This is a genomic window from Roseateles sp. 22389 (assembly GCF_052044995.1).
In the GTDB taxonomy this organism is placed as follows: domain Bacteria; phylum Pseudomonadota; class Gammaproteobacteria; order Burkholderiales; family Burkholderiaceae_C; genus Roseateles.
The window spans coordinates 103,190-155,461 of sequence record NZ_JBQEOF010000014.1 but is presented as its reverse complement, the minus strand read 5'-3'; the positions used below and the strand labels follow the sequence as shown (position 1 = coordinate 155,461).

Sequence of the window (52,272 nt, the reverse complement as noted above, 5' to 3'; positions counted from 1 at the left end):
GCTTTGGCGGCGCTGGCGATCGTGGCCCGCCTGCACCACGTCGCCGCCGACGTGCCGTCGCTGCGTCACAGCCTGGGGTTGGGCGCAACGGACACCCCCTCGATGCGGGACCTGCTGCTCGCCGCCAAGCGGCTGGGGCTCAAGGCCAAGCCATCGCGCACCACGATCGACCGCCTGACGCTGGCCGCGCTGCCGGCGCTGGCGACATTGCGGGACGGCCGGACCGTGGTGCTGGCGCAATGCGACGGCAAGCGGGTGCTGTTCATGGACCCCAGCGGCGACGAAGCGTCGGCGCGTCCCACGATCGAACCCATCGAGACCTTCGCCGCCGAGTGGACCGGCGAACTGATCCTGATCACCAGTCGCGCGAGCCTCGCCGGCGAACTCGCCAAGTTCGACTTCTCCTGGTTCATCCCCAGCATCGTCAAGCATCGCCGGCTCTTGGGCGAGGTGCTGACGATCTCGCTGTTCCTGCAGCTGTTCGCGCTGGTCAGCCCGCTGTTCTTCCAGGTGGTGATGGACAAGGTGCTGGTGCACCGGGGCCTGACCACGCTGGACGTGCTGGTCATCGGGCTGGTGGTGATCATGCTGTTCGAGAGCGCGCTCAACATCCTGCGCTCCTACGTCTTCAGCCACACCACGAGCCGCATCGACGTGGAGCTGGGCTCGCGGCTGTTCCGCCACCTGCTGAGCCTGCCGCTGGCCTACTTCCAGGCGCGGCGTGTCGGCGACTCGGTGGCGCGGGTGCGCGAGCTCGAGAACATCCGACAGTTCCTAACCGGCAACGCGCTCACGCTGGTGCTGGACGTGCTGTTCTCGGTGATCTTCATCGCGGTGATGTTCAGCTACAGCGCGACGCTGACGCTGATCGTGCTGGTCTCGCTGCCGCTGTACCTGATCCTGAGCCTGTCGATCGTGCCGGTGCTGCGAGGCCGGCTCAACGAGAAGTTCGCTCGCGGCGCCGAGAACCAGAGCCTGCTGGTGGAGACGGTCACCGGCATCCAGACCGTCAAGGCCAGCGCGCTGGAGCCGCAGATGGCGCGCAAGTGGGATGAGCAGCTCGCCGCCTACGTGTCGGCGTCGTTCCGCACCCAGACGCTGGCCCAGTACGGCAACGAGGGCATCAACCTCATCGGCAAGCTGGTCAACGCGGCCACGCTGTGGTGGGGCGCGCAGCTCGTCATCGAAGGCCACTTGAGCGTGGGCCAGTTCATCGCGTTCAACATGTTCGCCGGCCGCGTCGCGCAGCCGATCATGCGCATCGCGCAGATGTGGACGGACTTCCAGCAGACCGGCATCTCGATGGCGCGCTTGGGCGACGTGCTGAACACCCGCACCGAGTTGCGGCCGCAAAGCGCCGGCGCGATGCCGCGCGTGCGCGGCGACGTGACGCTGGAGAACGTCACCTTCCGCTACCGCCCCGACGCGCAGCCGGTGCTGCACGGCGTGGACCTGGCGGTGAGCGCGGGCGAGGTGATCGGCATCGTGGGCCGCAGCGGCTCGGGCAAGAGCACGCTGACCAAGCTGCTGCAGCGGCTGTACGTGCCGGAGTCGGGCCGGGTGCTGGTCGACGGCCAGGACATCGCCATGGCCGACGCGACGCAGCTGCGCCGCCAGGTCGGCGTCGTGTTGCAGGAGAACATGCTGTTCAACCGATCGGTGCGGGAGAACATTGCCATCGCTGATCCGGCAGCGCCGATCGAGGCGGTGATCCACGCGGCCAAGCTGGCCGGGGCGCACGACTTCATCGCCGAGCTGCCCGAGGGCTACGACACGGTGGTCGGGGAGCAGGGCACGGGGCTGTCGGGTGGGCAGCGCCAGCGCATCGCGATCGCACGGGCGCTGTTCGGGCAGCCGCGCATCCTGATCTTCGACGAGGCCACCAGTGCGCTGGACTACGAGAGCGAGGCCATCATCCAGAAGAACATGCGCGCGATCTGCCAGGGGCGGACGGTGTTCATCATTGCTCACCGCCTGAGCGCGGTGCGGCATGCCCACCGGATCATCGCGATGGAGAAGGGCCGCATCGCGGAGATGGGCAGCCATGAGGAACTGATCGCCAAGCCTCAGGGGCTTTATGCGCATCTGTGGCGCATGCAGGGCGAAGGAGGCTCGGAATGAGCGCGGCACCGATCGATGCGACGACGGCGCCCGAGGCGCCGCGTCATCCGGCGCGCGAGCTGCTCGCGCGATATGCGGCGGTGTTCAAGGCCGCATGGGAGCGGCGCGAGGAGCTCGCCGGACCCCGGCGCATGGCCGATGAGCGCGCCTTCCTGCCGGCAGCGCTGGAGCTGCAGGAGACACCGCCGCATCCGGCGCCCAGGAGAGCGGCGATCGCGATCTGCGCCCTGTTCCTGATCGCGCTGACCTGGGCGATGCTCGGGCAGATCGACATCGTCGCGGTGGCGCAGGGGCGGATCATCGTCAGCGACCGCAGCAAGACCATTCAGCCGCTGGAGACCAGCGTGGTGCGGGAGGTCTTCGTCAAGGATGGGGACAAGGTGAAGGCGGGGCAGTTGCTGATCGCGCTGGACTCGACGATGACGGAGGCGGACAGCCACCGCGTCGAGAAGGAGCGCGTGGCGGCGTTGTCGGAAGTGCTGCGGGCGCGGGCGCTGCTGCAGTCGCTGACGGGCGGCGGGATGCCGCTGCTGACCACCGAGGCAGTGAAGACGATGCCGCGCGAGGACGCGGACAGCGCGCGCTTCCAGCTGCAGAGCGAGTGGGCGGACATCTCGGCCAAGCTGGCGAAGCTGCAGGCGGAGCTGGAGCGGCGCGAGGCGGAGATCGCCACGGCGAAGCAGCTTGTCGAGAAACTGCAGAGCACGGTGCCGATGGCGCAGCAGCGCGAGCGCGACTACAAGGCGCTGAGCGATCAGGGCTTCGTGGCGGGGCACGCCGGGCAGGACCGCACGCGCGAGCGGGTGGAGCAGGAGAAGGACCTGGCGATGGCGCTGGCGCGCCAGCGTGAGGCGCAGGCGGCGCTGGCGGAGTCGCGCGGCTCGGCGGCGTCGTACCGGGCGGAGACGCTGAGAACGCTGAGGGATCGAGAGGCGCAAGCAGATCTGAAGCTCAAGCAGCTGGCCGAGGAAGGTGCCAAGGCCAACAAGCGCAATCAGCTGACGAAGCTAACGGCCCCCGTTGACGGTACGGTGCAGCAGCTGGCGGTGCACACGGCAGGTGGCGTTGTGACCGAGGCGCAGGTGCTGCTGGTGCTGGTGCCTGATGAGGCTGAGGTGACTGCGGAGGTCGTGCTCGAGAACAAGGACATCGGCTTCGTGCGCGCGGGCCAGGAGGCGGAGATCAAGCTCGAGACCTTCCCGTATACGCGCTACGGCACGGTGCCGGCCACGGTGAAAAGCGTGACCGCGGATGCGGTGAACGACGAGAAGCGCGGGGCGATCTTCCCAGTGACGCTGGTGCTGGGGAAAGGGGCCATCGATGTCGATGGCAAGCCGGTGCGGCTGACGCCGGGAATGAACGTGACGGCGGAGGTGAAGACCGGACGACGGCGCGTCATCGAGTACCTGTTCAACCCGGTGCAGGAACACATGCAGGAAAGCCTGCGCGAGCGTTGAAATACATACATGCAACGGAACACTTCAATGAATCTGCAAAGAACAGGGCTACTGATTGCGCTGTGCCTGACCGCATTCACGGCTTGTGATGGAAGGCCGTCGGCGACAGGCGTGAACGCCGCAGCGTCGGCTTCTACCGCCGCGGCGGCATCCACGCCTGCGAACTCCCAGGAACGCGTCGTCGTCGGAACTCTGGGCGGCATGAAGGTGCGGATCCCCTGGCACTTCGTCAACCTGATGGAGTTCAGCGGCGAGCCTACGGACTGGAAAGGGGGGCCGAAATCTCCGGTCTCTCGCCCCGCCGGTGCGACGCGGGACATCGCCAGCTTCGGCTTCGAGGTGCGGTATCCCGACATGGCCGGTCTGTCGACGCCCGCGCTGCGAAGTGACCATGACCAGCGGCCGTTCAAGGTGAATCCTTGGATGGACGTGACCATCACCAGCGGCGATCTCTATCGACCTCGCGCGCTTGCAGCGATGGCGAGCGCGATCCGGGAGCCTCTGTCCGACGCGCCTTATCTGAAGGTGGAGTCCGACGTGGACACCCTGGAACGGCATGTCGCGCAGGGCGTCAATCCAAAGACCAAGCAGCCGGCGCGGTTGGACCTCCTCAATCCGGATGTTTATCTGGCCTTCGAACCACCTGGCCAGGCCAGCGCCGTCATCCGTTGCAGTAATACCGAGATCGGTCGTCAAGCCTGTGTGCACGCGTTCGTCCTGGAGCCGCAGGCAAGGGTGTTCGTGCAGGTCCGATATGGGCGAGACATGCTGCCTGAATGGCAGGACATCCAGCGACGCACCCGCGCGCTGCTGCTCGGATTCCGAATCGATTGACATATCAACAAGCAAAGCCAGGCATGTAGCCGGGCCAGGGAGAAGCGATGCCAAAACCATTGACGCTGGATCAGGTCAACGACCTCAAGCAATTGGTACAACAGGGAGATGTGACCACGGCCATCGAGGTCTATCGAGGACTCCAGGAACTGGGCTACGCTTATGCCGGCTGGGCCAAGGGTGTCGCCGCCGCGGACTCCGTCACTGGGGTGTCGGCAATGGACTATCTGGCCAAGTCGGCCATGATCGGCGTCAGTGGCGAAGGGGGCACGGTGCTGACGCCCGCCCAGGCCGACCGCATCCGGATGGACATGTCGCTCGCCTATCTGAATCAGCTGGCGACGATCGCCACCAACAACGATGGCGTGGTGACCCGGGACGTGAACTTCGCGGAGACGCAGGCGTTCCACAAACAGGTGTTTGAAAGCAACGGGCTGGGGATCAAGAACTGGACGCTCGAGGCGCCCATGGAGCTGATCCGTCGGACCCAGGGAGAAGCCGCCGTTGAGGCGTTGTGGCAGAAGGTCCGCGAAACCGAGGGCACTGGCATCGACGCCATCTACCAGAGCACCATGCTGGCCGAGATGGTGCACCGCCTGCGCGATCACCCGGACCCCGCGGTCCGTGAGATCGCCAACAGCTGGCTCAGCATGAACCCGGGCCTCCGCGACCTGCGCCAGCTCAAGGATTCCGTCGATGTCTTCCTGCGCGGTGCGTCGCCTGGCGATTCCAAACCGGACTTCGGCCATGACAAGCTGAACGACTCGTTCGGCGTCCCGCTCGACGCGCGGTCGCTCGAGGCCTACCGTCAACGGCGCCTGGCTCGCGACGCGGTGCTCAAGACGCTGCGCGATGAGATCGGTGCGCATTGGCGTCGCCGCATGGACCCGCTGATCCTGGATCTGGACGGCGACGGTGTTGAGACCGTCTCGCTGGGAGCTGGTGTCGCCTTCGACCACGCGGGAGATGGCGCGCGCGAGCGCACTGGCTGGGTCGGCGCGGACGACGGCCTGCTGGCGCTGGATCTCAGCGGTGACGGACGCATCAACTCCGGCCGGGAGCTCTTCGGCAACTACACCTGGCTGGACACGCAGGGCAGCCGCGCCGCGCACGGCTTCCAGGCGCTGGCCCGCTATGACGACAACGGCGACGGCAAGATCGACGCCCAGGACGCCATCTTCGGCCGTCTGCTGGTTTGGCAGGACAGGAACCTGGACGGGCTGTCTTCGGCCGACGAGCTCTCGTCACTGGCTGACCGGGGCGTGAAGTCCATCGGCACTGCCTACGAGACCTCCAACAAGGTGGACGGCAACGACAACGAACGCCGTCAGGTCGGCCTTTACGAGACGACCGACGGCCAGTTGCGCCAGGTGCATGATGTCTGGTTCCAGCGCGACGTGACGGAGACCGTCTCCGAACTCCCGGGGGGCGTGCTGGCCGAGGTCGACTGGCTGCCCAACTTGGCGGGCATGGGCAACGTGGTCTCGCTGCACGAAGTCATGGTCAAGGATCCCACGCTGCAGGGCTTGGTCGAGAGCTACCTGGCGGTCACCGATGTCCAGCAGCGTCGTGCGCTGGCACTCGAGATCGCGTTCCGCTGGACGGGCGCACACCTCCAGGTGGATGACGATCGCACCGTTCTCGACGATCGCAAGCTCCACGCGTTGGGTGAGCTTCTGGGAAAGGACTGGACCGACGGCTTCTTCAGCATTCCGGGCGATGCGGCGACACAGGTCAACACCACGTTTGCCAAGTTCGCGGATTGGGTGGGGCAGGAGCTGGATCGCCACGTCACCCTGCGCGGTCGGCTCGGCGTCCGTCTGGATACGGTGGTGACGCCCGAGGGCGGCCTGGCGGTGCAGTTGGTCGGCTACGAGGCGCTTCGCGCGACGGATCCGCGCGCTGCTCTGCTGCAGCTTGTCAATGTGATCCGTTACCAGCCTGAAGCGCTGTCGCTGGGCTGGGACGGCCTGTCGCTGCTCCGGCAGGAGCTGGCGCGCTACGCCGGCGATCCCGCCATGCTGGAATACCTGGCGGCCATCGGTGTGCGCACGGGGCCGCTGCCCACGCCCGGTGCGAACGGGAAGCAGGGCATCGTGTTCGGCACCGATGACGCCGACGTCATCCAGAACGGCACGGGCTTGGACCTGGTGATCGGCGGCGGGGGCGACGACGTGATCAATGTCGGGCAAGGCGACCGGGTGATCTTCGGCGCCGGGGATGGCAACGACACCGTCCAGCTGTTCGGCGAGGGCGCGATGGAGATCCTCCTCCAGGGCGGCATCACGCCGGAGATGGTGGTGGCGAGCCGGCCCGCGAGCGAGTCGCCCAACGGTTCCACTGACCTGGTGCTGACGCTTTCCACCGGCGACACTCTGACGGTCAAGGACTGGTTCAACGGCACCGGCGTGCGTCTGGGCGTGGTCCGCTTCTCCGACGGCACGGCCTGGTACGGAGAGGAGATCTTCGACCGCCTGCTCCAGCCGACCGGTGGCAACGACACGATCGTCGGTTCCGTCCGGGACGAGGTGCTCCGCGGCGAGAGCGGGGACGACGTGATGTTCGGCTCCGGCGGCGATGACATCCTGTTCGGCAGTGCCGGCCAGGACACGCTGTACGGCGGTGCGGGCGTCAAGGTGCTGGACGGCGGTGACGGCAACGACGTCTTGCGGACCGAGTCGGGATCGCGCAATGCGCACATTGGCGGACGCGGCAACGATTCGATCGACGCCAATGCCAGCGCGGACGCGTACTACTTCAATCGGGGCGATGGTCAGGACACGATCGCCGACTTCGATTTCGTCGGTTCCACGGTGTCGGACGATCTGATCCTTGGTCCGGGCATCGCGCCGGAGGACCTGTTGGTGCGACGGGTCGATTGGGACCTGGTGATCCGCATCCGGGGCGGCGACGACGTGCTGACCCTTCGGAACTGGTACTCACAGCCCGAGTACCAGATCGAGCGCATCGTTTTCGACTCCGGCGTAATCTGGCGTCCGCAGGACCTCGATAGCCGGCGCACGTTCGGTTCCGACGGCAATGACGTGGAAGTCGGCACGGCGGCCGGCGACCGCATCGACGCCGGCGCTGGCAACGACGACGTCATGGGCCAGGGCGGCAATGACACGCTCATCGGTGGCCTTGGTGACGACCGGCTGTCAGGCGACGCCGGCAGCGATCGCTATGTGTTCGCCGGCAGCTTCGGCAGCGACGTGATCAATGACGGCGTCTATCAATATGGCGCGGTCAACTCGGCCGGTGACGTGGAGACGATCGTCCTCGATCGCAGCTCCCAAGGCGTAACCTTCCGCCAGGGCGGCTACGGCAATCTGAGCCTGATGATCCTGACGAACGATTCAAGCGATCGGATCGAGGTGTCCGGTTTCCTGGACCAGGATCGCCACGACTCGATCCGCATCGAGTTTTCCGACGGCGTTGTGTGGAGCGGGGACCAGATCCTGCAGCGCCTGCAGGGGGCAGCGGACGGTTCCAACACGCCGATCATCGGCACGTCGGGAGCGGACGCGCTGCTCGGCAATGTCGCGGACGACCTGCTGCGCGGCGGGCAAGGGGACGATCGTCTGGACGGCAGCGCCGGAAACGACGCCCTGAACGGCGGCAGCGGCAACGACACCTATGTGTTCGGATTCGGATCGGGTCGCGACACGATTCGGGAAACCGGCGATGGCATCGCGGACCTCGGCCTGGACACCATCGCCTTCGGACCCGGCGTGCGCCCGCAGGATGTCCTTCGCAGAGACACGGCCAACGGTATCGAGTTCGTCTTCGCGAACGGCGTCGACCAACTGAACGTGGACCAAGCTGTGCTGAACGGCCGCATCGAACGCGCGGTCTTCGAGGATGGCACGGTCTGGAACCTGGTGACCAGCCCCGTTGGCGAGCGGGTCGGGACAGTCGGCAACGACGCGATGTGGGGCAGCTTCCACGACGACGTGTTCAGCGGAGGCGACGGCAACGACACGCTCTCCGGCGGGCTGGGGGACGATGTCATGCGCGGTGGCGCTGGCGCCGACTTCCTCTCGGCGGGCGGTGGCCGGGACCTGCTGGACGGGGGCGCCGGCGACGACTCCCTCGTCGGCACGGACGGCACGACCTATGTGTTCGACCGCGGCTATGGCTTCGACCAGGTCTTCTCTAGCAAGCAGGCGGGAAACGTGCGCTTCGGTGCCGGCGTCCGTCCGGAGGACCTGCGCATCAGCATGGCCGATGGCGGCGTGCTGCTCCTTGAGATCCAGGGCACCGGGGATGCGCTGAAGGTCTACGATTGGCTGGACGCGAACCGCGGCACGACCGCGATCAACCGGTTCGAATTCGTCGATGGCACGGTGTTGAGCGCCCAGGACATCTGGGACCGCATGCCGGCGCAGGGCCGCCAGGGCCTGCCGGTTCAATACGCGCGGCCGGGCGGCGCGACTTTGACCGGGTGGGAAGGCTCCGATGACTTGCGCGGCAGCGGCAGCGCCGACCACCTGATCGGCGGCGACGGTTTCGACCAGCTGTTTGGCAGCGGCGGCGACGACACCCTGGAGGGTGGGCATGGGTTCGACACGCTCAATGGCGGGGCGGGCGACGACACCTACGCATTCAACGATCGGGACTTCGGACGAGACCTGATCGTGAGCGGGCTCACGGACGTGCGCAACGAGAAGAACCGGATCGTGTTCGGGCCGGGCATCCGGCCCGAGGAGATCGCCGTCATCGGCGACAACCCGTTCCTGCCAAGCCACATGACGCGCAACCTGTACCTGTCGGTGATTGGTACCACCAGCGCGATCACGATCAGCAACTGGTTCGACCCCCAGCGCTGCCCGGTGCAGTCGGTGGAGTTTGCCGATGGCACCGTTTGGAGCCGCGAGGACCTGCTGGAGCGCTACTACAGTCTCGAGCGCGGCGGCCGCATGGGTGGCACCGACCGCAACGACCAACTCATCGGGGACGGGTCGGACGACGAGGTCGACGGCGGCGTCGGCAACGACACGCTCAAGGGCATGTGGGGCGACGATCGGCTCTACGGCGACGAAGGCGACGACGTGCTCGACGGTGGCCGTGGCCAGGACCTGCTGAGCGGTGGCCTGGGCGACGACACCTACCTCTTCGAGCGGGGACACGGCGTCGACACGATCATGGACTTCGACCGTGCCAATGGCAGTCATGACCGGATCCTGCTCGGCAAGGACATCCTGCCGGACCTGCTGCGAGTGACGCGCGACGATGCCTACCTGGTGCTGACGGTGCCCGACACTGGCGACCAGCTGCGAATCCTCTGGTATCCGCAGGCTGGCTTCCGGATCGAAGAGCTGCGCTTTTACGACGGCACAGTCTGGACCGCCGATGAACTCGAGGCACGCGCGCTGGCGTCGATCCAGTTGAGCGGGACGTCGGGCGCGGACACCTTGTCCGGCAGCGCCCATGGCGAGGTGCTGTCCGGTTTGGCGGGGGACGACCAGATCGCCGGGTTCGGCGGCGAGGATACGCTGGAGGGCGGTGCCGGCAATGACACGCTGGACGGCGGTAGCGGCGCAGACCGCTTGGTGGGGGGCGACGGGGATGATGTCTACCGCGTCGACGACGCGGGCGACGTGGTCATCGAAGCCGGCGGAGGCGGTCGCGACCGCATCGAGTCCCACCAGTCCGTCACCCTCGGAGACCACGTCGAGGACGCGCTGTTGCTCGGACAGGCCGCCACGCATGCCATCGGCAACGCCGAGGCCAACCTCCTGCGCGGCAATGCAGGCGACAACGTCCTGTCCGGTGGACGGGGGGCCGATGTCTATGCCTTCGGCCGGAATTGGGGCAACGACAGGATCGACGAGCCGGGCCAGGAGTTCGGACTGGGATTGGAGGACGACGGCGCCATTGACGAGATCCGATTCGATGTCGGCATTTCACCGGACGACCTTGAGATCGTGTTCGACGGTGCCACGGGCGGATTGGCGATCCATCTCAAGGGATCGACGGACTCGCTCACGGTGAGCGGCTTCATCCAGGGCGTGGGCACCGTGGAGCGGGTGCGCTTCGCCGACGGCACAGTGCTGGAACGCGACGCGTTGATGCAGCGGATTCGCACCCGGATCGGCACTGACGCCGCCGACGTTTTCTACGCGCCCTACATCGGGGGAACCCTTGAGGGCCGGGGCGGCAGCGACCAACTGTACGGGGATGCCGGCGACGACATCCTCCGCGGCGAGGCCGGTGACGACATGCTGACCGGCAACGCGGGCAATGACCAGCTATTCGGCGGCGACGGCTTCGACCAGCTCAACGGCGGTGATGGCAACGACCTGCTGGACGGCGGCGCGGAGGGCGACCTCATGATCGGCGGCTGGGGTGACGACCTTTACATCGTCGACCACGTCGACGATGCCGTGGCCGAGTACCAGTCGGATGGTGGTGTCGACACGGTCCGCGCGTCGGTGAGCTGGACCCTGGGCAACAACGTCGAGCACCTGCAGCTCACGGGCACTGCGGCCATCGACGGCACCGGCAACGGCCTGGCCAACGCCCTCACCGGCAACGCCGCCACCAACACCCTCAGCGGTGGCAGCGGCAACGACACGCTGGATGGCGGCCTGGGCGCGGATACGCTGATCGGCGGTGCGGGCAATGACACCTTCATCGTGGACGACGCTGGCGATGTGGTGACGGAAGGCGCCAATGCCGGCACGGACCTGATCAAGACATCGATCAGCTGGACGCTCAGCGCCAATGTCGAGCAGCTGGAGCTGACCGGCTCGACGGCCATCGACGGCACCGGCAACAGCGCCGCCAACCGGATCACTGGCAACGCCGCCGCGAACGTCCTGACCGGCGGCGCGGGCAACGACACGATGATTGGCGGTGCCGGCAACGACACCTACTACGTCGATGCCACCGGCGATGTGGTGACTGAGCTGGCCGGCGAGGGCATCGACAAGGTCATTTCCAGCGTCACTCACACGCTGGCGGCCAACGTCGAGCAACTGCAACTCAGCGGGTCCGGGGCGATCAACGGCACCGGTAACGCGCTCGACAACCTGCTCATCGGCAATGCCGGTGCTAACACGCTGACCGGCGCGGCAGGCAACGACACGCTCGACGGTGGTCTGGGCAAGGACTCGATGGTGGGCGGCGCGGGCAACGACGAGTACAGGGTCAGCCAGGCGGACGACGTCGTCACCGAGGCCGCCAACGAAGGCACCGATGCCGTGTTCTCCGATGTGACCTACACGCTGGGCAACAACGTCGAGAACCTGACGCTGAACGGCTCATCGGCGATCAACGCCACGGGCAACGCATCGGCCAACGTCATGGTCGGCAACGTTGGTGCCAACGCACTGTCCGGCGCGGCGGGTAACGACACGCTCGACGGCGGCGGCGGCAACGACACGCTGACCGGCGGCGCGGGCGCGGACGGCTACGTCTTCGGCCGCGGCTACGGCAGCGACACGATCGTCGAGAACGACGCGACCACCGGCGTGAAGGACTTCGTCAGCTTCGGCGCCAACATCGCCAAGGGCGACATCACCTTCCAGAAGAGCGGCAACGCGCTGCTGGCCAAGGTGAACGGCACCAGCGACGTATTGACGCTGCAGGACTGGTATCTCGGCACGAAGTACCACGTCGAGGAGTTCCGCTTCGGCGATGGCTCGGTACTTACCGACACGCAGGCCCAGGCCCTCGTGTCGGCGATGGCGGCGTTCTCGCCGTCGGGAACGACCTCCTCGATCGCCTCGACGTCCGACACCTCGCAGCGCATGCCAAGCATGGCTGTCAACACACCTAGTCGGCACTTGAACTTCTGAGATCGGTCCAACGCCCGGTTTGGACATCCGTCTGCACCGGGCGTTCAGTAGAAATGAGCGGCTACAGGCATGATAGTCCCATCAGGAGGAGCCTTTGAACAACGACGACATCACGGCCAATCGAGGGGTTGCCATCTATTGGGACTTTGAGAATCTGCACGCCGGGGTCGTCGATGCCAAGTACGGCGAAGGCGCCTACGCGAAGCAGGAGAACCGCTACAAGCCGCAAGAGCCACTCGTGGACGTGCAGGCCCTGGTTGAACTGGCGGCCTCCTTCGGGCCCGTGGCGATCAACAGGGCTTATGGCAACTGGCAGTACTTCGGCCGCTACCGAGATTCGCTGCTGCAAAGCGCGGTCGAGCTGATCCAACTGTTCCCGCCCGGTGCATCGGCGAAGAACGGAGCCGACATCAAGTTGTGCCTGGACGCCACCGAGGATATCGGCCGCTTCTGGCACATCGGAACCGTCGTCATTATCGGCGGCGACAGTGATTTCATGCCGGTTTCGCAGAAGATCAAGGCCGCAGGCCGGATGCTGGTGGGCATCGGTAACCGAAGAAGTACGAACAAGCATTGGGCAAAAAGTTGCCACGAGTTCCGGTACTACGACACCTTGGTCGAGTCAGCGCCAACGGAGCCACAGAGGCAGTTGGCGGCGAAGGAGTTAGCTTCGGCTCCGGTCGATCCGGCGGCGGAGATGCTGCGGCGAGCGATTCGCTTGTTGGGCGAGTCAAGGGGCGAGGCTTGGGTGCACAAGGCCAACGTGTGGCCAATGGTGAAACGCCTGGATCCGACTTTCGACCTAAAGGAGCATGGCTACGGCAGCTTCGGTGAGATGCTCAAGGCGATGGACGCTCTTGTTGAGGTAAAGAAGGGGGACGCAGACCACCTTCTTCGCTTGCGATGACCCGCGACGCGTACCGAGACGCTGCCAGCCGACTCTGCTCATGCCCGGGTAGATGAGACATGTGAGAAGCCGCGAAAAGGTGACCTCGGTCGCTGCTTGCAATCTCTGTGGTGGTTCGGCACCAGTTTGATCGTCAGAGAACCCGGAATCTACTTACACGTGGGATCTTCATGAGCATTGCCGTTGACCAAATTGAGGCTGCGTTCGAACTGATGTTCAGGAGCTTTTTGGACCGCTCATTTGCGAAGTCTCTTAGCTTGCAGGCTAAAACGGAGCGACAGCTTCTTCCATTGATTCGGGTAGGACTACTTTGCTACTTTCACAAGCGGGTGCTCCCTGAAGTCGAGGTGTCCACGCCGTGGACGAAATCGAAGAAGAGCCGCATTGACTTTCGGATCGACAAAACTGCGGTTGAGTTTGCTGTCCGCAACCCCGGAAAGTCGAAGTCGAACGTATCTGCGACAACAAATCAAAGTGAAGTCAAGAAGCTGCTCAAATGGAGGGAAGGGCGTTCCGTTCTGGTTCTCTTCGACTTTTCGCACTACCCAATTCAGCACGACGGATTTCAGGAGTTCAGAAAACATCCTTCTTTGGGTAAAGGAAATCACTCCAAGAACGCATACACGATCTTGTATTTCCATGTCGTCACGCGGCGCCCGCTGGAAGTCCGTTGCCATCGCAAGGAAATTCGTCGCGAATCGGCTCGTGCGGTTTAGTGTGCAATGCAGATATTGATCTTCGGTTCGAGGCAGTCCACGCGTCATGCTTGGACCTCTCTCGGAGGTGGTCGCTGCTCACGTCATTCGATGTTTGGCGGTGCTGACCGATCTCGATCCGGAGATCGTGCGTCTTCATCCCTTTGCCTTGACTGAGGCGCTCGGGAACTGCCGACTCCAGATGCCCGAGTCCCGGCCCAATTAGGCCGCCAGCCATGGTCGCCTGCACGTACATGGACGCCCCCGTTTGCCAAGCTTCCAGTTCACTGCTGCACGAAGAAAAGATTGCACCCGTACATTCGGACTTTCAATGCGAGACGAGCTCGCTGTCCCTGATGGGTTCTGCTGGTCGGCGCCTCTATCGCTTACGCGCACTCGTAGTGCCTCGTTCAGGGCGGGCTGTGCTGACCACGGTCTGACCTGTCGTGCCATCAACTTGCTGGTTGCCTGAGCAATCGGCGGTGGGATTCTCCTGTTCGTGTCGGTGTCGTCGATGCGTGGTTACGCCGCGGCGTAGCCCGCCTTGAACTCTCGTCCGTGCGCCAACAGAGCCCAGACTGTCCTCGCGGTCTTGTTCGCCATCGCGACCGCTGCCACGTTCTTGTTTCGGCGCGTCGTGAGCTTGATCAACCAGCTCTCCGGATCGGACTTCTGGGTCGCCCTGTAGATGACGGAGCGCGCGCCGTGGATCAGCATCGTGCGGAGGTACGCATCACCTCGCTTGCTCATGCCCAGCAGCGTTGGCTTGCCGCCGCTGGAGTGCTGTCGCGGGACCACGCCCAGCCATGCTGCGAACTGACGGCCGTTGTCGAAGTTCTTTGCGTCGCCAATGCTGGCGACCAGGGCGCTGGCAGTCAGCGGTCCGATGCCGGGCACCTTCTCAAGGCGCTGGCTGGCCTCGCTGGCACGGTGCCAAGCCTTGATCTGCACTTCGATCTCGTCGACTTGCTCCTGCAGCGCCTTGAGGTGGTCGAGCAGGCGCTTGATGAGCAGCCGGAAGGTGCCGGGCAGCTCGTTCTCGGCATCTTCAATGAGCGGCGGCACGCGCTGGGCGATGTAGGCGATGCCCTGCGGCACCACCAGGCCGTACTCCCCGAGGAGGCCCCGAATCTGGTTGGCTTGCGCGGTGCGTGCCTTCACGAAGCCCTGGCGGACGCGGTGCAATGAGAGCACTGACTGCTGCTCCACGTTCTTGATCGGCACGAAGCGCATTGACGGCCGGCTGACCGCCTCGCAGATCGCCTCTGCGTCTGCGGCATCGTTCTTGTTGCTCTTCACGTACGGCTTGACGAACTGGGGCGCCATCAGCCGGACCGTGTGGCCCAGCGCCTGCAGCTTGCGGGCCCAGTGGTGAGCGCTGGCACAGGCCTCGATGCCTATCAGGCAGGGAGGCAGGTTCGCGAAGAAGGGCGCCACCTGGTCGCGCTTCAGCTGCTTGCGCAGCACGGCCTTGCCGCGCTCGTTGACCCCGTGAATCTGGAACACGTTCTTGGCCAGATCGAGGCCGATCGTCGTAATCTCCATGGTGGACGCTCCTTCCGATCGAGTGGTTGCTGACACATCCACTGTGGCACTTCGATGCCGTCATCGGGTGGGGGCGTCCATCCCATTGCTTACTGTGCATTGCATGGACCTTATTCGGCGCTTGAAGGCGTCCATCGCTACCGCGGATCGACCAGAGTTTCGTCATAGAAGAGCGGGTGATCTTCATCGATGAAGTCGAGCAGCGCATCGCCGAATGCTCGAACGTACTCTTCCGGAACGGTAGACCATTGCCCCTCGCTCATATTTCCGTCCCAATCGAAGCGCCTGCCGATGCGGTTCCAGGCAACGACGCAAGCAAGAAAGTCGGACTCGTTCTGCGCGATCACCGATTCGTGGGTGAGGGCCAGCAAGGCTCCGATGACATCAAAAGGGGCGCGGTAAGAAGCCGCCGCGTGCAGAACTAGCTGCAATTCTTTGGCGACGTCCTTCTTGACGCGCCAGAACAGCCCACCGGGCGGCTCGTCGCGGAAATATTGCGCAAAGTGCGGTTCTTGCAGCCAGGCAAAGAGCTCGCGCGGGTTGCGCTGGCCGAGTGCCTCAATGTCCAGAAACTTCCAGATAGGCGAGTCGTACACGCGGCGGGAGCCGGGAAAGAGGCGCTCCACCTGTGCCAGCCGTGCATGAGTAGGCGACGTCGCGCCTTGACAGTACTTCGCCCATTGGCCCGAGCCGGGCATCTGGCAGAGGACATCCAGCTTACGGCTTGAAAGTCCTGATTGTTGTGCTACCACCTCCGCCCAAGCTTTGGTGCGGACGACCTCACTTTCAGGTCGCGGCGGGCGCCCACGTGGCTTCGGAGTGCTTCCTGGGACCATCTAGCTTCGCAGTCTCATGCGACGTCTCTAGCAGCATGCTGGCGGGGGTGTGGAGAAATCATTATTTCTTGAAGTGCCCGCCAAGCGCCAGCTAATGTGTTCAGGACAGGCAAGGAAATGCGCCTGGTCGCCCGGTGAGCTCGCAAGCGAGGGCGCCGGACACGTCAACCAAGTCGGGAGCGAAGCAACAACTCAGGAACTGAAGCCAGAAAAGGAAAACGACCCAAGTGCGCCAACACCTGGGTCGTCCGTTAGGGCCGCTAAGCCATCCAGTTGAGACACCGGATGGTCCGATTCTAAGCACGAGGACATGCATGTCAACGTCGTGCTTCGGAAGGAGGGCAATCGCCTTCAGCATCGCTCAACCGTCTGCCTCTCGCGTCACGACCTGGGTAGCTTTGCGACCGCCTTTCGAGCGGAACCATCATGCTGAGCGATACAGACCTCGAGAACTTCCTGGAGGCCAGGGGCCTCACCGATGCCGGGCGTGCATACATACGCCGCGTTCGGTCTTCACCGCCATCGCGCGCTGTAGGCTCGGGAGCCTGCAATGTCACTTGCCGATTCTCGAGTCGGAAGATGGGTAGGACCATCCAGGCGGAGAGCCACACCGGTGAGTTGCCTGCGCTCTGGATCTGGGAGTTCAGCGGCAACACGTACGAGTTCTGGGATCAGCCTGAACCGATCTCTGTGCCCTTGATCCGGAAAGATGGAAGGCGCACCAACCAGCTGAAGACCGCTGACTTCCTGGTGCTTCAAGACGACTACGTCGGATGGGTCGAATGCAAACCTCGCGCATGGCTGGAAGAGCAGTTGCGTGAAGGGAACGCGAACTTCCATCTGGACGAGAACGGACTGTGGCACTACCTGCCTGGTGAGCTTGCCGCCAAAGTGTTCGGGATGGGGTACGTGGTGCGGCTGGCCGAGGACAACAACCCCATCCTCGTCGACAACCTGTCATTCCTGGATGACTACCTTGTCGACGACGCGCCCGAGGTGCCCAGTGAGGCGAAGCTGCGGCTGCTTGACCTCGTTGCCGAGCCGGGCTGGATCCTGCTTGAGGACCTGCTGAACACGCCAGACGTGATTGCAGACCATCTATATCTACTGATCGCGCGTCGTGAACTCCATGTCGAGCTCGAAGACGCTCGGTTGGCGGAGCCGTCGAGGACCTACGTCTATAAGGACAGCGTGTCGGTGGATGTACACAGGGCACTTCTCCAGAACCGCAGTACCACCGGAACACCCGATCTCAGCATCGTCGATCTCACGCCAGGGGCCAATATCGTGTGGGACGGGCGTCTGTTCAAGATCCTCAACGATGGTGCGACGGGCTTCTTCCTCGAGACAGAGGATCACCGCGCCATCAATGTTCCGCGGGAATCCTTGATCCGCCTCATCGGGGAGGGAAAGATCCTGGCTGATCCTGCAGCACCAAGTGCTCGCGAGGCCCGCTCGGCCGAGCGCATGCGGCGAGCGTCCGAAAGTGAACGGCGCCGCGCTGTGGTGCGGCACCAGGCGCTGTTCCCAAGCGACGGGGCAGGACCGTCGGCGGTGCCGCAGCGCACATTGACTTGGTGGCGACACCTATTTCGTAGGGGTGAGGAGATCTACGGAAACGGCTTCGTCGGCCTGCTACCCGACATCCACATGCGGGGGAATCGAACCCCAAAGTTGCCTGATGCGACGCGCGAGATCATGGTGGAGGTCATCCGAGCGCAATACATGACGGCTGAGGCGAAGGCGCCGAAGGTGGTGTGGGGAATCGTCCGCAATCGTTGTGAAGCAGCGGGCACCATTGCACCGAGCGAGTCAGCGATCAAGCGCGAGATCCGGCGCTTGTTCACACAGGAAGAGATCGTCAAAGCGCGGCACGGGGCCAAGGCTGCGTATCAGGTTGAGCCGATCTACTGGTGGCTGGATCTGGATACGCCTCGGCACGGACAGCGGCCGTTCGAGATCGCCCACCTGGACCATACCGAGGCGGATCTTCAGCTCGTGGACTCTCGCTATGGACGCCAGACCCGCCGGTGCTGGGTGTCAGCCCTGATCGATGCCAATACGCGAAAGGTGCTGTCCACCTATGTCACCTTTGATTCGCCCAGTTATCGCTCCTGCATGATGATTCTGCGCGAGTGCGTTCGCCGCCACGGACGGGTTCCCGACACGATCGTCGTCGATGGAGGAGGGGACTTCCAGTCGGTGTACTTCGATCAGTTGCTTGCCTTCCTGAGCGTGAAGAAGAAGAACAGGCCCAAGAGCAAGGCGCGTCACGGGACGCTTGTTGAGAGGCTCTTCAAGCGGATCAACGAGGACTTCCTGCACCAGCTGCGGGGCAACAACAAGGCGCTGCAGAAGCCGCGCAGCATGTCCAGGAGTCACGACCCACGGGAGCGCGCCGTCTGGACCTTGGAGCGGTTCGTCGAGCGCTTCAATGAGTACCTTGATGGCGTCTACGCCAAGCAGGTCAACGAGACGCTCGGTGTGAGTCCGGATGAGGCGTTCGAGGTCGGCATGCGGAACTTCGGCGAGCGGTTGCATCGGCGCATCGCGTATGACGCGGCCTTCAAGATGTGCTGTTTGCCGTCAACGCAGACTGGCGTTGCCAGGGTGCGTCCAGGCGCGTATGTGCGTATCCACAACATTCCCTATCAGGCCCCCGAACTTACGGCTGCCGGTATTGTCGGAACGGACGTGCGTGTTCGCTATGACCCCTTCAACGCCGGCGTCGCGTATGCCTACGTGCAGTCCGGCTGGGTGGAAATGAGGTCGCCGTACTACGCGGTCTTCAGTCGCTACTCGGAGCGAGAGATTCAAGCTGCAACGGAAGAGATCCGTGAGCGTTTCGGGGAGCGATATCGAAATCGAGCCATCAACGCCCAGATGCTCGCGAAGTTCCTGAGCGAGGTTGACCAGCAGGAGCGATTGATGGGTGCGGAGCTGGAATGCGAGCAAGTGCCCGCGGCGCCCAAGCAGACTGCTCTCGAGCCCCCGATCCCGGTGATCCAGGTGATCCCGGCGTCAATGGTTGAGGAAGGAGCCGATGCGTTCGAGCACCTGGAGATCGTGGAGTACGGAGACATCGAATGAGTGAGAAGAACATTGGCGCTGCGTCAACGGCGGATCCGCGCGCCTTGGTCGCGCAGTTTGAAGCAGAGAGGAAGCAGCATCCGACCTACAAGGCAGCGTTCGATCGGACGTTGGCCCTGGCTACACGTGGGCGCACTTCACGGGTCGTGATCGTGGCCGGGCCGACAGGAGTGGGGAAGTCAACACTGGGAATATCGCTGCTGAAGAAGGCGACGCTGTCCGCGAGCGCCGCATGCGCGGAGGACCCATCGCTGGTTCCGGCTGTGCTCGTGAGGGCGACGCCGCCGCATGGGCGCAGCTTCAACTGGAAGGACTTCTACGTTCGCACGCTTGAGCAGCTACACGAGCCGCTGATCGATCGAAAGGTGTGGCCGAGTCAGCTGCCCATGTTGGAACCTGTTCTGGGAACGAAGGCGCCGGGGGAGTCGCTCACGACTGAGGCACTCAGGCGCCAGGTAGAGCATGCTTTCGTGCGGCGGCAAACGAAGCTCTGGATCGTCGATGAGGCGCATCACATCCTGCTGTGTCATGACCCGCGCCATCTGGCGATCCAGTTCGAGACGCTCAAGTCGCTGGCGGACATGTGCAACGCGACCCTGGTGCTGCTTGGGACTTACAAGCTGCTCGAGATTCGCGATCACAGCGCGCAGTTGATTCGCCGCAGCCAGATCGTTCACTTCCCGTGCTACCGCTACGAACTGGCGGACGACCGGGCAGCGTTCAAGTCGGTGTTTACGGCACTGGCGAAGGCGCTTCCGGTGCCGCTCGCGCCGGAGCTGAGCAAGGACGTCAAGTACTTCTTCGAGATGACGGCGGGCTGTGTCGGCATCTTGCGGGATCTGTTGCGCGATGGACTGGACGAGGCATTGGACGTCGGTTCAGACCTGGTCACCAAGAATCTGCTGGACCGCGTGGCGCAAACGCGTAGGGGGCTCAAGACCATCATGGAGGAGGCAGCCATGGGCTCAATGCTGCTCGAGGACATAGACCTCGACGTCATAGAAGCGATGGTCACCAAGTCCCCGCGAGAGATCGTTGCTCAGCGGCTTGCTGAACAGGCGGGCAGTTTGGAGTTCGCCTCCACGGAGGTGCCGGGCGACGCGACGAGCTCAAAGGCCCCGCGGCGAACAGGCCCCGTCGCACGACGGTCTCCGGCCAGAGACAAGGTGGGAGGGGCAGGCCGTGTCAACTTGGTGTGATGAAGGCGTGATCCCATTCGATGCAGCTGAGATGCCGCTGCGTATTGGAACGCCGCTCTACGGGCTGGTACCCGCGGGATTGGGTACGGCATTTCAGGAATCCCTGAGAGGCTATCTTGTCCGCTTGGCAGTGGAGCACAACGTCAAGCCGCGTGAACTGGTTGGGCGTGTGCTCGCCACGATCGACCCGTCGATTGCGGATTGGTGCTACGCGAGGTTCTTCTCGGCCAACGCGTTGACGATCGACGGGCTGGGAAGCTACGCGAAAGCGTTCTCCGAGGCGCTCAATCGCGGGACGGGTCGGAGGGATCTACAGACCTTGACGCTCCAGCCTTGGGAAGGGCTGCTTGCTCCCAATGGCCATCCGTTGCTGGCTCGCGTTCCTCGATGGTGCTCGTGCTGCTTGAGCGGGACGGACGCGTCCCATCTTGCGAATCGGGACCGGCTGGGGCGCGATGAGGCTTCATATTGGCAGCTCCGGTGGTCGCTGAGCGTCGTCACGCGATGTCCGATCCATGACTGCGCTCTGGTTGATCGCTGCCCGCGCTGCGGTCGGCAACAACCAGCGATACCCAGACAGCCAAGCCTGACTCGATGTGATCACTGCGGACATGCGCTCGGCGGCAACGGACGCAGCGGCGAAGTCAGCGACAGCAGCGACGGGAGCACGGAGGGTTCGGCGATCGTCGACGGGATGATCTCGATTCAGCGACGACTGAACCGACCACCCAGGGAGAACTGGACGTCCTTTCTTCAAGAGGCGGTGATCAAGCTTGGAGACGGGCGACGAGCCACTCTGTGCCGCCGAATGGGATTTCAGCCCCGAGCGCTGAACGCTTGGCTTCGAGGAGAGGAGCGAACAGCGCTGGAGGTGGTGGTGAGGCTCTGTGCGGCCCTTCGCTGTTCCGCTGAAAGCGTTTTTGCCGATGGGGGATCTGAGCCATCTGCTGAGCCGCAAAAACGTCCGGGACGGCAGGCAGTTCGCCATCCGCAGCAGATCCGAGACGCTGCAGGTGCGAGGCTGGTTCAGGCCGTCCGGGATGAAGCTCCGCTGCCGTTGAAGCGTTTGGCGGAGTCCGTCGGCGTGAGCCGCGCGTATATGAAGTACTGGCACGCTGACCTGGCCGCGCGATTGATTGATACGAGAGCGGGGGAAGCTAGGCACCGGCGATGCGCGCAGCTCCGAGAACGCGCGGCATTTATCGAGACTCAGATAGCCGAAGCTCTGCAGAGCGGGGTAGTGCCAGGCAGAAATCGCATGGAGCGGTTGGTTCGGGCGGCCGGGTTCTCGCTATTGGAAGATGGCTGGCTCGATTTCTATCGGGAAATCTTGAGGCGGCATGCGCTGCTCGCTTGAGCACGCCGCTTTCCAGTGGCGACGTTCAGCGCAACCGTTGCAGTGCCGACGAGGTTTGTGAAACGCCCGTGCTCGCCCTGCGTGCCCAAGCGTCGGGGCGCCGATAGGGCTACAGCCATTGCCACATTTGACGGAGTGCGCTCCAGTTCAAGGAAATGATCCGGCTCGACGAGGCGATGCTGATGCAAGACGAGACGTTGATCTGGCGGAGCCAACGCCTGAACGACGCTGACCAGGTGCCGCAGCGAATGATGCGAAAGCGGTTTTCGTATCTGCAGAGTATCGGGCCAGCACAGGCGTCGCGAGGTTGCCCGCCGCGAGGGTGGGGCTTCCCCGAGGGGCGCAGCCGCATCTCGCCGGTAAAGTGCGCCGCAGGCGACCGGTTGAGTTGCTGTCAAACATCTTCAGGGAATGCACGATCACCTCCACGCGCGACGGTTCGTCCTGCGCGCCACGCACGTCGACGCCATCTCGGGCTCCTGCCCACTGTGTCTCTGCGATGCCCCAGCTCCGGCGACCTTTACGAGGTGCATGGGAGCAACGGCATGATCAATTTTCCCGTGCTAAAGCGGATCAAGGTCGTCAACTACGCCTTGTACGTGGGCAGCGACCAGCGCCCAGGCTTGGATCACCATTTCGTGCCTGGGGTGAATGTTATCGTCGGGATCAACGGGCTTGGAAAGACAACGCTGCTCACCATGCTGCTGCGTGCGCTGGCCGGCCCCGCCGAGGTTCCGGGCGACGATGATCTTGGCGACAAGCGGCGGCGCCTTATCCCTGCAGACCGATTCTGGTTCCGTAGACGTGTGCCGGATGACGCGGTCAACGCGACAGTCACGCTGTACTTCTCCATTGGCGACCACTTCCTGGAGGTCACCAGATCTCTGGCCAACCTCGACATCCTCGAACTGTCGATCGACCAGCAGGCGTTCCCGGTGACGCGTGCAGCCGAGATGGAGGCGACCTACCGAGAGCAGGTCGTCGCGGCCTCGGGGCTGTCCTCATTCGAAGACTTTGTTTTTCTGCTGCGGTACGTGGTCTTCTATCTAGAAGACCGCCGCAGCCTAGTCTGGGATGCTGCTGCTCAGGGTGACATTCTGAGCATCTTGTTCGGCGAGCAGGGCGCCCACCGCACCCAGTACGTTGAACTCTTCAATGAACTGCTCAGCAAGGACAGCGAATACCGGAACGTCCACGCCGTCGTGTCCAAGCGCCGCCGTGAAATTGACAGGCAAACCAGCACTATTGAGGGCGGACAAATCGAGATGCTCGTCCGCACTCAGGAGGAGCGCCGGGCCGAACTGAAGGCACTGGTGATGCGCAAGAACGACCTGGGGGCAACGCGGGACGGCTTGCGCGAACAGATCGAAAACCGTCGCCAGGAAATCCACGACCGCCGTGCGTCGCTGGCGGCCGAGATCAACCGTTTCTACGAGTCATTCTTTCCGCGGCTGGACGCCCCCGCCCGCTACCTGCTCGCGCACTTCGAGGCAGGCTCAGGATGCCTGGTCTGCGGTAGCAAGACTGCCGAGGCGGCGCAGGAGGTGGCCGCAAAACTCCAGCTCAATCTCTGCCCTGTCTGCGAGAGCCCGCTGGAGGATGGGCACGCGCCGGCGACAGACCCGACGGCCGGAGGAAAAATCGAGGAGCAGCGCGCTGCCATCGCCGCAGCCGAAGCTGACTTGGAGGCCATGATCCAGCCGCTGAAGGAGGCCGAGGAGAGCTATTCCTCGACGGCAGCGGAGCTAGTGGCTGTGACCGCCCAACTGGCGTACGTGGAACAGCAGCTCAAGGCCTTGGGTGAGAACCTGCCGAACGTAATGGAGCGGCGGGACCAGATGAACCGTCATCTCCTAACGTTCGAAGCGGCGCTGAACCAGCTCGACGTCGAGCGGATCGAACTGGCCGACAAGTTCAGGGAATTAGCCAACGCCATCGATCAGGAGGTGCGCGCCGTCTCCAATCAGATCGAGCAAGCCTTCGCCAAGTACATCCAAGGCTTCCTCGCTGAGCGTTGCGAGATCAAGTACACCCCGAGGGCCAGGCGGCTTGGCCAGAGAAGCGGCACGGAGCAGTTCAACTTCCCGCATTTCGTACCAGCGCTGACGTCCGGCGTGCATCGCAACGGCGCCACTGTACGCGAAGCAGGGCAGTCGGTATCCGAGTCGCAGAAGGAGTTCATCGACCTTGCGTTCCGGATGGCGCTGCTGGAACTGGCCGCTCCGAACGCACCGACGATGCTGATCCTCGAGACCCCGGAGGCAAGCCTTGATTCCGTCTTTGTGCCCAGGGCGGCCGACCTGCTCAGGCGCTTTGCGACTCGCACCGGTGACGCTGGCGAGACATGCCTCATCGCCTCCTCCAACGTCAATCGCGAGCACATGATTCCGGCGCTTTTCGGCGCCTACCCGGATCAGCGCTTCTACGGACAGGTGATCGATGAGGCGGCTAGTGATATGCCGCCCACTATTGCGGTGGAGGACCGCGCCGCGCACGTCCTCGACTTACTCTCCATCGCCGCGCCGACTCGCGCTCTGGAGCGATTCCGCCAGGCTTACGAGCAGGAGCGCGACCAGGCGATCTATCCGGATGTCCAGCCGCAGGTGCAGTCATGACGTTCGGCCAGGCATCTTCAAAGCTGGAGGGCGCTGGGATGTGGAAGGCGTGGGTCGTGCTCTGCATCGCCGAAGCACGCCGCCTGGGCCTCACGCCGGTGGCCACGTCGCAGCTGCATGTCATCCTCTACCTCGCGAACACCCTTGCCGATCTCTTCGGCGTGACACGGGTCCGCGGCCGGGTGCTTAAGCGCGGGGCATATCCGTTCTTTCCGGACGTGCAGCGTGAGGTCGACCGGTTGGCATACGCCGGCGTCCTGGTCATTGAGCATGTGGACTTCGGCCCCAAGGGACACATGGCGGCGCACTACGGCTTGGGCGCGCACGGCGCTGACATCTGCAGCGCGATGTTGGCCCACGCGCCGGAGGCCCAGCGGACATCGCGGCTACTGAGGGAACTGGTCTCTGCATGCTTCGGGCGGTTCTTGAACGAGCGCGCCGACATTGGGGCGATCGACGCGAACTACGGGAACGCGGCAGTTGTCGAAGGCGAGGTCGTCGATTTCTCGGAATGGACCGCTGACAACAAGAACATGGAGGTCGCTCGCTACTTGATCGAGCGCCTGCGCCAGATGCGGCCGGACGTTCAGCGTGACGGTGTGCGCCTCTACTGCGACTACCTGGACCGGGCGATGGGTGCAACATGAAGGGCAGCGGCACGTTGAACCCTCTGGGTGGCGCAGTGAAGGCCGCCCTGGATGCGGTGGTGGAAAACGGCGCGGCCGGACTGTCGGTCGCGGACGCCGGGACCGAAGAGGCGTTCCTGGACGCCTGGACGCGAACGCTGACAGCGCACGCCCGATACCTGCGCGCCAAAGGCGAATGCCTGTCGGGACCGGTCGCGGTGATCTACTCAGACGACTGTGCCGAGGTCGGCGCACGTCTGGCGTGGGCGAGCAAACCCATGCTGGGCGGCTCGCCGGCAGATCCGCTGGGGGGAACGTTGGCAGTCGGCACCGGCGAGATCGGAGGCTATGTGAAGCCGGTTCGTCTCACTGACACCGACACCGTGACGGCCGCGATCCGTGATGCCGGTCTGGGTACTTCGCTCACCGTTGTATTGCTCAGCGAGGCGTCAATGGTCATCTGGCCACGGGGGTTGGACTCCGAGGTGCTGCCGTTTCGCAAAGAGCTGGATGACGCGCCGGTGGTGCTGGACCTTGCCGCGCTGGATCACAGCCTGGAAATGTTCTACGAGCGCGCGGCACGACAGTCTCGGACTTGGTGGAAAGACCGGTCCAAGCGCATCACCGTCGAGGAGCCCGAAAGCGAGGTGCAGCACGACCTGTGGAATTTCCTCCTCGGGAAGTTCTCGGATGTTGCGCGCGTGAAGAAGGAGACGACGATTGGCCATGGCCGTGCAGACATCACCGTGACCCCGATCAAGCCGGACCACGCGAGCGCGGTGCTGGAGCTGAAGGTGACACGGGACTTCAGGACTCCCAAGCCTGGCAGCGTCAAAGCAATTCCAATCAGCCTGAAAGCGAACATCGACTGGGCACAGTCTGGCGTCGCTCAGACTGCCGCGTACCGCGATGACGAATCCTTTGAGGCTGCCTATCTTTGCGTCTACGACTTTTGCGCCGGCAAGAAGCTGGCGATGGAGAAGGCCATCCAGGACGCCGCGGCGCCCTACAACGTGATTGCCAAACGCTACTGGATCACGGCCTCACACGAGGAGCACCGTTCGGACCGGTACCCACTGATGCCGCCCGGAACGCCGCCCGTCACAGCGTGAGTTCGACGATGCTCTCGGCCAACTGGAAGCTACCGCCCTGCTGTGCGCTGGCGCGCATCTGGCGTACCTCGCGCGTGGACACGCGGCCGAAGCCCATTCCCCGTGCCAGCTCCGCCAGGATGGTGGCGACCTCGATGCGCACGTCGGCATAGCGAGAATCGCCAACGACCATCATGACGCGCCCGGTCGGCGCCAGCAGGCGGCGGCTCTGCTCAAGGACCAACTCCAGATCGCGGAAATACGCTCCGACCATCTCCGGAATAGTCGCGTCCCAAAGCGCTTGGCGGCGACTGGCCAACGCGTCCAGCACGGCATTGAGCGTGCTCGATGTCGTCCTCGGTCCGTCGTAGGCTCGGCGGATCTGCACGTGGGAGCGCAGCGTCTGATTGCGCAGCGTGAGGTTGTCGGCCGAAGAGCCGATGTAGCCTAGCACCCACAACTCGACGTTGTAGATGTCGGTGTAGTCGAAGGAGTTGGGGTAGGGCGGCGAAAAAACGATCAAGTCTGCTTGTTGGTCCACGTGCTGGAGCGCCGTGCGTGAGTCGCCATTGATCACCGTCACGCGCGAACGAGGTCGGCGCTCAAACCGCAGAACGTCCTCGAAGGAGGTGTTGAACTGCCGGCTGAAAAGCAGGTCGAGCTTCTCTGCGGTTGATTGGTTCGATCGCCAGGCGCCACGGTACCGCCGCCCTTTGCCGTTCACATACACGTTGCTGCAGTCGATGAGCACAGCGCCCAGCGCGACGCGGAAATATCTCTGCACATCGGCATCTTGCATGGCGTCGATGCAGGCGAGGTACTGCGAGAGCCGAGAGGCGACATCATGCGAGAAGATCCACCGATCCTTTCCCTCTCCCTCGATGAAGGTAGCAGGCAGGTGGGCCAAGCGCGACAGGTCAGGCGGCGCGTCCTGCAGTCCCGCGTGAAAGTCGGCGGCCGCGGATAGCAGCTTCTCAGCGGTTAACGGGCTCACCTTCGCCTTGATGACGTCGGCAAGGAATGGGTTCACCTCGACTGTCGTCGCATTGATCGACAGCAGCTGCGAGGTGATGGCGCTCGTGCCTGAACCCCCAAAGGGGTCACAGACGTGGGTCGGCCTGTAGCCAAGCGAGGCGATCGCCGCGCTGACGAACTCTGGGGAGAACGCCTCCTTGAAGTGGAACCAGCGCTGGAACGCAGTGTCCTTGCCATCCTGGTAGGTGGTAAGCGCTGCGCCGGTGGCGGGCTTGAATGCCACTTGCTGATGGTTTGCGCCCGAGTTGAACCACTGCGGGGCTTGAGCGAAATGCTCGCGCAGCGTTTGGAGATATCGCTCGGGTGGGTTGCGCATAATCGGCGTTGACTTGAAGGTGCAGCGATCTTACCCACGCGACAGAAATTATGTACATAATTTCGCATGACTGAAGAACGGACATCAATCCTCCATGCAGCAAACAGATGGCTTGATGCCGGCGCCCACTTGGGGGCGGCCGCTCGCGCAGCCTATGGCGGCGAGGCGAAGAGGTTCTTTGAGCACCTCGATGCTGCTGGTATCCGCGACATTCAGTCGATCACTGAGTCGCACTGGTTGGACTACTTGGCTGATCTGCCTCGCTCGAGGCCAATCGTTGGCACCCGGCGCAAGGAAGCACTGAGGCCCTCAAGCGCCCTTCAGGCGGCGCGGCTCACCAGGGCGTTTCTCAGGTTTTGCTGGACGCAGGGCTGGCTGCACTGGGTGCCGAGTCTCGGCAGCCAGCGCTGCGGTGGTTTTGATCAACGTGAGGCCTTCCGCATGCCCACGGGGTTGGTGGAATTTTTGCTGGATCCGGGCGACGGTGATGGCGAGGATGAGAGCAGGTCCCGGTGCGTGGTTGGTCTGGCGTTTTGGGGCTGCTTCCGCCCGAAAGAAATCGCACAGCTCAAGGGCCGCGATTTGGTGGTTGCAGCAGACGGCAGCGGTGTGCTGCGCGCCGAGTGGCGTGCCGACGAGGTTGTGATACCGGCAGTCGCCGTCAAGCACCTGACCCACTATGCTGGACTGCGCGTGGCTCGCGCTGGACGGCTCGCCCGCGAAGCAGCATTGATTGTCCGGTTGGGCTCTGAGGCGCCGCTATCGGCCTCGGCCGCCTGGCGCCTGTTGAGGGAGTGGATCGACGCGCAGGCGGAAGCCACGGAAGGCTACCGCCTGAGCACGAGAGCAATTCGCGAAAGCCATACCCAGCTCGCCGGCGTGGACGCGAGCGACTACCTCGGCGCCATTGAACGACAGACTGCAATTCGACAGAGACCGACGCGCCTCACGCTCCCGCGTCAGATCGGGGGGCAGCGGGTGACAGCCGACCTTCTCGGCAAGATGACCGCGAGCATCTGCGCCTCATGAGTTAGGTGGAGGCGCAGTATCATGGCCTCGGCGCCCGCCAAAGCTCTGGACGGCTTGAAACCGGCATCGAGTCTTCTGTCCATCACCTCAGGCACACCGCTCACGGCGCTCGAGGCGACAAAACGTCCAGCGCTCGAGTGAAGGAGCTTGTGATGTCTGACTGTGTCCGCAGCGCCAACTACGCTGCTTCCCGTGAACTTCTTGCGTGCGGTCTGCGCGTGACGCGATCGCATCTGGGCGAGATCAACGCCGCTCTGCTTGGATATGCCACCTATGCGGCCTTGCTGCAGGAGGCCAAGGATCCGGCGCATCGCTTCTGCCTCGACGATGCAGACGTCATCGTGCTTGACCGCGTGTTTGGAGCAACTCGAGCTGGCGAACTGCACCAGGAGCTAGGAACCGCAAAGATCAATCAGGTGGTTGGCGCCTGTAGTCTCGCGCTGGCCCGAAGCTTCGACGACAAGGCGTTCTTCGACAGCGTTGATGAGCTGTTCGACAACTGGGTCGAGTACCAGATCGCGTCGACGGTCATTCATGCGGAAGATCTCGACCCGCGGTTGGCACGCGTGCTCGGCGCGCCGGCGTGCGATGGTGTTTGGCACGCCAGCGGTCCCCTTTGGCAGGTGCGGGACGAGTGGGTCATTGAAACCAAGGGGACCATCTGCGAAGCCGATGACGACGGTGCCGAGATTTACGGCGGTGCGAAGCTGGCATGGCAAGGTCGGATGGTGTTTCATAAGGCTGGCCGCGCTGGGTTGATCGTCGATACCCTCGGTGCTTCATGCCAACCGGTCTCTTGAAGTTGAAGCTGTTGGGGACGCGCCCAAAGGCGCGCACCCGCACAGCGGTTCACGGCTAAGATGCCGCGCCAGTTTTTGCATACAAGAGCGCACAAGCCTGATGCACAAGCTGAACTGAAACGGGGCGAACGCAACCACAATCATCCAGGGAGGATGTGTGCAGTCAAAGATCACGCTGCCGGTCATCAAACGACTGCGAGTCCGCGGCTATTCGCTGTATCCGGGCGACGCAGGCGCTGGTCTTGATCTCGCGTTTCCGTCCGGCGTCACCGTGCTGGCGGGCATCAACGGTGTTGGCAAGACAACGCTGTTGAATCTGCTGATGCGGATGTTGCTTGGGCCGCTGGACAGGCCCAAGGGTGAGCGGGAACTCAGCCGAGTGAGCAAGCGCAAGCTCGTCGAGGAAAAGAGCTTCTCGTTTTTTCGTGACCGTGTTCCCGAGGGCCTTGGCCAGGACGCCACAGCGGCGCTTGAATTCACCATCGGCAAGCATTCGATGAAGGTCGTCCGGTCGCTGCGCACCATGAAGCTGACGACGGTCACCATTGATCGGGAGCCATTCGATCTGGATGACGAACAGTACTCCGAGAAGATGGCCAAGCTCGCCGGCCTGGCGTCGGGATATGACTTCCACGTCGTCGTTCGCTACCTCCAGTTCTTCACTGAAGAGCGGCTGCCCATCCTGTGGTCGACCGCCACGCAATTCGAATTCTTCAAGCTGCTTCTCCTGGATCGAACCCTGTCGAAGAACCTCAGCGACACCTTCGCTTCGGTGCAGAAGCTCGATACAGATTTCCGCAACAAGGACTATCAGCTCAAACCGAAAGAGAAAGATTTCGAGAAAGCGAAGTTTGCGGCAAGCCAAGCCAGCGGCGCTGGCGACCTAGATAAGCGGATTACTGCGGCCAGGCTCGTTCATGAGGCGGCCGTCACTGCCCACGCAGCGCAGGTGAAGGCGTTCGAGGATCTACAGACCCGCGCTCGCAGCTTCGATGAGAGGTTCTATGCGGCAGAGGCCGCGTTGTCGCAACGCGAGTCTGAGTTGCAAAACGCCGACGCGGCGTTCATTGCCCAAGCGTTGCCGACGGCGGACGACAAGGCCCGGTTCTTGATGGCTGGCCTTGGCGCAGGTCAAGGCTGCTTCGTGTGCGGCAGACGCCATCGCAGCCAAGTCACCTCGGTCGCCAAGGAACTCAAGGACGGTCAGTGTTTCGTTTGCCACCACCCACTGGCTTCTCGTGGGAAAGCCACGACGACGGTGAAGCCAATGGCCGCGGCCAAGGTGCGAGCGCTGGAAGAGTCGGTGGATGCCGTCCGGGCCGAGTTGTCAGCCGTGGAAGCTCAACGCGAGGCTCTGCAAGCGGAATTCAGAACCGTCATCGAAGCGCGACGCCTTGCCGCTGTTCATCAGGCAGAAACGTCCAGGACATTGGCGGCGCTTGAGGCCCAGAAGCCGGTCCCGGTCCCCAGCGAGCTAGAGGCGGACCTGAAGGCTCAGCGGGCGACTCTCGACGTCATGGACAGAGACCGCAAGGCCGAGGCAAAGAAGTACCGGGACCTTGTCGCTGTCGGCCGAGAACAGATGGAAGGCTTCAAGGAAGTGTTCCGCTCGAAGTTGACGTCTTACGCGGAGGCGTTTCTGCAGGAGACTGTCACTGTCCATTTTGACCAGCTCGACAAAGTGCAGATTGCCACCGGTGTTGGTGATGTGGTCATGCCCTCGTTTTCAATCAGCATGACCTCCAGCACGCATGCAGTGCCGCAGAAGCGCGTGACGAGCGACAGTGTCTCGGAGTCTCAGAAGGAGTTCCTGGATCTGGCGTATCGCATGGCCCTTCTCGACATGGTTTGCTCGGACGGCGCCACGACCCTCGTCATCGAGACGCCAGAGGCCAGCCTGGACAGCTGGTTCATGCTGCGCGCCGCAGAGTTGATGCGGCGCTTTGCGCCCACTGGCTCACGGCCCGTCAGGAACTTGATTGCGACGTCGAACATCAACGGGACAGCGATGATTCCAGGGCTGTTGGGCCGACTGGATGCTGACGGCAAATGGACGTCGGCCGCCGCCAACGATGCTCAGTTCATCAATCTCCTCAAGTTGACGGCCTTGTCCAAAACCTTGAAGGATGCGGCGGCACGTACCTTGATCGAGGACGAAGTCCGGAGGCTCGATGTCTAGTGGTCAGCGCCCCCTTCCTCGCGCCGAGAAGGACCGGCTTCAGTTTGCGCGCTGGGTGCTGCTGCTCGTGAATGCTGCCGGAGCTGCGGGTATCGGCCAGCTGACCCGCAAGCAACTGCATTTGCTGCTCTTCTTGTCCTTCGCTTCCAGCAGGTTCTACGGCATCGAGCCGCTGCGGCGGCGAGCGACGCGCACCGCGCTTGGACCATACTACCGGCCAGCGCACATTGCTCTGGGTGAATTGGTGCTATCGGGGCTAGTAGATGTCAACGAATTTACGGCGCATGTGTCGTCTGATCATTTTCTGTTCGAAGGAAATTTCGGAGCCACGATGCGTGGGATTGAGGCGGGCCGTCAGCTGCGCAGCACGCGCACTGGAGAGAAGCTCTATGCCTTCTTGTTGGACCTTTGCCTAGGCGCCGTGGAAGGTGCTTGGCACGAAGAACTGTCACGGGAGCGGAGCAGCCGCCGCCGGCTCGATAAGGTCTTCGAACAGGACTTGACCTACCAGCAAGCTCTTCGGCGGCCTGGCATGGTCCTTTTCACTGAGGAGTCGCCCGAGGATCAGGTGACGCCGACGCTCACCGGCCTGCGCGAGATCCGGGAGTATCTGGCGGAGAGGACGTTGGTCAATCGACGCGATGTGCTGACCGCCTACCAACGGCTGCTGATGCGGAAAGCTGCCTGACATGCCAAGACAGTCCGGACTGCAGCGCTCCGATTTAAAGGGGCTCGAGCGGAACCTTGTCCAGGTTTCCGGGACACCGCAAGATCGGTTCTTGCAAGCGTTGCTCGGGTACTTCAACGACTGGATCGAGGCCAACGAGAAGTCAATAGCGGCCGGGCGTATCCACCTGAATCAGGCACTGTTGGTGATGTATTCAGAGTCGCCACGGGTCGACAGCGGATTGCCAGCTAGCGTCTGCAAACACCCTGTAGACGTCTTTCCTGCGAGCCATACCCTGTGCGATGGCATCGCAGTCGCAGTCGAGAACCTCAGCGAAGTGGTCAAGATGAAGACCAGTTTCGAAGGTGGTGCCGATGAGGCGTTCGCTTTCATCAAAGAGCATATCGGCTCTGATCGCACCTTTGCACTGTTGATGATGGCGCAAGAACGTATGTTCGTGCATGACGCCGGCGTCGACATCAACGAGTGGGCCAAGGAGCCGAGGGCCATTAATTTGAAGCGGCTGTCCCCGGCCTCCATCACCCCTGCACTGATCGACGAGCAACTCAACGAGTTCCACATTGACGCGCTGGCAACGCATAGGTGCAGGACTGCTCGGCTGATGTGGAACATCACTGAACAACCTTCAGTGCTGAACCCGCAACCTGAACTGCATGTGCAGTCAGGACTTCTGACGTGGTTCAGTGGCATCTATCGGTATTCGGTCACCTTCGTCGACGAGGAGGTAACGCTCGCGGGTGGGCGTGTTGACATCCGCATCGCTCGGGCGAACCAGGCCAAGCGTCGTGTAATCACGATGATTGAGCTGAAAGTACTCAAGCCCGACGACAGCCCCACGGACAATCTCAAGTGGGCCCACAAGGGCATCCAGCAGGCGCACGACTACAAGACCAAGACCCGCGACACCGACGCTGCCTTCGCATGCATCTATGACGCCCGCCGCGACAAGGGCGATCCCATGCCGAGCCTAGCGCCTGACGCGGCTGAGAAGGGCGTTCTACTCAAAGTGCTACCCATGGCGGTCCCGAAGGCCAAAAAGCCTAGGAAGCCGAAGAGCGTTCCTTCGGGCCCCGGACCATCAGTGGTTGCGCCCACGTCAACCGCGTTGGCTTCCGTTGCCACCAAGACCGTGGCGCGCAAGACGGTAATCACAGTGAAGTGAAGACGGGCGCTAACGGGCCTGTCGCGGGGTTGAGAAGCCGGACCTCGAGGATGTCAATTCCATCAGTAGATGCAAACAAACATTTAATGAGGCGAACGCCGTGCGCCGCAAGGGCCGACCGCCGCCGACAGGTTCGATCCGTTGCTCAGCTAGTCCGGCGCCGAGCACCGCCCAAGCGGCGGGCATGCGGCGAAAATGCTCATCTTGCTGCACGCAATCGACATGCCGTTGATCTTGGCGAGGAGGTTTGTGGTGCCATGGACGACAGCTGGGACGCCAACATCGAGGTCGAACAAGGCGCGACTGGGTTCATTGCGATTCTCATCTTCAACCCTCCGCCGGAGATGAGGCCATCAATCCGTGTCCCGATCGGGGAAGGGTACGGACGCTCAGAACTGGCCGAAGCGGCGGCGCTGGATGCCTTCATGGCGATGACCCGCCGCGGTGCCTGAGCCCAAGCACGGGAAGCACTGGTCTGGCTCTGCTGCCGTAGAGAGATCGGTTGTTGTCCTCGGAGCTGCATCGCAAGACGACAGCGCCCTGACCCGATGCTACCCAGCACGAAGGGCGACAAGCGCCTCGGCTGCGGCCAGAACCGCCTTGAGGCGGACGGGCAGCGTGGACATTAACAATGCATCAGCTTCCTGTTCCGTATTGCGCGCCCACGCCAGCCGACCCGTAAGAGCTTCCACTGGAGTTAGACCAGCGAGCAGATCGCTCCTCTCGGCGAAGAATCCATAGAGATCAGTGGCATCCAGCGATCGGAGGGCATCGAGCACGTGCTTTAGTCCGGCGCTGGTCACAGAAGGCCATGTCTGGAACCCTGGGTACTCATGCTGGCGACCACGCCCCGGGCGAATGATCGAGAACAGCTCTCGCGACTGCTCGTGGGCACGGACAGCGTCTTCGCCTATGCCGCCGAGCGCTGCGCCGATTTCAGCGGCGCTCATGGGAAGCATGGGATCCTGGTACAGGAGGGCCGGGGCGGTCGGGCCACGCGACGCATCCGCATTCGAAGGGCTACGCATCTTCACTCCTCTCGCTGCCGGCGATTTTCCCTCTGCCAGTTCGGCCTGGCGGTGCCGCGTGGTGCCGGCTCTGTCACCCTGGAACTCATGGATGGCGTAGAGCGCCGGTCGCGAAGGAGCGGGACAGAGGTGGCGCCGCACCAGGAACGATGCCTCGAAAAGATATGCCCCCTGCAGAGGGGGGGGGCGGATGCCGACGGCCCCGGATAGTTGGCGAAGCTCGACGACTACACGATGTTAGCGAGTGGGTGGCAGGAACGCCACGAGCTGTTGCGCTCACTAGTCGAGACGCATGCTGCAGGCAGCGCTCTCCCTCGCCATAGTGAAACGCGCATTCCGAACCTGCCATGACGGTGAAGGGCCGCTGCGTATTTTGGTGACGCTGAACTCCGAGTTCGGCGACGTGCGCAGCCGAAGCTGAATGCCCCTCTAGGAGCGCCGACCCAGCTCGCCTCAAGCTGCAGGAGGGGGGCGACAGGCACTGACATGGATCGAAGCCGAAACAGGCTAACCCGCTTCCCTCAGCGGACCAGTGAAGCGTTGAGCGTCTCTTCTTTGGCTTGGCCGACGACCGCCGCTCATACTTCCTTAGCGATTTAGGCACGTTTAGCTGGCTAGCTAACCAAGGCATTGGAGCTAAAGAAACGCCGTACGTTTAACCGCATGAGCGGCTCCCCGCCGCGTCGATCCGCGCATCGAACAACACATCCTCGAACGGAAGGGTCCTGACGGGTGCCCATTCGGACAATGTTGTCGCAGTCCAAAGAGTTTGTTTAGGGCATTCTTTTCGCCACGCTGACAGCTTTGTGACGGGACTTGTTATTCATGTCGGACCGATCGCCGAATGGCAACCGCTGCGTGCACCAAACTCTTTCATCGCATCCAACGCGTAGTTAACTGCTCGCTCCGGGGCGAACTGCCGCCGCTTGGCTGCAGCTTGTGGCGGATACGACTACCTCCCGGCAATCCATATCTTTGCGTGCTGCCCAGAAAGGCATAAAGCTGCCGAACTGGCAGCTTTATGAGGTGAGGCTCACAGAGGTTGCCCTCTGAGGCCTGGATGTGTTGGTGGAGAGGAGGAGGATCGAACTCCCGACCTTCGCATTGCGAACGCGACGCTCTCCCAGCTGAGCTACCCCCCCAACGAAGACTCGGACTATAGCAGAGATTCCAGCGCCCACTGCAAGTGGGCGGGGAGCGGCGCGGCATTCGCACCGCCGCTGGTTGCGGAGATCACCAGCGACACCCCTTGTCGCGCGCGGCGTCGCGGACCAGCGGGACGACTGCCAGCAGCCCCTTGTCCGCGTAAGCCTTGCGGCAGTCCTGCTGCCCAGCCTTGCGCATCTCCTCGGCCAGCGGGTCCTTGTCCTCGGGCGGCTTGGGCAGCGCCTGGATCACGCCGGACGGCGAGCCGCGCGGCCGCATCGGGCCGCGCGATGGATTCATGTCGAGGTTCAGCTTCGGGGCGTTCGGCGGCGTCGAGGCGGGCGTCGCCACGTCGTGGCCCACGCGCGCGCCAGCGTCCGGCGCGCCGACGCTGGGCTGCGTCGTCGTCGCCGTGGTCGAGCCGTCCAGCGAGACGCGGTTGGCGGGCGTAGGCGAGGGCGTCGTCGCAGCTCTTGGCTGTGGAGGCGTCGTCTGGGCCGACGGCGTGGCGGTTGCCGCGGGCGCTGGGGTCGGCGTGGGCGTGGGCGTCGGCGTTGGCGCAGGAGTCGGCGGTGCCGTTGCCGTGGGCGTTGCCGCTGCTGCCGGCGCTGGCGTCGGCGGCGGCGCGGGCGCGGGGCTGGGCGCCGGTCGCGGCACCGGCGCTGGCGCGGCGGTCAAGGGCGGCAGTTCGGCAGGAGCCTTCAGTTCAGGCGGAATCGGCGCGGGCGCCGAGCGCTCGATCGGCGCGCGCTCGATCCGCCGCACCGTGGTCGGCGTCTCGCTGAGGATCGGGGCCGGCCGCTCCGGCAGCTGCAAGGTCGGCGAGGGCGCCTGGAGTGCGTCCGTCGGTGCTGCGGGGCGCAGTGGCGCGGCTTCGCGGGCCGGCGCGATCGGCGTCGGTGCCGCGGTCATCGCCTCGCCGGGCGTCGTGAGCGTGGTGATCGCCGGGGCCGGCTCGGGCGAAGGCGCTGGCGCCGCGGCCGGAGAGGGGGCTGGAGCGGGCGGCGGGGCCGGTGTGGGCGAGGGCGCCGGCACCCGCGCCGGAGTCGGTGCGGGCGTCGTGAGCGTGGGCGGCGGTGGGGCAGGTGTCGGTGTCGGAGCGGGCTTTGGCGTCGGCGTCGTTGCCGCCGGCGGTGCGCTGCGATCCGCGGGAGCGTCCTCCGTCAATTCATCGCCGGGCTGTTGGCGCCACTGGCCTTGGCGAGCGGCGCCCGGGGCCTTTCGCTGCTCGGGCGTCGGTGGCGTCTCCCGGACCGCGCCGCCGGAGCGCGGCTGCTTCGCATCGCCGACCGGGCCCCGCTCGGGCAGCACGACCGCGGGCGCGCCGGAGCCCGGCTCGTAGCGGTCGCCCTGCAGGCGCACGTTCAGCGGGCCCCAGACGCCTTCGCCGGGCTTGGCGGCGCCGCCCGGCGCATTGCCCACGACCAGCAGCACCAGCACGTGCAGCAGCACGGCCAGCAGCAGGGCCTGCCCCATCTGGTCGGGTGCTCGCAGCAGCGGTGTCGAGGCGGGATCGAGGACGGCGGACAAGGTGGATCGCGGCGGTCGGCGCTGGGGCGCAGCATAGCCGGGATCCCCAGGGCGCCGTGTCAGGGCTTGCCTTCGGAGAGGTGTCGTCGCGAGGGGCGCGGCGCGAAGACCGCCGTGACCACGGCGGCTGCGGCGCGAGCGGGCTCAGGTGCCCGCGTTGGCCTGGTTCAGGTCGGCGCGACGGGCGCCGGTGAAGCGTTTGGCCCAGTAGGCCTCGCGCATGTCCTCGACGCGGACCGCGCCGCCGACGCGCGGCGAGTGGATGAACTTGCCCTCGCCGACATAGATGCCGACATGCGAGAAGGTCGCGCGCATCGTGTTGAAGAACACCAGGTCGCCCGGCTTCAGGTCTTCCTTCTTGATCGGGACCAGGCTGGACAGCTTGGCCTGCTCGTCGGCGCGGCGCGGCAGCACCAGGCCCACGCTCATCTCGAAGATGTGGCGGGTGAAGCCGCTGCAATCGAAGCCGTTGCTGACCGAGTTGCCGCCGCGCTTGTACGGCACGCCCAGGAAATTCATCGCCGACAGGACCAGGTCGGAGGCCTTGTCGCGCACCTGGTTCAGCAGGCCCGGCGCGGCCGGATCGGCGCTCGGCGACAGCTGCTGCGCCTGCGCGACGATGCCGCGCTGCTGCAGGAAGCGGGCGACCGAGTCGCTGGCATTGGCGTTGGCATTGCCGACCGCGGCGCCCATCAAGGCGGTGGGTGGCAGCGCGGACGCGTTGGTGGTGGCGACGGGGGCAGGTGTTGCCGGTGCGGCGGCGACCAGCGCCGCGGTCGCGCCGGCGACGGCGGTCGTGGCGGCGGCGGTGCCTGCCGGCGTGCGCATCAGGCTCTGGCCGTAGGCGCCCATCATCGTGCCGGCCGGCGGCGCGGCTTCGGCGCGGGCATCGGCCTTGGCGTCCGGCGTCTTCGCCTCGGACCTGGCCGGCGCGGTTTTCTCCGAAGTCTTCTCTGCGGCTTTGTCTGCGGTCTTTTCCGCGACCTTCGCCTCCGGTTTGGCCGCGACGGCCTTGTCCGTGACGGCTTCCGCGGCGGTCGACGCCTTGTCGTCGTCGGCCTTGGCCTTGGAATCCTTGGCGCCGTTCTTCGACGCGACCGGCTTGGCGGCCTTCGTGTCCTTCGAGGCCTTGGCGGTCTTCGCGGTCTTCGCTTCGGGCTTCTTCTTCGCGGCCGGCTTGGCCGGCGCGGCCTTGGCTTGCGCTTTGGGCTTGTCGGTGGTGGACGACGTCGACTGTTGCGCCCAGCAACTTCCGCTGGCCAGGACGCAGATCAGCCCCAGTGCGGCCATGGCGCGCTGGAGCGAATTGCGAGAGGGGGCCGAGCGGGAGGGACGAACAGTTCTCATCGTTGTTGGGCGCGGAGACTAGGCACCATCTCCGTACCGGTCAAGCGCGAATGCCCGTGGGGCGGCGCCTGGCTAGGGAAAGTCCGGGCGTGGCCACGAGACCCTTCCCAGGAAAAACCCGGATTGGACCACAGGCCCTCCGCCAAACGTTGTGAACGAAAGTTTCAGCAAAGCTCGCGGTGCGAGGATCCGTGCGGAAGTCGCGCATTCGACATGAGGAGACCCCGATGACCGACAGCTATGCGGCGATGTACCGGCGCTCGATCGACGACCCGGACGGCTTCTGGGCCGAGCAGGCCAGGCGCATCGACTGGGAACGCCCGTTCGACCAGGTCTGCGACACCAGCCACCCGCCGTTCGCGCGTTGGTTCGTCGGCGGGCGGACCAACCTGTGCCACAACGCGGTCGATCGCCATGCCGCCACGCGGCCGGGCGACGCGGCGCTGATCTGGGTCTCCAGCGAGGTCGGGCAGGAGCGCGTCTACACCTTCTCCGAGCTCCAGGCCGAGGTCGAGGTGATGGCCGCGATGCTGGCCGGGCAGGGCGTGCGCGCCGGCGATCGGGTGCTGATCTACCTGCCGATGATTCCCGAGGCGGCGTTCGCGATGCTGGCCTGCGCCCGCCTCGGGGCGGTCCATTCGGTGGTGTTCGGCGGCTTCGCGAGTCATGCGCTGGCCAACCGCATCGACGACGCCGAGCCGGTGCTGGTCGTCAGCGCCGACGCCGGCAGCCGCAACGGGCGCATCGTGCCCTACAAGCCGCTGCTGGACGAGGCGATCCGCCTGGCCGCGCACAAGCCGGCGAAGGTGCTGATGATCGACCGCGGCCTGAGCCCGTTCGAGCGCGTCGCGGACCGTGACCTGGATCACGCCGCGCTGCGGGAGCGCCTGTGGGGCACGCGCGTGCCCTGCGAATGGCTGCCGTCGGACGCGATCAGCTACACGCTCTACACCAGCGGCACGACCGGGCGGCCCAAGGGCGTGCAGCGCGATGTCGGCGGCCATGCGGTCGCGCTGGCCACCAGCATGGCGCTCATCTACGACGGCCGCGCGGGCGAGACCTTCTTCTCGACCAGCGACATCGGCTGGGTCGTCGGCCACAGCTACATCGTCTACGGGCCCTTGATCGCCGGCATGGCGACGCTGATGTACGAGGGCACGCCGGTCAGCCCCGACGCGGCGGTCTGGTGGCGGCTGGTCGAGCAATACCGGGTGACGGTGATGTTCAGCGCGCCCACCGCGGTGCGGGTGCTCAAGAAGCAGGACCCGGCCTGTTTGACGCGGCACGACCTGTCCTCGCTGCGGGCGCTGTTCCTGGCCGGCGAGCCGCTGGACGAGCCCACCGCGCGCTGGATCGCCGACGCCATCGGCAAGCCCGTCATCGACAACTACTGGCAGACCGAGACCGGCTGGCCGATCCTGACGCTGGCGCGCGGCGTCGAGCCGGCGGCGCCGAAGTTCGGCTCGCCGGGCGTGCCGATGCCCGGCTACCGCGTGCAGCTGCTGGACGAGCAGACCGGCGCGGTGCTGGAGGCGCCGCATCAGAAGGGCCTGCTCGCGATCGCGTATCCGCTGCCGCCAGGCTGCATGCAGACCGTCTGGCGCGACGACGAGCGCTTCGTGCGCACCTACTGGTCGAGCGTGCCCGGCCGGCAGGTCTACTCGACCTTCGACTGGGCGCTGCGCGACGAGGACGGCTACTACTTCATCCTCGGCCGCAGCGACGACGTGATCAATGTCGCGGGCCATCGCCTCGGCACGCGCGAGATCGAGGAGTGCATCGCCGGCCATCCGGCGGTGGCCGAAGTCGCGGTGGTCGGGGTGGCCGATGCGCTCAAGGGCCAGGTCGCGATGGCCTTCGCGGTGCTGAAGGATCCGGCGCGTGCCGCGACGCCGCAGGCGGCGCTGGCCCTGGAGGGCGAGATCCTCAAGCGCGTCGACCAGCAGCTCGGCGCGGTGGCGCGGCCGTCGCGGGTGCGCTTCGTCCAGCTGCTGCCCAAGACCCGCTCGGGCAAGCTGCTGCGGCGCGCGATCCAGGCGGTGTGCGAGCAGCGCGATCCGGGCGACCTCATCACGCTGGACGATCCCGCCGCCCTGCTGCAGATCCGCGAGCTGGTCGCGGGCGCCGGCTGACCGCGTCAGCGGCCCAGCAGGGCGCGCCAGTCCTCGCGGATGAAATGCACGACCGCGTCTTCGTGATGCGCGCCGATGATGCGGTGGGCAGCCAGCTTCACGTCGTCGCTGGCATTCGACACCGCGATCGCATGGTGCGCCGATCGCAGCATCGTCAGGTCGTTGACCTGATCGCCGAAGACCACCAGCTCGCGCTCATGCAGCGCATAGCGCTGCGCCAGCGACGCGATCGCCTGGTCCTTGCTGGCGCGGCGGTCGTGCACGTTCAGCCAGGGCCAGCCCGGCATGTAGATGTCCTCGGCCAGGTGCGTCGTCACCAGGTCGCCGCAGGTGGCGAGGATCTCGGCCTGCAGCGCCTCCAGCGGCTCCGCGCGGCCGACGACGAGCAGCGTCACCAGCGGGTCCGCCAGTTGGTCCTGCAGCCGGTCCACATGGCGCAGCCGCGGGTCGGCGTTGCGCTGGCGCTCGGTGACGAAGCGCTGCTGGCCCTCGTTCTGGACCTCCTGCCAGAACAGCTGGTCGCCCTTGGCGCCGTGCGTCGCGATGAAGGGCATCAGGCCGTGGCGGCGCACCAGCGCGAAGATCGCCTGGCCGAGCGCCGGCTCCATCGCGTTGACCAGCTCATGGCGGCCGGTGCGCAGGTCGCTGATGTAGGCGCCGTTGGACGAGACCACCGGCAGCGAGATCGGCAATCCCTCGAGGATGCGGGCGATCGAGACCACGTGCCGCGCGCTGGCGACGGTGAAGGCCAGGCCTTCGGCCAGCAGTTCGGTCAGGCCGGCCCGGGTGGTGTCGGAGAGCCGGGCCTGCGGGTCGAGCAGGGTGCCGTCGAGATCGGAAACGTAAAAGCGCATGGGTCCTGAGCGGCCGGAAGAGCGCCGCGATAGGCGCACATCCTACGCCGGCCCGGTTCGATACTTGCCGGATGCCGCCCATGCCTCCCTCCTCGACGACACCGCTGGACGCGCTCGGCCGCCCGGTCCTCGACGACGCCACGCGCCGCTGGCTGCCGTGGGTGGTCGCGCTCGCGTTCTTCATGCAGACGCTGGACACGACCATCCTCAACACCGCGCTGCCCGGCATGGCGCGCGACCTCGGCGAGGATCCGCTGCGGATGCAATCGGCCGTCGTGGCCTACCTGCTGACGGTGGCCCTGCTGATCCCCGCTTCGGGGTGGCTGGCGGACCGCTTCGGGACGAGGACGGTGTTCTTGTGGGCGATCGGGCTGTTCAGCCTGGGCTCGCTGGCCTGCGCGGTGTCGCCCAGCCTGCACGTGCTGGTCGCTGCGCGGGTGGTGCAGGGCGTCGGCGGCGCGCTGCTGGTGCCGGTGGGGCGGCTGGTGGTGCTGCGGGCCTTCCCGAAAGGCGAGTTCCTCTCGGTGATGACCTTCATCAGCCTGCCGGGGCTGGTGGGGCCGCTGCTGGGGCCGACGCTGGGCGGCGTGCTGACCCAGTACGCCAGCTGGCACTGGATCTTCCTGATCAACCTGCCGGTCGGCGTGGCGGGCGCCTGGGCCTGCCGGCGCTACATGCCGCAGATCAAGGGGCCGCTGGGCCGGCGCTTCGACTGGGGCGGCTACGGGCTGTTCAGCGTGGGGCTGATGCTGCTGTCGCTGGCGCTGCAGGGCTTCGGCGAGCACGTGGTCAACGTGGCCGTGTGCTTCGTGATGCTGGTGGCGGGCGTGGCCTGCATGATGGCCTACTGGCTGCATGCGACGCGCGCCGACGAGCCGCTCTTCTCCCCCGCGCTCTTCGCCGTGCCGACCTTCCGCATCGGGCTGCTGGGCAATGTGTTCGCGCGGCTGGGCAGCGGTGCGACGCCCTTCCTGACGCCGCTGTTCCTGCAGGTGGGGCTGGGCTTCTCGCCCAGCGAGGCCGGCTTGTCGATGATCCCCTCAGTGCTGGGCGCGATGTTCACCAAGACGCTGGCCATCCGCCTGATCAAGCGCGCCGGCTACCGCCGCGTGCTGATCGTCAACACGCTGCTGCTGGGCGTGCTGATCGCCAGCTTCGCGCTGATTCCGCGCGGCGTGGGGCATGTCTGGCTGGCGATCCACCTGGGCCTGTTCGGCATGATCAACAGCATGCAGTTCACCGCGATGAACACGCTGACGCTGGGCGACCTCGACGGGCGCACCGCCAGCGCGGGCAACAGCCTGCTGGCGGTGGTGATGCAGCTGTCGATGAGCCTGGGCGTGGCGACCTCCAGCGCCTTCCTGCTGCTGTTCTCGCACGGCCTGGCGCGCACCGAGGGCGCCGCCATCGTGCCGGCCTTCCACGGCACCTACCTGGCGCTGGGCGCGATGGCCGCGATGGCGGCCTTCATCTTCCACCAGCTGCGCCGCGACGAGGGCGCGGCCGAGGAGACCGTGCGGTCCAAGCTCACGCCCGAGGACTGATCGCGCCCCACTTCGCCCCTATTCGCGGGCAAGAAAAAGCCACCCCGAGGGGTGGCTTTGTCGTCATGGGGCAGGGAAGGGCTCAGAGCACCTCGGACGCGAAGTCCGCGAGTCTGGAGCGCTCGCCACGGGCCAGCGTCACATGGCCGCTGTGGGCCCAGCCCTTGAACTTGTCGACCGCGAAGGTCAGGCCGGAGCTGCCTTCGGTGAGGTAGGGCGTGTCGATCTGCGCCAGGTTCCCCAGGCAGACGATCTTGGTGCCCGGACCCGCGCGCGTGATCAGCGTCTTCATCTGCTTGGGCGTCAGGTTCTGGGCCTCGTCGATGATCACGTACTTGTTGAGGAAGGTGCGCCCGCGCATGAAGTTCAGGCTCTTGATCTTGATCTTGCTGCGCACCAAGTCGTTGGTGGCCGCGCGACCCCACTCGCCGGCGGTGCTGTCGCCGCGCGCCAGCACTTCCAGGTTGTCGTCGAGCGCGCCCATCCACGGGCCCATCTTTTCCTCTTCCGTGCCCGGCAGGAAGCCGATGTCCTCACCGACCGGGACGGTCACGCGGGTGACGATGATCTCGCTGTAGCGGCGTTCGTCGAGCACCTGCGACAGGCCGGCGGCCAGCGTCATCAGCGTCTTGCCGGTACCGGCCGAGCCGGTCAGCGTGACGAAGTCGCAGTCCGGATCCATCAGCAGGTTGAGCGCGAAGTTCTGCTCGCGATTGCGCGCGGTCACGCCCCACACCGAATGCTTCTGGTGGCCGTAGTCCTTCAGCGTGCGCAGCACCGCGGTCTTGCCGGTGATCTCCTGCACCTTGGCGTACAGCGGCGCGGCGCCGGGCGCCTCCAGGTAGATGAGCTGGTTCACGAGCAGCGTCGGCACCAGCGGGCCGCTGATCCGGTAGAAGGTGGTGCCGCCTTGCTGCCAGCTCTCCATCGTCTTGCCGTGGCGCTCCCAGAAGTCCGCCGGCAGCGCCTGCACGCCGGTGTAGAGGAGGTCGGAGTCCTCCAGCGTCTTGTCGTTGCGGTAGTCCTCCGCCGGCAGGCCCAGCGCGCGGGCCTTGATGCGCATGTTGATGTCCTTGGACACCAGCACCACCTCGCGGCCGGGTTGCTGCGCCTTGAGCGCCTGCACCACACCCAGGATCTGGTTGTCCGCCTTGCCTTGCGGCAGGCCCTGGGGCAGCGGGGTGTCGAACAGCGTCGTCTGGAAGAAGAGCTTGCCGCCGGCCTCGCGGTGGCCGGTCTGGTCCAGCGGCAGGCCCTTGGACATCTCCTCGATCGAGCTCGACTTGAGCGAGGCGGCCAGCGCGTCCAGGTCGCGGCTGACCTGGCGCACGTTGCGGGCGACCTCGGTCATGCCCTTCTTGTGGCCGTCCAGTTCCTCGAGCGTGATCATCGGCAGGTAGATGTCGTGCTCCTCGAAACGGAACAGCGACATCGGGTCGTGCATCAGCACATTGGTGTCGAGCACGAACAGCTTGGCCTCGCCCGCCGGCTTGCGCGCCTTGGCGCGGCCGGTGGCGGTCTTCCTGGCGGGGGCCTTGGCCGGCGCCGGCGGCACCAGCGCCAGCGACGGCGATCCGCCGCCGCGGGCCTCGACCGGCTCGGCGCGCGAGCGCGCGGCGGCGGGCGGCAGGGCCGGGGCCGATGCCGGCAGGGCGGTCTCGGCGACGTTCGCCGAGTGGGCGGCGATGGTGGCGGACGGTTTGGCCTCGAGCGCGGGAGGGCGTTTGCTGGGCGACAGGTCGGTCGCGTAGGCGTCGGAATCTAGGCGGCTGGCGCGCTTGGTCGGAGGCTTGGGCAGTGGCATGTGCGGGGGTGGCGGGCTGGCGTGATGAGCCTGGGTCCACGCGGACCAGGGGTCATGCCCCAGGCCTGACGGGCGGTGGCGATGCCGGAGGTATCGGCGGCATCGGGGGCCTCGAACTCGCCAGCGGGCCCCAGAAGACAAAAAGCCGCACCGGGGGCGGTGCGGCTCGTCCTTGGGGATTCAATCGCTGCGATCAGGCACAGGGGCATGCGGCCGATTATGCACAACTCGCCGCGCGTGCCCATGACGGACAGATGGCGGCGTTGCTGTCAGACGGCGTCTCGCGCGAGTCAGCGCAAACCCGGGATGCGAGGCAGCGGAATCGGTGGTCCGATGCGAGATTCCGCGACCCTGGCCGGATCGCGGCGTCGATCAGGCGGCTTCCTTCTTCAGCGCCTTGACGGCCTTGAGCACTTCGTCGACGTGGCCGGCGACCTTGATGCCGCGCCATTCCTCGCGCAGGATGCCCTGGGCATCGATCAGGAAGGTCGAGCGCTCGATGCCCTTGACCTTCTTGCCGTACATGATCTTGTTCTTCACCACACCGAACATGTGGCAGAGCTTTTCCTCGGTGTCGGCGATCAGTTCGAAGGGCAGTTCCAGGTTCTGCTTGAACTTGTCATGCGAGGCCATGTTGTCGCGGGACACCCCCAGCACGACGGCGCCGGCCTTCACGAAGTCCTTGTGATGGTCGCGGAACTGCATCGCTTCGGTGGTGCAGCCCGGGGTGTTGTCCTTCGGGTAGAAGTACAGCACCACGACCTTGCCCAGAAAGGCTTGGGGTGTGAACTTCACGCCTCCCGTGGCAAGAGCTTCAATGTCCGGGAGGGGTTTGTTGAGCGCTGGCGTCATGTGGCGTTCTTCAGAGAGATGTGCCCGGGCGGGCATAGCCAGCGATTATACGTTGAATGGGTCGTCTCTCTCCCCGGCTGACCTGGACGAGCCAATGCGCTCCCAGAGAGAGGGAGGCCGGACGGGGAGCCGCGGCCGGTCGCGGCCGGCGGGCGCTCAGGGCTCGATGAGCAGCGCGGCCAACACGGCGCGGCCTTCGCTCGCCAGCACGTTGTAGGTGCGGCAGGCGGCGCCGATGTCCATGGTCTCCATGCCGATGCGGGCGTCGATCAGCGCGCGATACAGCGCCGGCCGCGCGAAGCGGATCTTCGATCCGCTGCCGAAGATCACCAGCTCGGGCTTGCGTTTGAGGATGCGCTCGAAGTGCGCTTCGGTCAGGTCATCGAAGCGGGTGACGTCCCAGTCCTCGGGCTGCCCTTGCCAGGGCACGAGCACGCTGTGCGCCTGCTCGACACCGTTGACCCACACATGGTGCAGGTCGTGCTTGGAGATCATGTTGCCGCCCAGCGGCTGGTCGGGTTGAAATTTCATTGAGGCTGATTCTGGCAGCGACGGAGGGTGGCGCCGCGCGGCCGTGCGATTACCCGCGATAACCCTGTGTTTAAATCGACGGTCCCGATTTTCCCCTGTGTATTCCAGGAGCCATCTTGAGAACCGTCACCAAGTCCAGCAAATTGGCCAATGTCTGTTATGACATCCGCGGACCCGTGCTGGACAAGGCCCGGCAGATGGAGGAAGAGGGCCAGAAGATCATCAAGCTGAACATCGGCAATATCGCCGCCTTCGGCCTGATGCCGCCGGACGAAATTGTCCAGGACATGATCCGCAACCTGCCCGACGCGGCCGGCTACACGGATTCCAAGGGCCTGTTCGCGCCGCGCAAGGCGGTGGTCCATTACTGCCAGGAAAAGGGGATTCGCGGCGTCGCGGTCGACGACGTGTACCTGGGCAACGGCGCGTCCGAGCTGATCGTGATGGCGCTCAACGCGATGCTGGACAACGGCGACGAGGTGCTGCTGCCCGCGCCGGACTACCCGCTGTACACCGCCGCGGTTGCGCTCTCGGGCGGCAACCCGGTGCATTACGTTTGCGACGAATCCAGCGACTGGTTCCCCGACATCGCCGACATCAAGTCCAAGATCACGCCGCGCACGAAGGCGATCGTCGTGATCAACCCGAACAACCCGACCGGTGCGCTCTATCCCGAGCCGCTGCTGCGCGAGATCGTCGAGATCGCGCGCCAGCACCAGCTGATCATCCTGGCCGACGAGATCTACGACAAGACGCTGTACGACGGCAACGTGCACACCAGCATCGCGTCGCTGTCCGACGACGTGCTCACGCTGACCTTCAACGGCCTGTCCAAGAACTACCGCAGCTGCGGCTACCGCGCCGGCTGGATGGTGGTCTCCGGCGACAAGCGCCATGCGCTGGACTACATCACCGGCCTGAACATGCTGGCCTCGATGCGGCTGTGCGCCAACACGCCGGGCCAGCTCGCGATCCAGACCGCGCTGGGCGGCTACCAGTCGATCAAGGACCTGGTGGCGCCGGGCGGCCGCCTGGCGCGCCAGCGCGACCTCGCCTACGAGCTGCTGACGCAGATCCCGGGCGTGAGCGTCGTCAAGCCCAAGGCCGCGCTCTACATGTTCCCCCGCCTCGACCCCAAGATCTATCCGATCGAGGACGACCAGCAGTTCGCCTACGAGCTGCTGGCCGAGGAGAAGGTGCTGATCGTCCAGGGGACGGGCTTCAACTGGAAGTCTCCCGATCATTTCCGGCTCGTGTTCCTGCCCAACACCGACGACTTGCGTGAAGCCGTCGGCCGCATCGAGCGCTTCCTGGGCACCTATCGCAAACGCCACGGCCGCTGACCCCTCGACCTCCTGAAAGACACATGACGATGAACCCGATCAAAGTTGGCCTGCTGGGCATTGGTACCGTCGGCGGCGGCACGTTCCAGGTGCTGCGCCGCAACCAGGAAGAGATCCGCGGCCGCGCGGGTCGCGGCATCAAGATCGCGATGGTGGCCGACCTGGACGTCGAGCGCGCCAGGAGCATCGTCGGCGACGCCTGCACGGTGGTGGCGGACGCGCGCGAGGTGATCGCGAATCCGGAGATCGACATCGTCGTCGAGCTGATCGGCGGCTATGGCATCGCGCGCACGCTGGTGCTGGATGCGATCAAGGCCGGCAAGCACGTGGTGACGGCCAACAAGGCGTTGCTGGCGGTGCATGGCAGCGAGATCTTCGCCGCCGCGCGCGAGCAGGGCGTGATGGTCGCCTTCGAGGCCGCGGTGGCCGGTGGCATCCCCATCATCAAGGCGCTGCGCGAGGGCCTGACCGCCAACCGCATCGAGTGGATCGCCGGGATCATCAACGGCACGACCAACTTCATCCTGTCGGAGATGCGCTCCAAGGGCCTGGACTTCGCGACGGTGCTGAAGGAGGCGCAGCGGCTGGGTTATGCCGAGGCCGATCCGACCTTCGACATCGAGGGCGTGGACGCCGCGCACAAGGCCACGATCATGAGCGCGATCGCGTTCGGCATCCCGGTGCAGTTCGAGCAGGCCCATGTCGAGGGCATCACGGCGCTGCAGGCGACCGACATCAAGTACGCCGAGCAGCTCGGCTACCGCATCAAGCTGCTGGGCATCGCGCGCCGTCGCGACCGTGGCATCGAGCTGCGCGTGCATCCGACGCTGATTCCGGCGAACCGCCTGATCGCCAACGTCGAGGGCGCGATGAACGCGGTGCTGGTGCAGGCCGACGCGGTCGGCACGACGCTGTACTACGGCAAGGGCGCGGGCGCGGAGCCGACGGCTTCGGCGGTGATCGCCGACCTGGTCGACATCACGCGCCTGGCGACGGCCGATCCGGACCACCGCGTGCCGCACCTGGCCTTCCAGCCGGACGCGATGAACGACACGCCCATCCTGCCGATGGAGCAGGTGCAGACCGCGTTCTACCTGCGCCTGCGCGTGGCGGACCAGGCGGGCGTGCTGTCGCGCATCACCACCATCCTGGCCGAGCACGAGATCAGCATCGATGCGGTGCTGCAGCGCGAATCGGCCGAAGGCGAGAGCCAGACCGACCTGATCATCCTGACGCACGACACGCAGGAAGGCCGCATGAGCGAGGCGCTGGCGAAGATGCAGGCGCTGGAGACGGTGCTCGCGCCGATCGTGAAGCTGCGCAAGGAAGAGCTGGCGTGAAGTACCTGAGCACCCGCGGCGACAAGACCGAGCGCCACTTCTGCGACATCCTGCTGGAGGGCCTCGCGCCCGATGGCGGGCTGTACCTGCCCACCGCCTATCCGCGGATCGACGCCGCGACGCTCGCGCGCTGGCGCGGGCTGTCGTATGCCGACCTGGCCTTCGAGATCCTGTCGCTCTACATCGACGACATCCCGGCCGTGGACCTGAAGGCGATCGTGCATCGCACCTACACCGAGGCCGTCTTCGGCACGCCGCAGATCACGCCGCTCAAGCCACTGGCGCCGGGGCTGGCGCTGGTCGCGCTGTCCAACGGGCCGACGCTGGCCTTCAAGGACATGGCGATGCAGCTGCTGGGCCAGCTGTTCGAGTACGAACTGGGCCGCCGCGGCGAGACGCTGAACATCCTGGGCGCGACCTCGGGCGACACCGGCAGCGCCGCGGAGTACGCGATGCGCGGCAAGGCCGGCATCCAGGTCTTCATGCTCAGCCCGCACGGTCGCATGAGCCCGTTCCAGCAGGCGCAGATGTTCAGCCTGCAGGAAGCCAACATCCACAACATCGCCGTGCAGGGCGTGTTCGACGACTGCCAGGACATCGTCAAGGCGGTCTCGAACGACCTCGCGTTCAAGCGCGGCCACCGCATCGGCACGGTCAACTCGATCAACTGGGCGCGGCTGCTGGCGCAGGTCGTCTACTACTTCGCGGCCTACTTCCAGGCGACGAAGACCGACGCGGAGCGGGTCAGCTTCACCGTGCCCTCGGGCAACTTCGGCAACGTCTGCGCGGGCCACGTGGCGCGCATGATGGGCCTGCCGATCGAGCAACTGGTCGTCGCGACCAACGAGAACGACGTGCTCGACGAGTTCTTCCGCACCGGCGTCTACCGTCCGCGCGGCGCCGAGCACACGCTGGAGACCTCGAGCCCGTCGATGGACATCTCCAAGGCCAGCAACTTCGAGCGCTTCGTGTTCGACCTGCTGGATCGCGACGCGGCGCGCGTGAATCGGCTGTTCGGCGAGGAGCTGGCGGCCAAGGGCTGCTTCGAGATCACCGCCGAGGAGCGCGCGCGCATCGGCGAGCGCTACGGCTTCGTCTCGGGCCGCAGTACGCATGAAGACCGCGTCGCGACGATCCGCCAATGCCATGCGCAATACGGCGTGATCATTGACACGCACACCGCCGACGGCTTGAAGGTGGCGCTCGACAAGCGTCAGCCCGGCGTGCCGATGCTGGTGCTGGAGACGGCGCTGCCGGCCAAGTTCGCCGCGACCATCGAGGAAGCGCTGGGCCTGGTCCCGCCGCGGCCCGCCGCGCTGGACGACCTCGAGTCGCGCCCCAAGCGCGTGACCGTGCTGCCGGTCTCCGTCGACCAGGTCAAGCAGTTCATCGTCGACCATGTCTGACGCCAAGCCCGCTCCGACCGCTGGCGCCGCGGCGCAGCGCGCGCCGATGCTGCCGATGGAGGACGCGCTGCAGCGCCTGCTGTCGCAGGTGACGCCGTTGGGGCGGACCGAATCCGTGTCGACGCCGCTGGCGCGCGGGCGCGTGCTGGCGCAGGACCTGGTGTCGCCGCTGGACGTGCCGCCTTACGACAACAGCGCGATGGACGGCTACGCGATGCGCGCGGCCGACGTGTCCGCGCTGGGCGGCGAAGGCGCGGTGCTGCCGGTGTCGCAGCGCGTGGCGGCGGGCTCGGTGCCGTCACCGCTGCAGCCCGGCACGGCGGCGCGGATCTTCACCGGCGCGACCGTGCCGGAAGGCGCCGACGCGGTGCTGATGCAGGAGATGTGCGAGGCCTTGCCCGAGAGCGGCACCGGCCTCGGCCAGGTGCGCATCAACGCGCCGCTCGTCGCGGGCCTGCACATCCGCCGCCGTGGCGAGGACCTGCGCGTCGGCCAGCCGGTGCTGGGCGCCGGCATGCGGCTGAATGCCGCCTCGCTGGGCCTGGCCGCGACCGCCGGCGCGGCGGCGCTGACGGTGGCGTCCCGGCCGCGCGTCGCGCTGTTCTCAACCGGCGACGAGCTGGTGCTGCCCGGCGAGCCCCTTGGCCCCGGCCAGATCTACAACTCCAACCGCACGACGCTGCATGCGCTGCTGCTGGCCATGGGCTGCGAGGTGCGGGATCTGGGCATCGTGCCGGATTCGCTCGAGGCGACCCGCGCGGCGCTGCGCGACGCGGCCCGGGACGCGGACCTCATCCTCAGCTCGGGCGGCGTCTCCGTCGGCGAGGAGGACCACCTCAAGCCCGCGCTGGAGTGCGAAGGCCGGCTGGACCTCTGGCAGATCGCGATCAAGCCGGGCAAGCCGCTGGCCTTCGGCGAGGTGACCAGCCAGGGCGGCCGCACCTGGTTCATGGGCCTGCCCGGCAATCCGGTGTCGAGCTTTGTGACCTTCCTGCTGTTCGTGCGGCCGGTGCTGCTGCGCCTGCAGGGCGCGACGCAGCTGACGCCGCGCGGTTTCCAGCTGCCGGCCGAGTTCACCTGGACCAAGGCGGACAAGCGCCGCGAGTTCCTGCGCGCGAAGCTCAGCGACGCGGGCGGGCTGCAGTTGTTCGGCAACCAGAGCTCCGGCGTGATGAGTTCGGCCGCCTGGGCCGACGGTCTGATCGACCTGCCGCCGGGCAGCACCGTCGAGCCCGGACAGTTGCTGCGCTTCCTGCCGTTCAACGAGCTGTTCTGACCGGCCGCGCCGCTGCGGCCGGACCGCGACTTCCTTCGACAAGCTGACCGAGATGACGATCACCGTGCGCTACTTCGCTTCGCTGCGCGAGGCCCTGGGGACCGACGAGCGCATCGCGCATCACGCCGGTGCGACGCTGGGCTCGATCCGCGACGCGCTGATCGCGAGCGACGCGGCGCATGCCGAGGCGCTGGCGCGCGGGCGGGCGATCCGCTGCGCGCTGAACCAGCAGATCCTGCCGGAGGACACGCCGGTGAAGGACGGGTCGGAGGTCGCGTTCTTCCCGCCGGTGACGGGCGGGTGATCCGCGCTCAACGCGACGCCCTGGCCTGGATCCGCGCCGCCACCGCCTCGCCCTGCGTGAACGCCTCCTCGAACACCGAGTAGCCGGCGAGGTCCGCATGCGCGAACTGCAGCCGGCCCTGCGCCCGCTCGCGCAGCGCGGCCAGCGCGGGTGAGCCGCGCAGGCCCGGATGCGGGATGCTCATCGCGTGGCCATAACGCATCAGCTCGATGCGCTGCAGCCGTTCCGGCAGGTCGGGGTGCAGCGGCGCGAGATCCGCCAGCACGCGACCGGCCCAGGCGCGCCAGTCGTCCTGCAGCAGGTCGCGGCGCTGCGACTCGCGCAGCGCGCGATAGGCGGTCAGCACCAGCGGTCCGCGGCTGGGATCCAGGTCCTGCTGGCCGGCATTGACGTAGCCCAGCGCCTCGCCGCCATAAGCGACGTTGTCCCAGGACAGCGGCGCGCCCAGCCG

Annotated in this window: 36 protein-coding genes and 1 tRNA gene (1 of these 37 running past the window's edge); 25 read left to right on the top strand and 12 right to left on the bottom strand. The window is 65.4% G+C overall.

The window, feature by feature from the left end:
- The 6 genes from ACTJKJ_RS19175 to ACTJKJ_RS19150 form a co-directional block, all read left to right on the top strand.
- The coding region (locus ACTJKJ_RS19175) for a type I secretion system permease/ATPase (RefSeq protein WP_440821020.1) at positions 1 to 2,121 on the top strand (2,121 nt) is incomplete at its 5' end.
- A complete protein-coding gene (locus tag ACTJKJ_RS19170) occupies positions 2,118 to 3,578 on the top strand; it encodes an HlyD family type I secretion periplasmic adaptor subunit (RefSeq protein WP_440821404.1) in 1,461 nt (486 codons plus the stop codon). The genes ACTJKJ_RS19175 and ACTJKJ_RS19170, both read left to right, overlap by 4 nt.
- Positions 3,579 to 3,605: 27 nt before the next feature.
- Positions 3,606 to 4,412, top strand: a complete 807-nt coding sequence (locus ACTJKJ_RS19165) for a hypothetical protein (protein ID WP_440821403.1) — start codon at positions 3,606 to 3,608, stop codon at positions 4,410 to 4,412.
- Positions 4,413 to 4,459: 47 nt separating this feature from the next.
- Positions 4,460 to 12,214, top strand: a complete 7,755-nt coding sequence (locus ACTJKJ_RS19160) for a calcium-binding protein (protein ID WP_440821402.1) — start codon at positions 4,460 to 4,462, stop codon at positions 12,212 to 12,214.
- A 94-nt stretch (positions 12,215 to 12,308) separates the two neighbouring features.
- Positions 12,309 to 13,121, top strand: a complete 813-nt coding sequence (locus tag ACTJKJ_RS19155; protein ID WP_440821401.1) for an NYN domain-containing protein — start codon at positions 12,309 to 12,311, stop codon at positions 13,119 to 13,121.
- Between the two features lie 170 nt (positions 13,122 to 13,291).
- Positions 13,292 to 13,837, top strand: a complete 546-nt coding sequence (locus tag ACTJKJ_RS19150) for a hypothetical protein (protein ID WP_440821400.1) — start codon at positions 13,292 to 13,294, stop codon at positions 13,835 to 13,837.
- 501 nt (positions 13,838 to 14,338) lie between these two features.
- Here ACTJKJ_RS19150 and ACTJKJ_RS19145 read toward each other — a convergent pair.
- Positions 14,339 to 15,361: an IS110 family transposase gene (locus ACTJKJ_RS19145; protein WP_440821399.1), complete on the bottom strand. Its 1,023-nt coding sequence runs from the start codon at positions 15,359 to 15,361 to the stop codon at positions 14,339 to 14,341.
- A gap of 137 nt (positions 15,362 to 15,498) precedes the next feature.
- Positions 15,499 to 15,957 carry a hypothetical protein gene (locus ACTJKJ_RS19140; protein WP_440821398.1) on the bottom strand — a complete coding sequence of 153 codons (459 nt, stop codon included), beginning with the start codon at positions 15,955 to 15,957 and terminating at the stop codon, positions 15,499 to 15,501.
- An 819-nt stretch (positions 15,958 to 16,776) separates the two neighbouring features.
- Between ACTJKJ_RS19140 and ACTJKJ_RS19135 the strand changes: the two genes are divergently transcribed.
- From ACTJKJ_RS19135 to ACTJKJ_RS19110, 6 genes are all read left to right on the top strand, one after another.
- Positions 16,777 to 19,287 carry a Mu transposase C-terminal domain-containing protein gene (locus ACTJKJ_RS19135; RefSeq protein ID WP_440821397.1) on the top strand — a complete coding sequence of 837 codons (2,511 nt, stop codon included), beginning with the start codon at positions 16,777 to 16,779 and terminating at the stop codon, positions 19,285 to 19,287.
- Complete coding sequence (locus ACTJKJ_RS19130) at positions 19,284 to 20,486, top strand: ATP-binding protein (RefSeq protein WP_440821396.1); 1,203 nt, start codon at positions 19,284 to 19,286, stop codon at positions 20,484 to 20,486. Before ACTJKJ_RS19135 ends, ACTJKJ_RS19130 begins: the two co-directional genes overlap by 4 nt.
- A 7-nt stretch (positions 20,487 to 20,493) precedes the next feature.
- On the top strand, positions 20,494 to 21,843 hold the full coding sequence (locus tag ACTJKJ_RS19125) for a TniQ family protein (protein ID WP_440821395.1): 1,350 nt from the start codon (positions 20,494 to 20,496) through the stop codon (positions 21,841 to 21,843).
- A gap of 545 nt (positions 21,844 to 22,388) precedes the next feature.
- Complete coding sequence (locus ACTJKJ_RS19120) at positions 22,389 to 24,458, top strand: hypothetical protein (RefSeq protein WP_440821394.1); 2,070 nt, start codon at positions 22,389 to 22,391, stop codon at positions 24,456 to 24,458.
- Entirely contained in the window at positions 24,455 to 25,105 is a 651-nt protein-coding gene (locus ACTJKJ_RS19115; protein ID WP_440821393.1) for a hypothetical protein, read from the top strand. The genes ACTJKJ_RS19120 and ACTJKJ_RS19115 overlap by 4 nt, the downstream gene beginning before the upstream one ends.
- Entirely contained in the window at positions 25,102 to 26,196 is a 1,095-nt protein-coding gene (locus ACTJKJ_RS19110; RefSeq protein ID WP_440821392.1) for a hypothetical protein, read from the top strand. The genes ACTJKJ_RS19115 and ACTJKJ_RS19110 overlap by 4 nt, the downstream gene beginning before the upstream one ends.
- Here ACTJKJ_RS19110 and ACTJKJ_RS19105 read toward each other — a convergent pair.
- Complete coding sequence (locus tag ACTJKJ_RS19105) at positions 26,186 to 27,526, bottom strand: SAM-dependent methyltransferase (protein ID WP_440821391.1); 1,341 nt, start codon at positions 27,524 to 27,526, stop codon at positions 26,186 to 26,188. The two genes, ACTJKJ_RS19110 and ACTJKJ_RS19105, sit on opposite strands and share 11 nt — an antisense overlap.
- Positions 27,527 to 27,592: 66 nt before the next feature.
- On the opposite strand from ACTJKJ_RS19105, the gene ACTJKJ_RS19100 reads away from it, so the two are divergent.
- The 6 genes from ACTJKJ_RS19100 (at position 27,593) to ACTJKJ_RS19075 (ending at position 33,836) form a co-directional block, all read left to right on the top strand.
- Positions 27,593 to 28,555: a hypothetical protein gene (locus ACTJKJ_RS19100; RefSeq protein WP_440821390.1), complete on the top strand. Its 963-nt coding sequence runs from the start codon at positions 27,593 to 27,595 to the stop codon at positions 28,553 to 28,555.
- 152 nt (positions 28,556 to 28,707) lie between these two features.
- A complete protein-coding gene (locus ACTJKJ_RS19095; protein WP_440821389.1) occupies positions 28,708 to 29,355 on the top strand; it encodes a hypothetical protein in 648 nt (215 codons plus the stop codon).
- A gap of 157 nt (positions 29,356 to 29,512) precedes the next feature.
- Positions 29,513 to 31,534: an AAA family ATPase gene (locus tag ACTJKJ_RS19090; RefSeq protein ID WP_440821388.1), complete on the top strand. Its 2,022-nt coding sequence runs from the start codon at positions 29,513 to 29,515 to the stop codon at positions 31,532 to 31,534.
- On the top strand, positions 31,527 to 32,222 hold the full coding sequence (locus tag ACTJKJ_RS19085) for a hypothetical protein (protein ID WP_440821387.1): 696 nt from the start codon (positions 31,527 to 31,529) through the stop codon (positions 32,220 to 32,222). Before ACTJKJ_RS19090 ends, ACTJKJ_RS19085 begins: the two co-directional genes overlap by 8 nt.
- Positions 32,223 to 32,313: 91 nt before the next feature.
- Positions 32,314 to 33,384 (top strand): hypothetical protein, encoded by a 1,071-nt coding sequence (locus ACTJKJ_RS19080; protein WP_440821386.1) that lies wholly within the window; start codon positions 32,314 to 32,316, stop codon positions 33,382 to 33,384.
- 257 nt (positions 33,385 to 33,641) lie between these two features.
- Positions 33,642 to 33,836: a hypothetical protein gene (locus ACTJKJ_RS19075; protein ID WP_440821385.1), complete on the top strand. Its 195-nt coding sequence runs from the start codon at positions 33,642 to 33,644 to the stop codon at positions 33,834 to 33,836.
- 99 nt (positions 33,837 to 33,935) lie between these two features.
- On the opposite strand, the gene ACTJKJ_RS19070 is transcribed toward ACTJKJ_RS19075, so the two are convergent.
- The 4 genes from ACTJKJ_RS19070 to ACTJKJ_RS19055 all read right to left on the bottom strand — a co-directional run bounded on the left by ACTJKJ_RS19070 (position 33,936) and on the right by ACTJKJ_RS19055 (position 38,378).
- Positions 33,936 to 34,334, bottom strand: a complete 399-nt coding sequence (locus ACTJKJ_RS19070; RefSeq protein WP_440821384.1) for a hypothetical protein — start codon at positions 34,332 to 34,334, stop codon at positions 33,936 to 33,938.
- Between the two features lie 1,144 nt (positions 34,335 to 35,478).
- Positions 35,479 to 35,554: transfer RNA gene (locus tag ACTJKJ_RS19065), tRNA-Ala, on the bottom strand.
- 91 nt (positions 35,555 to 35,645) lie between these two features.
- Positions 35,646 to 37,088 (bottom strand): hypothetical protein, encoded by a 1,443-nt coding sequence (locus tag ACTJKJ_RS19060; RefSeq protein ID WP_297384557.1) that lies wholly within the window; start codon positions 37,086 to 37,088, stop codon positions 35,646 to 35,648.
- Between the two features lie 144 nt (positions 37,089 to 37,232).
- Positions 37,233 to 38,378, bottom strand: a complete 1,146-nt coding sequence (locus ACTJKJ_RS19055) for a C40 family peptidase (protein WP_404932497.1) — start codon at positions 38,376 to 38,378, stop codon at positions 37,233 to 37,235.
- 263 nt (positions 38,379 to 38,641) lie between these two features.
- Here ACTJKJ_RS19055 and ACTJKJ_RS19050 point away from each other — a divergent pair, with 263 nt between their 5' ends.
- Entirely contained in the window at positions 38,642 to 40,567 is a 1,926-nt protein-coding gene (locus ACTJKJ_RS19050; RefSeq protein WP_440821408.1) for a propionate--CoA ligase, read from the top strand.
- A 5-nt stretch (positions 40,568 to 40,572) separates the two neighbouring features.
- On the opposite strand, the gene ACTJKJ_RS19045 is transcribed toward ACTJKJ_RS19050, so the two are convergent.
- Positions 40,573 to 41,421: an HAD family hydrolase gene (locus ACTJKJ_RS19045; protein ID WP_091723926.1), complete on the bottom strand. Its 849-nt coding sequence runs from the start codon at positions 41,419 to 41,421 to the stop codon at positions 40,573 to 40,575.
- 80 nt (positions 41,422 to 41,501) lie between these two features.
- Here ACTJKJ_RS19045 and mdtD point away from each other — a divergent pair, with 80 nt between their 5' ends.
- Positions 41,502 to 42,965 carry a multidrug transporter subunit MdtD gene (mdtD, locus tag ACTJKJ_RS19040; RefSeq protein WP_440821383.1) on the top strand — a complete coding sequence of 488 codons (1,464 nt, stop codon included), beginning with the start codon at positions 41,502 to 41,504 and terminating at the stop codon, positions 42,963 to 42,965.
- A gap of 82 nt (positions 42,966 to 43,047) precedes the next feature.
- Here the strand turns inward: mdtD and ACTJKJ_RS19035 are convergent, their stop codons facing one another.
- The 3 genes from ACTJKJ_RS19035 to ACTJKJ_RS19025 form a co-directional block, all read right to left on the bottom strand.
- Positions 43,048 to 44,769 carry a PhoH family protein gene (locus tag ACTJKJ_RS19035; protein WP_440821382.1) on the bottom strand — a complete coding sequence of 574 codons (1,722 nt, stop codon included), beginning with the start codon at positions 44,767 to 44,769 and terminating at the stop codon, positions 43,048 to 43,050.
- Positions 44,770 to 45,141: 372 nt separating this feature from the next.
- Positions 45,142 to 45,621, bottom strand: a complete 480-nt coding sequence (locus ACTJKJ_RS19030) for a peroxiredoxin (protein ID WP_091723931.1) — start codon at positions 45,619 to 45,621, stop codon at positions 45,142 to 45,144.
- Between the two features lie 156 nt (positions 45,622 to 45,777).
- Entirely contained in the window at positions 45,778 to 46,152 is a 375-nt protein-coding gene (locus tag ACTJKJ_RS19025) for an Mth938-like domain-containing protein (protein WP_440821381.1), read from the bottom strand.
- A 116-nt stretch (positions 46,153 to 46,268) separates the two neighbouring features.
- Here ACTJKJ_RS19025 and ACTJKJ_RS19020 point away from each other — a divergent pair, with 116 nt between their 5' ends.
- The 5 genes from ACTJKJ_RS19020 to moaD are packed head-to-tail and all read left to right on the top strand — an operon-like array spanning position 46,269 to position 51,821.
- A complete protein-coding gene (locus tag ACTJKJ_RS19020) occupies positions 46,269 to 47,495 on the top strand; it encodes a pyridoxal phosphate-dependent aminotransferase (protein WP_147242076.1) in 1,227 nt (408 codons plus the stop codon).
- A 29-nt stretch (positions 47,496 to 47,524) separates the two neighbouring features.
- Positions 47,525 to 48,835, top strand: a complete 1,311-nt coding sequence (locus tag ACTJKJ_RS19015; RefSeq protein ID WP_440821380.1) for a homoserine dehydrogenase — start codon at positions 47,525 to 47,527, stop codon at positions 48,833 to 48,835.
- Positions 48,832 to 50,241: a threonine synthase gene (gene thrC / locus ACTJKJ_RS19010; RefSeq protein WP_440821379.1), complete on the top strand. Its 1,410-nt coding sequence runs from the start codon at positions 48,832 to 48,834 to the stop codon at positions 50,239 to 50,241. Before ACTJKJ_RS19015 ends, thrC begins: the two co-directional genes overlap by 4 nt.
- Complete coding sequence (locus ACTJKJ_RS19005; protein ID WP_440821378.1) at positions 50,234 to 51,517, top strand: molybdopterin molybdotransferase MoeA; 1,284 nt, start codon at positions 50,234 to 50,236, stop codon at positions 51,515 to 51,517. The genes thrC and ACTJKJ_RS19005 overlap by 8 nt, the downstream gene beginning before the upstream one ends.
- Before the next feature lie 52 nt (positions 51,518 to 51,569).
- Positions 51,570 to 51,821 carry a molybdopterin converting factor subunit 1 gene (gene moaD, locus ACTJKJ_RS19000; protein ID WP_091723943.1) on the top strand — a complete coding sequence of 84 codons (252 nt, stop codon included), beginning with the start codon at positions 51,570 to 51,572 and terminating at the stop codon, positions 51,819 to 51,821.
- 7 nt (positions 51,822 to 51,828) lie between these two features.
- Here the strand turns inward: moaD and ACTJKJ_RS18995 are convergent, their stop codons facing one another.
- A protein-coding gene (locus ACTJKJ_RS18995; RefSeq protein ID WP_440821377.1) for an FAD-dependent oxidoreductase crosses the window boundary here: on the bottom strand, positions 51,829 to 52,272 show its final stretch. It continues 1,203 nt past the right edge of the window; 444 of the gene's 1,647 nt are visible here — the last part of the coding sequence; its start codon lies beyond the right edge, outside the window; the stop codon is at positions 51,829 to 51,831.

Coding starts and splice junctions, on each gene's coding strand:
- ACTJKJ_RS19095 (WP_440821389.1), top strand. CDS start 28,708: ATGTCTGACTGTGTCCGCAGCGCCAACTACGCTGCTTCCCGTGAACTT.
- ACTJKJ_RS19075 (WP_440821385.1), top strand. CDS start 33,642: ATGGACGACAGCTGGGACGCCAACATCGAGGTCGAACAAGGCGCGACT.
- ACTJKJ_RS19045 (WP_091723926.1), bottom strand. CDS start 41,421: ATGCGCTTTTACGTTTCCGATCTCGACGGCACCCTGCTCGACCCGCAG.
- ACTJKJ_RS19120 (WP_440821394.1), top strand. CDS start 22,389: ATGATCAATTTTCCCGTGCTAAAGCGGATCAAGGTCGTCAACTACGCC.
- ACTJKJ_RS19145 (WP_440821399.1), bottom strand. CDS start 15,361: ATGGAGATTACGACGATCGGCCTCGATCTGGCCAAGAACGTGTTCCAG.
- ACTJKJ_RS19135 (WP_440821397.1), top strand. CDS start 16,777: ATGGGTAGGACCATCCAGGCGGAGAGCCACACCGGTGAGTTGCCTGCG.
- ACTJKJ_RS19085 (WP_440821387.1), top strand. CDS start 31,527: ATGTCTAGTGGTCAGCGCCCCCTTCCTCGCGCCGAGAAGGACCGGCTT.
- ACTJKJ_RS19030 (WP_091723931.1), bottom strand. CDS start 45,621: ATGACGCCAGCGCTCAACAAACCCCTCCCGGACATTGAAGCTCTTGCC.
- ACTJKJ_RS19100 (WP_440821390.1), top strand. CDS start 27,593: ATGACTGAAGAACGGACATCAATCCTCCATGCAGCAAACAGATGGCTT.
- ACTJKJ_RS19005 (WP_440821378.1), top strand. CDS start 50,234: ATGTCTGACGCCAAGCCCGCTCCGACCGCTGGCGCCGCGGCGCAGCGC.
- moaD (WP_091723943.1), top strand. CDS start 51,570: ATGACGATCACCGTGCGCTACTTCGCTTCGCTGCGCGAGGCCCTGGGG.
- mdtD (WP_440821383.1), top strand. CDS start 41,502: ATGCCTCCCTCCTCGACGACACCGCTGGACGCGCTCGGCCGCCCGGTC.
- ACTJKJ_RS19035 (WP_440821382.1), bottom strand. CDS start 44,769: ATGCCACTGCCCAAGCCTCCGACCAAGCGCGCCAGCCGCCTAGATTCC.
- ACTJKJ_RS19055 (WP_404932497.1), bottom strand. CDS start 38,378: ATGGCCGCACTGGGGCTGATCTGCGTCCTGGCCAGCGGAAGTTGCTGG.
- ACTJKJ_RS19025 (WP_440821381.1), bottom strand. CDS start 46,152: ATGAAATTTCAACCCGACCAGCCGCTGGGCGGCAACATGATCTCCAAG.
- ACTJKJ_RS19110 (WP_440821392.1), top strand. CDS start 25,102: ATGAAGGGCAGCGGCACGTTGAACCCTCTGGGTGGCGCAGTGAAGGCC.
- ACTJKJ_RS19070 (WP_440821384.1), bottom strand. CDS start 34,334: ATGAGCGCCGCTGAAATCGGCGCAGCGCTCGGCGGCATAGGCGAAGAC.
- ACTJKJ_RS19160 (WP_440821402.1), top strand. CDS start 4,460: ATGCCAAAACCATTGACGCTGGATCAGGTCAACGACCTCAAGCAATTG.
- ACTJKJ_RS19015 (WP_440821380.1), top strand. CDS start 47,525: ATGAACCCGATCAAAGTTGGCCTGCTGGGCATTGGTACCGTCGGCGGC.
- ACTJKJ_RS19105 (WP_440821391.1), bottom strand. CDS start 27,526: ATGCGCAACCCACCCGAGCGATATCTCCAAACGCTGCGCGAGCATTTC.
- ACTJKJ_RS19170 (WP_440821404.1), top strand. CDS start 2,118: ATGAGCGCGGCACCGATCGATGCGACGACGGCGCCCGAGGCGCCGCGT.
- ACTJKJ_RS19165 (WP_440821403.1), top strand. CDS start 3,606: ATGAATCTGCAAAGAACAGGGCTACTGATTGCGCTGTGCCTGACCGCA.
- ACTJKJ_RS19130 (WP_440821396.1), top strand. CDS start 19,284: ATGAGTGAGAAGAACATTGGCGCTGCGTCAACGGCGGATCCGCGCGCC.
- ACTJKJ_RS19115 (WP_440821393.1), top strand. CDS start 24,455: ATGACGTTCGGCCAGGCATCTTCAAAGCTGGAGGGCGCTGGGATGTGG.
- ACTJKJ_RS19150 (WP_440821400.1), top strand. CDS start 13,292: ATGAGCATTGCCGTTGACCAAATTGAGGCTGCGTTCGAACTGATGTTC.